49 protein-coding genes and 2 pseudogenes (2 of these 51 cut by a window edge) are annotated in these 57,671 nt (G+C 66.7%); 33 read left to right on the forward strand and 18 right to left on the reverse strand.

Going from position 1 to position 57,671, the window contains the following annotated elements; all coding sequences use genetic code 11:
* The 4 genes from ACFU5V_RS03610 to ACFU5V_RS03625 form a co-directional block, all read left to right on the forward strand.
* Nucleotides 1–653, forward strand: the 3' portion of a protein-coding gene (locus ACFU5V_RS03610; RefSeq protein ID WP_378696917.1) for an NADPH:quinone oxidoreductase family protein. 316 nt of this gene lie to the left of the window's left edge; only the last 653 of its 969 coding nucleotides appear in the window; the start codon falls outside the window, past its left edge; its stop codon occupies nt 651–653.
* 148 nt (nt 654–801) lie between these two features.
* Nucleotides 802–1,509 (forward strand): nitroreductase, encoded by a 708-nt coding sequence (locus ACFU5V_RS03615; RefSeq protein WP_378697563.1) that lies wholly within the window; start codon nt 802–804, stop codon nt 1,507–1,509.
* A complete protein-coding gene (locus ACFU5V_RS03620; protein ID WP_378696918.1) occupies nt 1,509–2,288 on the forward strand; it encodes an enoyl-CoA hydratase-related protein in 780 nt (259 codons plus the stop codon). Before ACFU5V_RS03615 ends, ACFU5V_RS03620 begins: the two co-directional genes overlap by 1 nt.
* A gap of 419 nt (nt 2,289–2,707) precedes the next feature.
* The gene (locus tag ACFU5V_RS03625; RefSeq protein ID WP_378696919.1) at nt 2,708–4,090 is read left to right on the forward strand and encodes an MFS transporter; all 1,383 of its coding nucleotides are present in this window, start codon (nt 2,708–2,710) and stop codon (nt 4,088–4,090) included.
* Nucleotides 4,091–4,664: 574 nt separating this feature from the next.
* Here ACFU5V_RS03625 and ACFU5V_RS03630 read toward each other — a convergent pair.
* Nucleotides 4,665–5,585, reverse strand: coding sequence for a helix-turn-helix transcriptional regulator (locus ACFU5V_RS03630; protein ID WP_378696921.1), 921 nt, complete (start codon nt 5,583–5,585; stop codon nt 4,665–4,667).
* Between the two features lie 166 nt (nt 5,586–5,751).
* Here ACFU5V_RS03630 and ACFU5V_RS03635 point away from each other — a divergent pair, with 166 nt between their 5' ends.
* The 3 genes from ACFU5V_RS03635 to ACFU5V_RS03645 are packed head-to-tail and all read left to right on the forward strand — an operon-like array spanning nt 5,752 to nt 8,746.
* Nucleotides 5,752–7,011 carry an MFS transporter gene (locus ACFU5V_RS03635; protein WP_378696923.1) on the forward strand — a complete coding sequence of 420 codons (1,260 nt, stop codon included), beginning with the start codon at nt 5,752–5,754 and terminating at the stop codon, nt 7,009–7,011.
* 37 nt (nt 7,012–7,048) lie between these two features.
* Nucleotides 7,049–7,564, forward strand: a complete 516-nt coding sequence (locus ACFU5V_RS03640; RefSeq protein ID WP_378696925.1) for a cyclophilin-like fold protein — start codon at nt 7,049–7,051, stop codon at nt 7,562–7,564.
* A 27-nt stretch (nt 7,565–7,591) separates the two neighbouring features.
* A complete protein-coding gene (locus tag ACFU5V_RS03645; protein WP_378696927.1) occupies nt 7,592–8,746 on the forward strand; it encodes an alpha/beta hydrolase in 1,155 nt (384 codons plus the stop codon).
* Nucleotides 8,747–8,851: 105 nt separating this feature from the next.
* Here ACFU5V_RS03645 and ACFU5V_RS03650 read toward each other — a convergent pair whose 3' ends face one another.
* From ACFU5V_RS03650 to ACFU5V_RS03660, 3 genes are all read right to left on the reverse strand, one after another.
* Entirely contained in the window at nt 8,852–9,031 is a 180-nt protein-coding gene (locus ACFU5V_RS03650) for a 4-oxalocrotonate tautomerase family protein (protein ID WP_378441107.1), read from the reverse strand.
* 30 nt (nt 9,032–9,061) lie between these two features.
* Nucleotides 9,062–10,105: a proline racemase family protein gene (locus tag ACFU5V_RS03655; protein ID WP_378441105.1), complete on the reverse strand. Its 1,044-nt coding sequence runs from the start codon at nt 10,103–10,105 to the stop codon at nt 9,062–9,064.
* Nucleotides 10,106–10,187: 82 nt separating this feature from the next.
* Nucleotides 10,188–11,528, reverse strand: a complete 1,341-nt coding sequence (locus ACFU5V_RS03660) for an MFS transporter (RefSeq protein WP_378441103.1) — start codon at nt 11,526–11,528, stop codon at nt 10,188–10,190.
* 442 nt (nt 11,529–11,970) lie between these two features.
* On the opposite strand from ACFU5V_RS03660, the gene ACFU5V_RS03665 reads away from it, so the two are divergent.
* The 13 genes and pseudogenes from ACFU5V_RS03665 to ACFU5V_RS03725 all read left to right on the forward strand — a co-directional run bounded on the left by ACFU5V_RS03665 (nt 11,971) and on the right by ACFU5V_RS03725 (nt 27,264).
* Nucleotides 11,971–13,620, forward strand: a complete 1,650-nt coding sequence (locus ACFU5V_RS03665; RefSeq protein WP_378696930.1) for a helix-turn-helix domain-containing protein — start codon at nt 11,971–11,973, stop codon at nt 13,618–13,620.
* Between the two features lie 374 nt (nt 13,621–13,994).
* Nucleotides 13,995–14,393: a RidA family protein gene (locus ACFU5V_RS03670; protein WP_378696932.1), complete on the forward strand. Its 399-nt coding sequence runs from the start codon at nt 13,995–13,997 to the stop codon at nt 14,391–14,393.
* A 49-nt stretch (nt 14,394–14,442) separates the two neighbouring features.
* Complete coding sequence (locus tag ACFU5V_RS03675; RefSeq protein ID WP_378696934.1) at nt 14,443–15,207, forward strand: GntR family transcriptional regulator; 765 nt, start codon at nt 14,443–14,445, stop codon at nt 15,205–15,207.
* On the forward strand, nt 15,204–16,445 hold the full coding sequence (locus tag ACFU5V_RS03680; protein ID WP_378696936.1) for an NAD(P)/FAD-dependent oxidoreductase: 1,242 nt from the start codon (nt 15,204–15,206) through the stop codon (nt 16,443–16,445). Before ACFU5V_RS03675 ends, ACFU5V_RS03680 begins: the two co-directional genes overlap by 4 nt.
* A 40-nt stretch (nt 16,446–16,485) precedes the next feature.
* Entirely contained in the window at nt 16,486–18,132 is a 1,647-nt protein-coding gene (gene pruA, locus ACFU5V_RS03685; protein WP_378696938.1) for an L-glutamate gamma-semialdehyde dehydrogenase, read from the forward strand.
* A 43-nt stretch (nt 18,133–18,175) separates the two neighbouring features.
* Nucleotides 18,176–20,215, forward strand: coding sequence for an FAD-dependent oxidoreductase (locus ACFU5V_RS03690; protein ID WP_378696940.1), 2,040 nt, complete (start codon nt 18,176–18,178; stop codon nt 20,213–20,215).
* A gap of 55 nt (nt 20,216–20,270) precedes the next feature.
* Nucleotides 20,271–21,032: an SDR family NAD(P)-dependent oxidoreductase gene (locus tag ACFU5V_RS03695; RefSeq protein WP_378696942.1), complete on the forward strand. Its 762-nt coding sequence runs from the start codon at nt 20,271–20,273 to the stop codon at nt 21,030–21,032.
* A gap of 104 nt (nt 21,033–21,136) precedes the next feature.
* Nucleotides 21,137–21,892, forward strand: a complete 756-nt coding sequence (locus tag ACFU5V_RS03700) for an SDR family oxidoreductase (protein ID WP_378696944.1) — start codon at nt 21,137–21,139, stop codon at nt 21,890–21,892.
* A 33-nt stretch (nt 21,893–21,925) separates the two neighbouring features.
* Nucleotides 21,926–22,165, forward strand: a pseudogene (locus ACFU5V_RS03705) (NAD-dependent malic enzyme); the annotation flags it as partial.
* A gap of 120 nt (nt 22,166–22,285) precedes the next feature.
* Nucleotides 22,286–22,636 (forward strand): annotated as a pseudogene (locus ACFU5V_RS03710) (acyl-CoA thioesterase); the annotation flags it as partial.
* Between the two features lie 301 nt (nt 22,637–22,937).
* Nucleotides 22,938–23,240: a WhiB family transcriptional regulator gene (locus tag ACFU5V_RS03715; RefSeq protein WP_378696946.1), complete on the forward strand. Its 303-nt coding sequence runs from the start codon at nt 22,938–22,940 to the stop codon at nt 23,238–23,240.
* 206 nt (nt 23,241–23,446) lie between these two features.
* Entirely contained in the window at nt 23,447–25,495 is a 2,049-nt protein-coding gene (locus tag ACFU5V_RS03720; RefSeq protein ID WP_378696948.1) for a hydantoinase/oxoprolinase family protein, read from the forward strand.
* Nucleotides 25,492–27,264: a hydantoinase B/oxoprolinase family protein gene (locus ACFU5V_RS03725; RefSeq protein WP_378696950.1), complete on the forward strand. Its 1,773-nt coding sequence runs from the start codon at nt 25,492–25,494 to the stop codon at nt 27,262–27,264. Before ACFU5V_RS03720 ends, ACFU5V_RS03725 begins: the two co-directional genes overlap by 4 nt.
* Nucleotides 27,265–27,343: 79 nt before the next feature.
* Here the strand turns inward: ACFU5V_RS03725 and ACFU5V_RS03730 are convergent, their stop codons facing one another.
* From ACFU5V_RS03730 to ACFU5V_RS03740, 3 genes are all read right to left on the reverse strand, one after another.
* Nucleotides 27,344–29,134: an ABC transporter substrate-binding protein gene (locus ACFU5V_RS03730; RefSeq protein WP_378696952.1), complete on the reverse strand. Its 1,791-nt coding sequence runs from the start codon at nt 29,132–29,134 to the stop codon at nt 27,344–27,346.
* A gap of 170 nt (nt 29,135–29,304) precedes the next feature.
* The gene (locus tag ACFU5V_RS03735; protein WP_378696955.1) at nt 29,305–30,756 is read right to left on the reverse strand and encodes an NAD-dependent succinate-semialdehyde dehydrogenase; all 1,452 of its coding nucleotides are present in this window, start codon (nt 30,754–30,756) and stop codon (nt 29,305–29,307) included.
* A gap of 90 nt (nt 30,757–30,846) precedes the next feature.
* Nucleotides 30,847–32,232, reverse strand: a complete 1,386-nt coding sequence (locus ACFU5V_RS03740; protein WP_378696957.1) for an MFS transporter — start codon at nt 32,230–32,232, stop codon at nt 30,847–30,849.
* A 293-nt stretch (nt 32,233–32,525) separates the two neighbouring features.
* On the opposite strand from ACFU5V_RS03740, the gene ACFU5V_RS03745 reads away from it, so the two are divergent.
* Complete coding sequence (locus ACFU5V_RS03745) at nt 32,526–34,502, forward strand: FAD-dependent oxidoreductase (protein ID WP_378696959.1); 1,977 nt, start codon at nt 32,526–32,528, stop codon at nt 34,500–34,502.
* Between the two features lie 38 nt (nt 34,503–34,540).
* Here the strand turns inward: ACFU5V_RS03745 and ACFU5V_RS03750 are convergent, their stop codons facing one another.
* Complete coding sequence (locus ACFU5V_RS03750; RefSeq protein WP_378696961.1) at nt 34,541–36,040, reverse strand: PucR family transcriptional regulator ligand-binding domain-containing protein; 1,500 nt, start codon at nt 36,038–36,040, stop codon at nt 34,541–34,543.
* 199 nt (nt 36,041–36,239) lie between these two features.
* On the opposite strand from ACFU5V_RS03750, the gene ACFU5V_RS03755 reads away from it, so the two are divergent.
* Entirely contained in the window at nt 36,240–37,634 is a 1,395-nt protein-coding gene (locus ACFU5V_RS03755; RefSeq protein WP_378696963.1) for an NAD(P)/FAD-dependent oxidoreductase, read from the forward strand.
* A 29-nt stretch (nt 37,635–37,663) separates the two neighbouring features.
* Nucleotides 37,664–38,080, forward strand: coding sequence for a RidA family protein (locus tag ACFU5V_RS03760; RefSeq protein WP_378696965.1), 417 nt, complete (start codon nt 37,664–37,666; stop codon nt 38,078–38,080).
* A 55-nt stretch (nt 38,081–38,135) separates the two neighbouring features.
* Here ACFU5V_RS03760 and ACFU5V_RS03765 read toward each other — a convergent pair whose 3' ends face one another.
* The 6 genes from ACFU5V_RS03765 to ACFU5V_RS03790 are packed head-to-tail and all read right to left on the reverse strand — an operon-like array spanning nt 38,136 to nt 43,803.
* Nucleotides 38,136–39,362, reverse strand: a complete 1,227-nt coding sequence (locus ACFU5V_RS03765; protein WP_378696967.1) for a TetR/AcrR family transcriptional regulator — start codon at nt 39,360–39,362, stop codon at nt 38,136–38,138.
* Between the two features lie 15 nt (nt 39,363–39,377).
* On the reverse strand, nt 39,378–40,925 hold the full coding sequence (locus tag ACFU5V_RS03770; RefSeq protein WP_378696969.1) for a long-chain fatty acid--CoA ligase: 1,548 nt from the start codon (nt 40,923–40,925) through the stop codon (nt 39,378–39,380).
* A 22-nt stretch (nt 40,926–40,947) separates the two neighbouring features.
* The gene (locus ACFU5V_RS03775; protein ID WP_378696971.1) at nt 40,948–41,751 is read right to left on the reverse strand and encodes an SDR family NAD(P)-dependent oxidoreductase; all 804 of its coding nucleotides are present in this window, start codon (nt 41,749–41,751) and stop codon (nt 40,948–40,950) included.
* 30 nt (nt 41,752–41,781) lie between these two features.
* A complete protein-coding gene (locus tag ACFU5V_RS03780) occupies nt 41,782–42,162 on the reverse strand; it encodes a MaoC/PaaZ C-terminal domain-containing protein (RefSeq protein WP_378437072.1) in 381 nt (126 codons plus the stop codon).
* A 2-nt stretch (nt 42,163–42,164) separates the two neighbouring features.
* Entirely contained in the window at nt 42,165–42,614 is a 450-nt protein-coding gene (locus ACFU5V_RS03785; RefSeq protein WP_378696973.1) for a MaoC family dehydratase N-terminal domain-containing protein, read from the reverse strand.
* A gap of 1 nt (nt 42,615) precedes the next feature.
* Nucleotides 42,616–43,803 carry a lipid-transfer protein gene (locus tag ACFU5V_RS03790; protein ID WP_378437076.1) on the reverse strand — a complete coding sequence of 396 codons (1,188 nt, stop codon included), beginning with the start codon at nt 43,801–43,803 and terminating at the stop codon, nt 42,616–42,618.
* A gap of 331 nt (nt 43,804–44,134) precedes the next feature.
* On the opposite strand from ACFU5V_RS03790, the gene ACFU5V_RS03795 reads away from it, so the two are divergent.
* The 5 genes from ACFU5V_RS03795 to ACFU5V_RS03815 are packed head-to-tail and all read left to right on the forward strand — an operon-like array spanning nt 44,135 to nt 49,835.
* Complete coding sequence (locus ACFU5V_RS03795) at nt 44,135–45,388, forward strand: MFS transporter (protein ID WP_378697565.1); 1,254 nt, start codon at nt 44,135–44,137, stop codon at nt 45,386–45,388.
* 58 nt (nt 45,389–45,446) lie between these two features.
* Nucleotides 45,447–46,604: an acyl-CoA dehydrogenase family protein gene (locus ACFU5V_RS03800; RefSeq protein ID WP_378696975.1), complete on the forward strand. Its 1,158-nt coding sequence runs from the start codon at nt 45,447–45,449 to the stop codon at nt 46,602–46,604.
* Nucleotides 46,605–46,649: 45 nt separating this feature from the next.
* Entirely contained in the window at nt 46,650–47,819 is a 1,170-nt protein-coding gene (locus ACFU5V_RS03805; RefSeq protein ID WP_378696977.1) for an acyl-CoA dehydrogenase family protein, read from the forward strand.
* A 50-nt stretch (nt 47,820–47,869) separates the two neighbouring features.
* Nucleotides 47,870–48,964, forward strand: a complete 1,095-nt coding sequence (locus ACFU5V_RS03810; RefSeq protein ID WP_378696979.1) for a CaiB/BaiF CoA transferase family protein — start codon at nt 47,870–47,872, stop codon at nt 48,962–48,964.
* Between the two features lies 1 nt (nt 48,965).
* On the forward strand, nt 48,966–49,835 hold the full coding sequence (locus tag ACFU5V_RS03815) for an acyl-CoA thioesterase domain-containing protein (protein WP_378437085.1): 870 nt from the start codon (nt 48,966–48,968) through the stop codon (nt 49,833–49,835).
* A 158-nt stretch (nt 49,836–49,993) separates the two neighbouring features.
* Here ACFU5V_RS03815 and ACFU5V_RS03820 read toward each other — a convergent pair whose 3' ends face one another.
* The gene (locus tag ACFU5V_RS03820) at nt 49,994–50,782 is read right to left on the reverse strand and encodes a crotonase/enoyl-CoA hydratase family protein (RefSeq protein ID WP_378696981.1); all 789 of its coding nucleotides are present in this window, start codon (nt 50,780–50,782) and stop codon (nt 49,994–49,996) included.
* Nucleotides 50,783–50,961: 179 nt separating this feature from the next.
* Nucleotides 50,962–51,459 (reverse strand): hotdog fold domain-containing protein, encoded by a 498-nt coding sequence (locus tag ACFU5V_RS03825; protein ID WP_378697567.1) that lies wholly within the window; start codon nt 51,457–51,459, stop codon nt 50,962–50,964.
* A gap of 269 nt (nt 51,460–51,728) precedes the next feature.
* Here ACFU5V_RS03825 and ACFU5V_RS03830 point away from each other — a divergent pair, with 269 nt between their 5' ends.
* Nucleotides 51,729–52,307 carry a TetR/AcrR family transcriptional regulator gene (locus ACFU5V_RS03830; RefSeq protein ID WP_378696983.1) on the forward strand — a complete coding sequence of 193 codons (579 nt, stop codon included), beginning with the start codon at nt 51,729–51,731 and terminating at the stop codon, nt 52,305–52,307.
* Between the two features lie 75 nt (nt 52,308–52,382).
* Here ACFU5V_RS03830 and ACFU5V_RS03835 read toward each other — a convergent pair whose 3' ends face one another.
* The gene (locus ACFU5V_RS03835; RefSeq protein WP_378696985.1) at nt 52,383–53,588 is read right to left on the reverse strand and encodes an MFS transporter; all 1,206 of its coding nucleotides are present in this window, start codon (nt 53,586–53,588) and stop codon (nt 52,383–52,385) included.
* Nucleotides 53,589–53,759: 171 nt separating this feature from the next.
* Nucleotides 53,760–54,428: a helix-turn-helix domain-containing protein gene (locus ACFU5V_RS03840; protein WP_378696987.1), complete on the reverse strand. Its 669-nt coding sequence runs from the start codon at nt 54,426–54,428 to the stop codon at nt 53,760–53,762.
* 239 nt (nt 54,429–54,667) lie between these two features.
* Between ACFU5V_RS03840 and ACFU5V_RS03845 the strand changes: the two genes are divergently transcribed.
* The 4 genes in view from ACFU5V_RS03845 to ACFU5V_RS03860 are tightly spaced (at most 44 nt apart) and all read left to right on the forward strand, a layout consistent with a single transcriptional unit that may run on beyond the window.
* Complete coding sequence (locus ACFU5V_RS03845; RefSeq protein ID WP_378696989.1) at nt 54,668–55,519, forward strand: sugar phosphate isomerase/epimerase family protein; 852 nt, start codon at nt 54,668–54,670, stop codon at nt 55,517–55,519.
* A 44-nt stretch (nt 55,520–55,563) separates the two neighbouring features.
* Complete coding sequence (locus ACFU5V_RS03850) at nt 55,564–56,289, forward strand: SDR family NAD(P)-dependent oxidoreductase (protein WP_378696991.1); 726 nt, start codon at nt 55,564–55,566, stop codon at nt 56,287–56,289.
* Nucleotides 56,290–56,303: 14 nt separating this feature from the next.
* A complete protein-coding gene (locus ACFU5V_RS03855; protein ID WP_378696993.1) occupies nt 56,304–57,221 on the forward strand; it encodes an intradiol ring-cleavage dioxygenase in 918 nt (305 codons plus the stop codon).
* A protein-coding gene (locus ACFU5V_RS03860) for a maleylacetate reductase (protein ID WP_378696995.1) crosses the window boundary here: on the forward strand, nt 57,218–57,671 show its beginning. The gene runs 623 nt beyond the window's last position; 454 of the gene's 1,077 nt are visible here — the first part of the coding sequence; it begins with the start codon at nt 57,218–57,220; its stop codon lies off the right edge, out of view. The genes ACFU5V_RS03855 and ACFU5V_RS03860 overlap by 4 nt, the downstream gene beginning before the upstream one ends.

Below are 57,671 nucleotides of genomic sequence, written 5' to 3' on the forward strand. Positions count from 1 at the left end.
CCCTGCCGGACACGGTGTCGCTCACCGCGGCGTCGGGGTTCGTCATGAACCACCTGACGGTCCACTTCGCGCTGGTCGAACGCGCCCGTGCCCGTCGAGGTGAGATCGTCCTCGTGCACGGGGCGGCCGGCGGAGTGGGCACTGCCGCACTCCACCTCACGGCCGCTTTGGGACTCGATTCGATCGCCGTCGTCAGCAGTGAAGAGAAGGCAGCTGTCGCCAAAGGCAACGGTGCCACACACACCGTTCTGGTCGACGGGTTCAAGGATCGTGTGCTCGAGCTGACCGGCGGCAGGGGGGTGGACATCGTCGTCGATCCGGTCGGTGGGGATCGGTTCACCGACAGCCTTCGTAGCCTGGCTGTGGGTGGCCGTGCCCTCGTTCTCGGCTTCACCGGGGGAAGCATTCCCACGGTCAAGGTGAACAGGCTCCTGCTCGCGAACATCTCCGTGGTCGGCGTCGGGTGGGGCGAATTCATTCGCGAAGATCCCGAATATCTCGCCCGGCAGTGGGATGAGTTGTCGCCGCTCCTGACCTCCGGTGCCCTCACGGTCCCCGAGCCCACGCTCTACGCGCTGGACAACGCCGCCGCTGCCCTGCAGTCGCTCAGTGAGCGTGCAGCGACGGGCAAGATCTCGCTGAGTCTGCGCTGATCGTCTGGTGGCGCCGCGTCGCGAGCCGTGCGTGTGCCGCCTCTGCGGTGCCACCTGACCTCTGTCACCGAACAACCCGGACGCCCGTGTCGTCGACACGGCCCCAACAGAAAGGCCTCCCGTGGTCAGCACCGAAACCCGAGACATCATGGCGGAACGGCGATCTGCACAGCTTCCGGCCGATGCGGCAAACACGCTCGAACACCTTCTCGCGGCCAGGGCCAGTTACCGCGCATTCACGCCCGAGCCGGTACCCGAGGACACCATTCGGCGGATATTGCAGACCGCCCAGCTGACGGCATCGTGGTGCAACAGCCAGTCGTGGCAGGTGGCCATTACCCGTGGTGCAGGGACCGAACGGCTCCGCGATGCGCTGTACACGACAGCCTCGGCCGGCGTCACCGAGGAGACCGACATCCCTTTCCCCCGCGAATACCGCGGCGTTCACCTCGATCGCCGTCGTGAAAGCGGCTTCCAGCTCTACAACGCCCTGGGAATCGAACGTGGGGACCGCGCGCGCCAGCACGAGCAGGTGCTGGAAAACTTCAAGTTCTTCGGAGCGCCCCACGTCGCGATCATCCACTCCGACGAGGCGCTGGGGCCTTACGGCGCCGTGGACTGCGGCGGCTACGTGGCCAACTTCCTCACCGCCGCCGCCGCGCACGGGGTCGGGACCGTGGCCCAGGCGGCGCTCGCGATGTACCCGAGCGTGCTGCGGCGTGAGCTCGGCCTCGATCAGGACCGCACCATCGTGTGCGGAATCTCCTTCGGATTTCCCCGCGTCGAGCACCTCTCGAATAGCTACCGGACCACCCGCGCTCCCATCGACGACGTCGTCGACTGGATCGACAACTGATGTCCGAACACGTTGACGGGGCTGATTCCGCGCGAGTGATCACCGAGCGGTGCGGTCGAGTGCTGCTCATCCGCCTCCATCGCCCTTCCAAACGCAACGCCATCGACGCCGCCATGACCGCGGCGCTCGATGCCGCATTCAACGAGTTGGACGACAACCCGGAAATCTGGTGCGGCGTCCTCAGCGGTGGCCGGCAAAACTTCTGCGCCGGGACGGACCTGATCGACGGACCCGGAGAGCGCACCCCTCGGGGAGGCAGATATGGCGTCGTCGGCCGATTTCGAACCACACCTCTCGTCGCGGCCGTCGAAGGATTTGCCTACGGCGGTGGCCTCGAACTGGCACTCGCCGCGGACATCATCGTTGCCGGTCGCTCGGCACGGTTCGGCCTGCCCGAGGTGACCCACGGCGTGGTCGCCAACGCCGGCGCCCTCTTCCGCGCCCATCAACACCTGCCGCTGAACATCGCGAAACAGATGCTCCTCACCGGCCGGCCGCTTACCGCGGACAGGGCCCACAGCTGCGGATTCGTCAACGACATCGTCGACGACGGGACCGCGGAGCAGTCCGCGACAGCTACCGCCGAACGGATCGCCGCCAACGCCCCGGCAGCAGTCCAGGCCACCCTGCGCGCGGTCGATGCCGTCGTGCGTCGCGACGACGATCGAGGTTGGGCTCACACCTTGGAAGCGGAGGAAACAGTGCGTAATTCCAACGACTTTCACGAAGGTCTCCTCGCGTTTCGCGAGAAACGCCGTGCCCGATGGCAGGGCAGCTGAGCGCTACACATGATCACGCCTGTATCTCGAGATGTCGAACCGGACAGGGGAATACGTTGAAATCGAAATCCGCATCGCCGATGCGTTCGATTCGGTCGCCGACACTGCGTCTACCTGCGTCCACATCGAATGCCGTGCTGTGTGCGGCGCAATGCCATCAAAGGGGCTGGGGGACAACTGATTTAGTATTGACGCGCCGACCTTCGGGCTGTAACGTAGGTCACGCCAGATGTGGCATGGGTCACTCTTGGTGCCCGATGCGTCTCGGGCCAAAGTCGCTTACCAACCTGCAGGGCTGCACACCCTGATGGGTATCCACCCCCCCGTAACGATCTGCTCGGGCATTGAGGTCCGGGCAATCCCGTGGGGGTATCGGCACAGGAAACTGTGACTCAGTTGTTCGCTACGGAGGTAAAGGCATGAACGTGAAGGTCACAGCGGGAGATGCGCCCGCGCTCTCTCCCGAGGCCGGCAGTACGCCGTCGGTTCCCGGCGGGCCCCGTGCCGTCAGGAAGGCAGCGTTCGCAGCGACGCTGTCGACGTCGCTCGAGTGGTACGACTTCTATATCTACGCGACCGCAGCGGCGCTCGTGTTCAACAAGACGTTCTTCGCCACCGACAGCGAAGTAGTCGCGGCGATGAACTCCTTCGCCACCGTCGCACTCGGTTTCGTCGCACGACCGATCGGTGGAATCGTCGCAGGTCACTTCGGTGACAAGTACGGCAGGAAACCGATCCTGGTCCTGTCTATCCTGCTGATGGGGCTCTCGACCACCCTGGTGGGATTCGTACCCAACACCTCCATCGTGTGGCTGGCGCCGACAATGCTGATCTGCCTGCGCCTGCTGCAGGGTCTCGCCGTCGGCGGACAGTGGGGCGGCGCCGTGCTCATCGTCACCGAGTACGCCCCGCCTCATCGTCGCGGATTCTTCGGCAGTTTCGCGCAGCTCGGCATTCCGATCGGGATGGTCCTGGGCAACGGAGTCTTTCTGGCCATGACATGGGCGCTCGCACCGGATGCGTTCATGGCGTGGGGATGGCGCGTGCCATTCTGGGGCAGCCTGCTGATGCTGGCCGTCGGGTTCGCAATTCACCGATACCTCGAGGAGACGCCGGACTTCCAGCAAGCGCAGGCCAAACTGACGACCGCGACCGCCAAGCGACGGTCGCCGATCCTGGAAGTCATTCGCCACAATGGCGGCACACTGCTGATGGCCGGTGGCACCTACCTCGTCGGTATCGCGATGTTCTACATCACGATGACCGGAAGCGTGCAGGTCGCCACCACCACGCTGGGAATGGCCCGTTCGGACGTACTGCTGTGGATCCTCCTCGCAGCCCTGGTGATGATTCCCATCGTGCCGACGACCGCATACCTGTCGGATCGATTCGGCCGCAAACTCATCTACGGCATCGGAATTGCCGGAATGGGTATCTGGGCCGTTCCGATGTGGACTCTGATCGGCTCGGCCACCCCCGAGACCCCCGCCCGCCTCGGCATCGCGGTGGTCGTGTCCTGCGCCATAATGTCGATCCAGACCGGGCCGCAGGCTGCACTGTTCGCCGAGCTGTTTCCCCCGGAAACCCGCTACTCCGGGGCGTCGCTGGGATATCAGACTGCGGCGATCCTCGGCGGCATGTCGCCCATGGCGATGGTCGCCCTGGTCAACGGTCGAGTGGACAACATCTGGCGAGTCGGACTGATGATCGTGGTTCTCGCCGTGATCGCCCTCATCTGCCTGTTCGGATTGATTCGCCGCGACGCGAAACGCCGCTCCGAGGCCCGGAGCAACCAGCGCTGAGCCAGAGCTGATGCACACGCCGGTGTCGGTTGCCCTCGGGTCAACCGACACCGAGATGTGCTGTCTCGTGCGCCTATCGAGACTGACGCACACGCACCGAGCACGTCATGAACTGACATGCGCCCACTGTCAGCACACGGAAAGACCTCTCGGGCGAGTGGGTGTGGCAACACCGCAATTCTCCCGATGGCGCGACGATCGGGGGCAAGTCACGTCGATGCCGCTCGAGTCCTCGAGCCTCGACACGTAAGTTGCGATGGCGAGCCAGTTGATCGATCACAACATTCATAGCCTCTCCACCGTCGTGAATGCCGGAACGACGAGCATCACCACCCAAGAATGCATCATCAGCCGGCACGGGGAAAGAAATCGCCTACGCGACAGCAGTTCTGGTGTGCTGGGACACGAGGACACCATCGAAGCGCGCCCTCACCCCCGTTGAACACGCGGCACTGCTAACTCCCACGGCCGTCCCCAGTCCGTCTCGCTGTTACTGCGCCGCGCCCGAGGCCGACGCCGATGATCGCGATCGGCACCACATGCGTCACGTCGACAAGGCGGATTCGTCGAACCGCTACTCGCCGGTCGTGTGTGTCGGCTGCTCGCCTGATGCGGTGGCGGCGAGGTTGGTGGCGGCCCAGCTGGCGAGCAGGGTCATGGCGTCGGCGGACGGGCTGCCGGGTTCGGCGTTGTAGAGGGTCAGGACCAGGCCGGGGTCGGCAGGTAGTGGCATTGTTTCGTAGTCGATGGTGATGTCACCGACGACGGGGTGGTGGAAAGTCTTGGTGCCGGTGTAGTGCAGGCGCACATTGTGCTTGGCCCAGCGGACACGGAATTCGTCGCTGCGGGTGGATAATTCACCGACGAGGTCGGAGATGCCGCGGTCGTAGGGGTCGCGGCCGGCGTCGGTGCGCAACAGGTTGACGGCGCCGTCGGCCATCTGGTCCCAGTCGGGGTAGAACTCGCGGGCACGGGGGTCGAGGAAGCAGAACCGGACGAAATTGACCGCCCTGCTGGGGTCGGGGTGCAGTTGGTCCGGATAGAGGGGCGAATAGAAGGCGTAGGCCAGCCGGTTCGCGGCGACGAGGTCGTGGCGGGCGTTGCGCACGAATGCGGGCCCGGTGTATCCGTCGAGGAGTCGCTGCACCATCGGCCGCACTGCCTTGGTGGTGCGGCGTGAGCGGACTCGTTGCGGGCTGGTGAGGGCGCTGCGGTGCAGGTCGAACAGGTGGGAGCGTTCGGCCTCGTCGAGTTCGAGGGCACGCGCGATGGCGTCGAGGACCGATTCGGAGATGCCGTTGACCTTGCCGCGTTCGATTTGGGTGTAGTAGTCGACCGAGAGCCCGGCCAGGGTGGCGACCTCTTGGCGGCGTAGCCCGGGGACGCGTCGTTTGGCGGCGTCGTAGACCGGCAGCCCGACCTGGTCGGGGGTGATCTTGGCCCGCCGCGACGCCAGGAAGTTGCCGATCTCGGCGACTCGGTTGGTGGACTCCATACCCCCGAGGCTACGACCTGCGCGAAGCCCGGTGCCAGGTGCCGTGAGGGGGGTGCTGCCGGCACCCCCCTGATCTTCGCCTCCCACCCGGGCCGCTGACCGCGTTGCATGGATGTTGCGAGCGCAGAGGCGCTCGACCGAGATCCTTCGACATCGACGAGGTGCGATGACCACGCGAACGCCTGTCCGACCGAGCCCGAGCACTGGCCTGCCGGTGCTGGTGTATGTGCTGGCGGCCGGGATCTTCCTGATGGGCACGACCGAGTTCATGGTCGCCGGACTGTTGCCCGACGTTGCCGCCGACCTCGGCGTCGACATCGCCCAGGCCGGGCTGCTGGTCACCGCGTTCGCGGTCGGCATGATCATCGGCCCACCGGTGATGGCGCTGGCCACGCTGCGGTTGCCCGCCCGAGCCACACTGGTCGGGGCGCTGGCGGTGTTCTCCGCCGGGCACGTGGTGGCGGCGGTCAGTGATTCGTTCACCGTTGTCACCGCCTCCCGCGTACTCACCGCGCTGGCGACGGGCACGTTCTGGGCCACCGGCGCCGTCGTCGCGGCCGCCGTCGCCGGTCCCGGGGCGAGCGCACGAGCATTGGCGGTGATGTCGGGCGGATTGAGCCTGGCCGTGATCGCCGGTGTGCCGTTGGGTACCTTCGCCGGCCGGTTCACCGGCTGGCGTGGCCCGTTCTGGATGCTGGCGGTGCTGGCCGTCCCCGCGCTCGTCGCCGTTCTCCGGTTCGCTCCGGCCACCGTGCGCAGGGACACGGTGAGTGTGTCGGCGCGCTCGGAGATCTCGGCGGTGCGGCCGTGGCGGGTGTGGGCGGTGCTGGGTGCGATCATGCTGGCTCAGGCCGGGTTCCTCGGCGCCTACAGCTTCATCAGTCCGCTGCTGACCGACCGTGCCGGTATCTCCGCCGCGCTGGTGCCGCTGGTGCTCGTCGGCTTCGGTGTCGGCGCCGTGGTGGGGACCGCGCTGGGTGGTCGGATCGGCGACCGGCGACCGCTGGCGACCATCGCCGCGACGGTAGCACTGACCTCGATTCTGCTGCTCGTTCTGGCGGCGACCGCGAGCCACTCGGCGATCGTGGTGGGTCTGGTCGTGCTCCTGGGCGCCTCCGGGCTCGGGGCGAACCCGGTGCTGATCGCCCAGACCATGCGATTCGCCGGACATGGCTCGCGGCTGGCGTCGTCGCTGGCGACCTCGGCCTTCAACCTCGGCACCGCCGCCGGATCGGCGTTGGCCGCCACCACCTTGTCGACGTCACTGGGGGTGGTTGGACCGGCGGCCCTCGGTGCCGCGATCACCGCCACCGCGCTGATTCCGATCGCACTGTTGGTGAGCACCCGGGCGTCGCGTCCTTGTGCCGCCGATCCGCCGCCCCGACCCACCGACGAGACGCCGCCGGTCGCCACATCGGTGAGCTGAAGCGCGGCTGAACACCGGTATCGACAGGAGAAACAGCATGCGCCCCATCATCACCGGGCTGGTCGTCCTCACAACGGCCGTCACCGCCGTCGCCGGGCTGTGCGCCTGCGCGAGCACATCGGACCCGGCCACGAACAGTCCGATGTCCGCATCATCCGCCACGCAACCTGCGAGGGCGCAACCTGGACAGAAAGAACCGTTCATGCAGATTCGGCTCAGGATCGGCGCGTCGGAGGCGACCGCACGACTCTACGACAACGCCACGGCACGAGACTTCGCCTCCCTGCTGCCGGTCACGATCACCCTGCACGACCTCGGCGGTCGCGAGAAGGCCGGGCCGCTGCCTCGCGAGCTCGCCGACGGTCAGGGCCAGAGCAGCTACCGCGCAGGACAACTCGGCTACTGGGCGCCCAGCAGTGACCTGGCCATCTACTACCGCGAGGACGGTTTCACGATTCCCGATCCCGGGATCGTGATGATCGGCGAGATCGACACCGGACTCGACGCCATCACAGACGACGGCAACGACACCCTCACCATCACCGCAGCCTGACCACCCCACCGACAGAAGAGGACCACCATGCGTGGAGTAGTAACGAATGCCCCCGGCGATGTGCCGACCGACGCGACCCGTCCCACACGGCGGGGCCCTCGGCGCTCGACGAAGATGGTCGGCGCCGGTATTGCCACGCTCGCAGTCCTGGCCGCCTCGGCCTGCTCGGCCACCGACGCGCCCACCTCCTCCGCGGCTCCGGCCTCGCCGGTCGCGAACCTGGCCTCCGGTGATCTGTCCCACGGCGCCGACAATTTCTACACCAGCGACCAGGTCACCGTGGAGAAGGTGACGTTCAAGAACCAGTACCGGATGGACGTCTCCGGCAATCTGTTCGTCCCCAAGAACCTCGACCGCAACACCAAGACCGCAGCCATGGTGGTCGGGCACCCGATGGGCGCGGTCAAGGAACAGAGCGCCAACCTCTACGCCACCAAGATGGCCGAGCAGGGTTTCGTCACCCTGTCGCTGGACCTGTCGTTCTGGGGCGAGAGCGCCGGCGAGCCCCGCAACGCCGTCGCCCCCGACATCTACACCGAGGACTTCAGCGCCGGCGTGGACTTCCTGCGCACCCAGTCCTTCGTCGACACCGAACGCATCGGCGCGCTCGGCATCTGCGGCAGCGGCAGCTTCGTCATCAGCGCCGCCAAGATCGACCCCCGCATCAAGGCCGTCGCCACCGTCAGCATGTACGACATGGGCGGTGCCACCCGCAACGGGCTGGGCCACTCGGTCACCCCCGAACAGCGCCAAGCCGCCCTGGCTCAAGCCGCCGCGCAGCGAGATGTCGAATTCGCCGGTGGTCCCACCGAATACACCGGCGGCACGCCCGAACAGCTGACCGATCAGTCCGGCCCGATCGCGCGCGAGTTCTACGACTTCTACCGCACCGCGCGCGGGAGCAGCCCCGACACCACCACCCAGCCGACCCTGTCGAGCAACGTCAAGTTCATGAACTTCTACCCTTTCAACGACATCGAGACCATCTCACCTCGCCCGATGCTGTTCATCGCCGGCGAAAACGCGCATTCCCGCGAGTTCACCGAAGAGGCCTACCGCCTCGCCGGCGACCGCAAGGAACTGGTGATCGTTCCCGGCGCCGGCCACGTCGATCTCTACGACCGGGTCGAGATGATCCCGTTCGACAAGCTGACCGAGTTCTACACCCAGAACCTCACCTAACGAGTGCTCGTACCTCCGAGGACCCACGGAGATGCCGGCGCTCGGTCCCGGTGCACCACGGGTGCACCGGGACCGAGTCGTGGCCGGGTGACGAGCTATCCTCGGCTAGCCGAGGGGTGTTCCTGCGACGCCCCAGGATTCGCGGGGGACTTCGGTGATGGTGACCCATACCGATGACGAGGGCTTACCGGTGGCGTCGACGTAGGCGCGGGTGATCGCTTCGATGGTGGCGCGCTTCTGTTCGGTGTCGAAACCGGGTGGCTGGGTGATCTGGATGAGCGGCATGCGTGGTCCTTCTGCGTGGTGGGGATCGAGTCAGCGGGTGGCGCCGGAACGCATCCAGCTGTCCGAGAGCGTGTATCCGAGGGGGAATGGGTCGGTCGGATCGATTCCGACCTGGGACATATCGGTGATCCATGCCTGGCCGGCAACGCTCGGCACGACGGCGTCGTAGTCACCGACGCGGGTGAGCGATTCGATGGTGCTCTCGAACCGGCTGTCGATGAGCGATTCGTGGATGAACTTCTCGCCCGGCTTGATCTGGTTGCGGGCGTGCATCACCGCGAGCCTGGCCGAGGTGCCGGTGCCGCACGGGCACCGGTCGATGCGGCCGGGGGAGACGACGACCGCGTTCTTGGCGACGAGGGTGTCGTTCTCTCGCCGCAGGGGGTTGGTGAACTCGGTGATGGTGATTCCGGCGAACTGGGGGTTCTCCGGGTGGATGGCCTTCAGCTGTTCGGCGGCGGCGGTCTTGATCTTTTCGCCCACCACGCACAGGTCGCGGGCCTCGTCGGGGACGAGCTCGAATCCGAGGCCGGCGGCGTCGATGATGGCGAAGGCCATCCCACCCCACGCGACGTCGAGGGTCACAGTCCCGATGCCTTCGACCTCGACGGGTGCGTCCAAGTGATAGACGAAGGCGGGCTGGTTGACGAAGCGGACGCTGAGCACTTTGCCGTCCCGGCACTCGCAGTGCAGTTTGATCAGGCCGGCGGGTGATTCGAGGGTGAGTTCGGTGACCGGTTCCTGCATCGGGACCATCCCGGTCTCGAGGAGAACTGTTGCGACACAGATGGTGTTGCCGCCGGACATCGCGGGATATTCCTCGGATTCCATGATGACGTAGCCCATGGCGGCGTCGGGGTGCGTCGGCGGCAGTACGACGTTGAGGGAGCGGATCATGGAGCCACGCGGCTCTTTGAGGAGCAGCTGCCGGATGTCGTCTCGCTTGTTCTCGAGGTAGAGCCGCTTCTGGAACATGGTGTCGCCGGGTACGTCGCCGACACCGCCCACGACGACGTTGCCAACCTCTCCGCCGACATGACATCCGACGACGTTGAAAACCTTGCTGAATCGCATTGAATTTCGACTTTCTTTTTCGCCGAGCGTGCGCTCGGAGTGCGAAGTGGATGCCTGTGACGGCAGTCGTGGCGTGTGTTCCCTAGTGCACGACGCCGGCGGCCGTCTCGCTGAGGCTCATGCCGTTGGTCTCGGGGGCCAGCCACTGTGACAGTCCGGCCCCGATACCGGCGATGACAGCGGCGATCAACATGGTGACCGCGGTACCGAGGTTCGCCATCGACCACGGCAGCAGGAACGTGCCGATGCCGGCCCCGACGCGGCTGACGGCGGCCGCGAAGCCCGTGCCGATCCCGCGGATCTCGGTTGGGAACACCTCGGCGGGATAGATTCCGGTCAGCGTGTTGTACATCGCATTGAAGAACGAGAAGGCCAGGAACAGCACCAACACCACCATCGGCGGCGCCCCCGCCCAGAGGCCGATGACCGCGAGCAGCGCCATGCACAGCCACTGTGGCGGCACGGTCAGCGCCCTGCGGCCGAGTTTGTCGACCAACAGCACGGTGAGCACCACGGCGCCGGCGGCGACCGCGGACAGCCCGACCCCACCGGCCAGCCCCCCACTGAGCCCGTACTGGTCCAGCACACTGTCGGCGAACGTGGCGATCGCGAAATACGGTGTGACTGCGCAGAACCAGAACCCCGCGGTGAACAACGTTGCCCGCCAGTACTGCCGGGAGAACAGCATCCCGAAGCTGCCCTTGCGGGTGTCTTCGTGCTCGACATCGATCATGTCGGCGAAGCACTCCATGTATTTGTGCGCGAGGGCGTGAGCCTCGTCCCGTCGGCCTACGTTCCACAGCCAGCGCGGCGACTCGGGCAGCCCGATCCGAGCGATGAGCAACACCACCGCGATCACGGTGCTCGTGCCCAGGATGACCCGCCAGCCCAGGTCGGTGTTCTCGGTAAGCAGATACCCCACCAGGTACGCGAGCATGAACCCGACATACCAGGCGATCAACGTCACGCCCATCAACCGGCCCCGCAGCCGGGCCGGAACGAACTCCGACAGCAGCGGCCAACCCACCGAGTACTCGGCGCCGATCGCCACACCCATCAGCAGCCGCACCACCAACAGCTGCCAGGGCTCGTGGACGAAGAACTGCATCGCTGAGGCGATCACGAACAGCGCCATGTCGGCCGTGAACATCAGCTTGCGGCCGAACTTGTCGGAGGCCCAGCCCGCCAGCGGCGAGCCGATCAAGATGCCGAACAACGCGCTCGCCGCGATCAGCCCCTCCGACAGCGTCGACAGGCCCAGATCGGCGGCCATCGGGCCGGTCACCGGACCGATGATCCCGAGGACGTAGCCATCCAGGAACATCCCCCCGGTCAGCACGAGGACCAGTTTCCACAGGAAACGCCGCTTGAACGCTGCGTCGGCATGGTCTGAAACAGCGACCGTATTCTTTATTGACGACACCAGTCACTCCTCACAATCCGGAACGATGACATGGGTTTCTCCTTATTTTCTTCCGGGGTCGGGGTGTTGGGTAGGGGATCTCGGCGGGACGATCTCGCCGGGGTTGCGGAGCGCGACGTCGGCGTGGCGAGCAACTCCGGGGTCCGGGCCGAAGGGTCTGTGTGACCTGCGCCTCACAAAGTAGGCTGTTGGGGGAGTTGTCGACAACAAGGTCTGAGGTTGAAACTGAAAGATGCCGATTTGAGTTGTAACTCTCTCAACGGAGGGTGAGCGCCTGCACGCAGGAAATCGGAGTGAAATTCTGCGCTTTGCAGGTGGTTCAGCTCAGGTCGGCGGTAACGACACGGGCATGAGGTCTATGAATTAATAACTCAAAGGTGCGGCGTTGGAAATAGAACGGTTCGCCTCGGAGCGTGCGGGCAGGGAGCGAGGAGGGATGGGCATGGCGCTTTCAGCGGAGGACAGGGGCATGCTGGAGCGGTTGGTAGCGGCGCCGACCACGACCCAGGCGTTGGCCTTGCGTGCCCGGATCGTGCTCGCAAGTGAAGACCAGTCGGTCGCCGAGGCGGCGCGGACCCTCGACGTCACCCGGCACACGATCATGAAGTGGCGCAGCAGATTCGACGAACACGGAATCCACGGTCTCGGCGACCGGGCCCGACCGGGACGCCCGGTGTCCATCGGCAGCGACGCGCAGCGGGCAGTACTCGGCACGCAGCTTCGGGAACCGGCAGACGGAGCGTGGACCACACGCACGATCGCTGCCGAACTCGGGCTGAGTCAGACTGCGGTCAGTCGAGTCCGCCGGCTGTCGTTCACGGAGGCGCCCGATCTCGTCACCCGATCGGTGCTCAACAAGTCGAGGCAGGTCGTGCTTGCTGCGGTGTTTGTGAGCGCGGCGACTCGCGTCGTGGTCTTCCACGATCCGGCCTCGCCTCCCGGTGCCGCCGAAGCACGATCGCGCAGCAGCCGGACCCGGCAGCGGCGGGAGGTGGTCCGTACCGTGCTGTCCGCCCAGTTCGCCTACGAGCCGCAGGTGTCCCCGGCAGAGTCTGCCGAGTCGGCGGCGGTCGGGTCGGACCTTCTCGACATGCTGGAACAAGTCAACAAGGTGGCCCCGCCGGATCGGCGAGTCATCATGTTGGTCGACGTGAAGCTCCCGACGCAGACCCAACGCTGGTTGTATCGGCACCCCCGGTTCAGCGTGTACGAGATAGCGCCACACCGCTGGCTGGCGCAATTGGATTCGATCACGGAAGCCCTCGACCGGCGCCAGGGCGAACAGTTGCTCACCGTGGAACATCAGGTGCGCTCGTGGGCGGCGAGCGGGGAACACTCGTTTCGGTGGGTCCGGCCACCGCGCCTCGAGGCCAAGGCGTCGGGTGCGTCCGTCCCGGCGGCCGCAGGTGGTGCCCTGCGTAGTACCCCGCCGCGGCTGGCGACTGCCGTGGTCAAGGTGCTGCGCGAGTCGATCGCGACGGGTGCGTTCGATGCCGGACAGAGGATTCTCGAAGAACCGCTCGCGGCGCGACTCGGTGTTTCCCGGGGGCCTATTCGGGACGCACTGCAGATCCTGGCCGAGGACGGATTGGTGGCACTCGAACCGCATCGCGGTGCGTACATTCCCATCCCCACCCGCCAGGACATCTTCGACACCTATACCGCGCGTGGTCCGCTCGGGGCGTTGCTGCTGCGGCGTGTGGCTACCAAGGGCAGAACGCGGCTGGCGCCGGTCGAAGCAGCGATGGAGGACGTCGTCAGGAACGCGAGGATGGGTGATGCTCCGGCCACGGGGGATGCGGACATTCGGTGGCAGGATGCGGTAGCTCATGCCGCCGACATGCCGAGGATCGAGAAGATGTTCGTCCGCCTGTCGCTGCAGCTGCGGATGTTCGTTTCGATCTTGGGGCTGGACTACGCGTACTCCGTCGACGACATCGTCGCCGACGACACAGCCATCCTCGATGCGTTGCGGAGCCAGGACCCCGAGCTGGTGACGAGCCTGTGGAGCCGCAAGATCGACAACGCGGTATTCAACATGGTCGAGCAGTTCCGGCGTCACGAAGACGCTCCCGACGGCAAACGGAAGTAACCGACTGCCGTCCCCGCGATCCCAACGTGCCGTTGGCTCCCGGGGTACGCCCACGTCACCGCCCTGGACGGTCTGCTGCGGGACGGAAGATCGCGTCTTGAGTCGTTAATCTGTAACTCGACCGACTGCGAGCGAACCGCACACTGCACGACGAAATGCGCGGTTTGATGTGCACATGCTAACCGTGGCTGTGCACTTATTTATAACTCAGATGTGTATTTTTCGATTTGAAGTCGCTCACGTGTTGTCGACAACTTGGTCGCCCAGCATACTTTGTGAGGCGCAGGTCACAGCGATATGTGATCAGACATCGAGCGGTCACCGCACCGACAACATCCTCGAAACGCCACACACACAATCTGGAGGTTTCTTCCATGACCAGCACGAACGGTCTCGTCGAGCGGGAATTGGTACGTCTCGAATCGACCCCGGCCACGGCTCCGTACTCGGCGGCCGCGGTCCTCGGCGATCTGGTGTGGACCAGTGGAGCGCTGCCGGTCGAGGCCGACGGCAGTACGTCGGAGGATTTCGCCACTCAGGTGCGCACGGCGCTGTCGAACCTGGAGACCTCGCTGCGCGCCGCCGGCGCGGACTGGTCGACGGTGCTCAAGATCAACGGCTACGTCGCCGATATCGAGAAGCTGCCCGAACTCAACGAGGTCTACACCTCGGTGGTGACCGTGCACGGCGCGCCGGCCCGCACCACGGTCGAGGTCTCCCGCTTCCGCGGCCGCACCGCGGTCGAGTTCGACGCCGTCGCCTACCGCCGATAGGGCTGAGTCGCAACATCTCTCGCCGCTCCGTCCACGAAAGGTTCACATCATGATCGACGCCACCGAGCCCGTGACCTGCTCCGCGGTCACCATCGCGCCGTCGGTCGCACACCGCTCGGCTGCGCCGCCCGCTCCGAAGCCCGAGTTCCGGGTGTCTTCTTCGCTGCTGGCCGATCAGGTATTCGAGGCTCTTCGTGGACGGATCGCGCAGGGGGAGTGGGAACCGGGCAGTCAGCTGCGGATCCGCGAGGTCGCCGAGTCGGTGGGCACCAGCGACATGCCCGTGCGAGAAGCCTTCCGGCGGCTCGAGCAGGCCGGCCTGATCGTCGTCGAACCGTACCGCGGTGCGACGGTGCGGGTCTTGAGCATCGACGAGCTCGAGCACGTGTACGACGTGCGGATCATGCTCGAACCCGAGGCCGCTCGCCAAGGTGCCGCCCACGCAGACCGTGGCGTCATCGAGAAGATGCAGCACCATTGGCTGCTGCTCCGGGACGCCGCAGAACGCGGTGACACCGTCGAAGCCGCCATCCAGGACGAGCACCTGCTCGGCGCCCTCTACGACGCCGGCGAGAACGTCGAGCTGGTCAAGGTGGTCCGCAATCTCTGGGACATCTGCCGTCCGTACAAAAACCTGTGGATCACCCACGCGCTCGAGCAGGGACTGGCCACCTGGAGCCATCTCACGGACATGCTCGATGCCGTCGAACGAGGCGACAGCGCCGTCGCCTCCACCATTCTCGACCGGACCTACCGTGACGCCCGCGCCACGGTCCGGCAACTACTCGACACACAGTCAGGAAGAAACCAGTGAGGACCACCGTCGTCGGTGCGGGAGTTATCGGACTCTCGTGCGCATACGAACTCTCCGAACTCGGCCACCAGGTCACCGTCGTTGATTCCGGGGCCGTCGGTGCCGCGGCATCGGCCGGCAACGCCGGCTGGGTGACCCCGTTCCTGTCCACTCCCCGCGCCGCACCGGGTGCGGTCCGGGACGCGCTGCGCAGCTTCACCAGCACCGAGGGACCGGCCCGGATGCGCCCGCATCTCGAGCCGAGCTTCGCCGGCTGGATCACGAAGTTCCTGCGCGCGAGCACGAAGAAGCGGAACGCGAAAAGCACTGCCGCTCTGCAGGACTTCGCCCGTCCAGCGCACAGCTACTTCGATTCGCTGATCGAGCGGGGCGTGAGCTTCGAGCAGTACACCGACGGGCTGGCGGTGGTGTTCAAGGAGGAGGAGAACCTCGTCCACTACGAACAGATCGTCACCAAGATGCGTGCGCTCGGCTACGTGGGCAGCGTCAAGGTCTACCGCGGTGAGGACGCCGCCGAGTTCGACCCGGCGATCCGCCGCGACCTCGCCGGGGCGCTGCATCTCGAGAGCGAGCGGCACGTGCGGCCCGAGACGCTGTGTCAGGGGCTGGCGAAATGGGTGCAGGCGAACGGCGGCGAGGTCGCGGAACACGATCGGGTCACCGCGATCACGGCCCGCAGCAGCGGCCAGTGGATGGTAACGACCGAGTCCGGGCGGGAGATCGTCGCCGACAACGTCGTCGTCGCCGCCGGCTACCCCAGCCGCACCCTGCTCGCCCCGCTCGGAGTGAAGGTGCCGCTCGAAGCGGCGAAGGGCACCAGCATGACCGCGCTCGGCGAGGGCACCGCCCCGGCGCACCCGCTCAAGCTGTACGAGAACATGGTGGCCTGCTCACCGTTCGGCAACGCCGTGCGACTGTCGGGAACCTTCGACATCGGCAACCGCGATTTCACGCTGAACCAGAAGCGTCTCGACATGGTGGTGCGGCAGGGCCTGAGCTTCCTCGAGGACTGGCGCCCCACCGACGTCGAAATCCAGTGGGTCGGTCACCGCCCCACCTCCGCCGACGACCTGCCGATCATCGGACCCGTTCCCGGGCAGGCGGGCCTGTACCTGGCCACCGGCCACGGCACCCTCGGGGTGACCCTCGGCCCCGTCACCGGCGCCCTCGCCGCCAAGGAAATCGCGCGTCACGGCCAGCAACGACTCCTCGAGCCGTTCCGCCTCACCCGCTTCTGAGCTCGACCTACGCCCCCACGTTCGACAAGGAGAATTCGCAGTGACCGGAGCAATCCACAACATCGCCGGCAACTTCCACGTCCCCACCCCGGAGAACGAGCCGGTCAACGACTACCGGCCCGGCTCGCCGGAGGCCGAATCGCTGGCCCTCGAAATCAAGCGCATCGGCGGTACCACCCAGTCGATTCCGTTGTCCATCGGCGGGGAGGTCTTCGAGACCGCCGACACCCAGCCGGTGGTGTCCCCACACGATCACGCCCGCGTCCTCGGGCAGCTGAGCAAGGCCGACCCATCGCACGTGCGCACGGCGATCGATGCCGCACTGGCCGCCCGCCACGACTGGTCACGCCGGCCGTGGTGGGACCGTGTCTCGGTGTTCCTGCGTGCCGCCGAACTGGTCACCGGCAAGTACCGCGACGAGATCAACGCCGCCACCATGCTCAACCAGTCCAAGACCTACCACCAGGCCGAGATCGACGGGGCCTGCGAACTGGCGGACCTGCTGCGCTTCAACGCCCATTGGGCCGAGGGCATCTACGCCAACCAGCCCAAATCCACCCAGGGGGAGAACAACTACCTCGACCAGCGCGGGCTGGAGGGATTCGTCCTGGCGGTCACCCCGTTCAACTTCACCAACATCGCCGGCAACCTGCCCGCGACCGCGGCGATGATGGGCAACACCGTCGTGTGGAAGCCGGCGGAGAAGTCGGCGCTGAGCACCGATGTGGTGCGCCGCATCTTCGACGAGGCCGGACTGCCGCCCGGGGTGATCAACACCGTCCACGGTGACGGCAAACTGGTCAGCGACATCGCCCTCGCCGACCCGAACCTGGCCGGCCTCGCCTTCACCGGCTCGACCCAGGTGTTCCGGCAGTTGTGGAAGAAAGTCGCCTCGCACATCGACGACTACAAGACCTACCCGCGGCTGGTGGGCGAGACCGGCGGCAAGAACGCCGTCGTCGCGCACGTCTCCGCCGACCCGCAGGCCCTGATCACCGGCCTGACCCGCGGTGCGTTCGAATTCCAGGGCCAGAAGTGCTCGGCCGCCTCCCGCGCCTACATTCCGCGCAGCCTGTGGAACAAGATCAAGGAACCGCTTGCCGCGCAGGTTGATTCGCTGGTCGTCGGGGACGTGGCCGACCACCGCACCTTCCTCGGTGCCGTGATCGACGAGACCGCCCACGACCGGCTCACCGGGGCGATCGACAAGGCGAAGAGCCTCGATTCGCACACCCTGATCGCCGGTGGCACCACGAACAAGGAGACCGGCTACTTCGTCCGTCCCACCGTGTTCGAGACCACCGACCCCACCGCGTTCACGCTGACCACCGAGTTCTTCGGTCCACTGCTGACGGTGTTCGTCTACGAGGACAACGACTGGATCGAGACCCTGAAGGTCGCCGACAAGACCAGCCCCTACGGGCTGACCGCGTCGGTGTACGCCACCGACCGGACGGCGATCAACCAGGCCCTCGACGTGCTGCGTGACGCCTCCGGGTACGTCGCGATCAACGACAAGCCCGCCGGCATGTCGATCGGCAAGCAGCAGTTCGCCGGTTCCCGCGCCTCGGGCACCAACGACAAGATCGGCTCGCCGCTGGCATTGCAGCGCTGGGTGAGCGGGCGGTTCGTCAAGGAGAACCTCAACCCCGACACCGACTACCGCTACCCCTACCTGGGCGCCTGACCGCGCCGCCGCCTCCCATCCATCGTCACCCACGGAGCACGTCATGCCATCCAACGACCCGCTTCTCTCACCGTTCGACCTGAAGCACCTGCGGCTCAAGAACCGCGTGGTCTCCACCTCGCACGAACCGGCCTACGCAGAGAACGGCATGCCGAAGGACCGCTACCTGCGTTACCACCTGGAAAAGGCCAAGGGTGGGCTCGCGCTGACGATGATGGGAGGCGCGGCCTGCGTGTCGCCGGAGAGCCCGGCGTTCGTCAACAACATCGCCCTCTACCGCGACGAAGTGGTGCCCTACCTGACCAAGATCGGCGACGCAGTGCACGAGCACGGCGCGCTGATCATGTGCCAGGTCACCCACGCCGGGCGGCGCACCAGCAATTACGAGGGTGACTGGCTGCCGGTCGTCTCCGCCTCCGGCGACCGGGAACCCCAGCACCGGGCGTTCCCGAAGGTCGCCGAGGACTGGGACATCGACCGCATCCTCACCGCCTACGCCGACGCCGCCGAACGCTGCCAGGCCGGCGGCATGGACGGCATCGAACTGATGGCCTACAGCCACCTGCTCGACCAGTTCTTCTCCCCGGCCCTCAACCACCGCGACGACGAATGGGGCGGGGACTTCGAGGGGCGCCTGCGGTTCCCCCTCGAGGTCGTCCGCGCCATCCGGGCCCGGGTGGGCGAGGACTTCGTGATCGGACTGCGGATGGGGGTCGACGACGAACGCGCCGGCGGCAACGCCGTCGACGAGGGCATCGAGGCGGTCCGCCGCCTGTCCGCCGAGGGCATCGACTTCCTCAGTGTGATCAAGGGAAACCTCGACTCCGACAACACGATGGCGAAGATCATCGCACCGATGGGCACACCCGCCGCGGTCCATCTGGACTTCGCCGGCCGGGTCAAGCACGAACTGGACATCCCGGTGATGCACGCCGGGAGGATCGCGGACCTGGCCACCGCCCGCTACGCGATCAGCGAGGGACTGCTCGACATGGTCGGCATGACCCGCGCCCATATGGCCGACCCGTACCTGATGCAGCGGGTCCACGACGGTGAAGAGGACCGCATCCGCCCGTGCGTCGGCGCCGGATACTGCATCGACCGCCTCTACCAGGGCGGCGAGGCGCTCTGCCTGCACAACCCGGCCACCGGCCGCGAAGCCCAACTGCCGCACATCGTTCCGCCGGCCGCGGAGAAGAAGAAGGCCGTCGTCGTCGGCGCCGGCCCGGCCGGCCTCGAAGCCGCCCGGGTACTCGGCGAACGCGGCCACACCGTCACCGTCCTCGAGGCCGCGAGCACACCCGGCGGGCAGATCGCGATCGCCGCCGCCCCCGAACGGCGGCGCGACCTGATCGGCATCGTCGACTGGCGGGTGCAGGAATGTGCGCGGCTCGGGGTGACGATCCGCTACAACACCTACGCCGAGGCAGCCGACATCCTCGCCGAGAACCCGGACGTGGTCATCGTCGCCACCGGTGGCATCCCGAACACCGAGATCGTCGACGGGCCCGCGAACCTGATCACCGACACCTGGCAGATCCTCACCCGCGAGGTCAAACCCGGCAAGTCGGTGCTGGTCTTCGACGACAACGGGGACCACCCCGGCATGAGTGCGGCCGAAGTCATCGCCGACGCCGGTGCCGAGGTGGAGGTCGTCACCCCCGAACGCATCATTGCTCCGCTGGTCGGGGGGTCGAACTACCCGGCCTATCTGAAGAATTTCGCGGAGCACTCGGTGCGCACCACCCTGAACACTCGGGTCACCAAGGTCGCCCGCGACGCCGACCGCCGCCTCACGGTCACCCTCGAGGACGAATACGCCCACACCACCGTGACCCGCACCGTCGACCAGCTCGTCGTCGAGCACGGCACGGTCCCGGTCGACGACGTCTACTTCGAACTCAAGGACCGCTCCCGCAACCACGGGGCCGTCGATCAGGACGCGCTGCTGCGGCTGCAACCGCAAACCCTCGTGGCCAACGAGGACAGCACCTTTCAGCTCTTCCGCGTCGGTGATGCGGTCACCAGCCGCAACATCCACGCCGCCATCCTCGACTCCAACCGCCTGTGCATGGCCATCTGAGACCACGTCGCAGCGTAGATCCACGAACCACACCCTCACCTGAACGGAGAAAATCATGGCTGACCTCACCGGCAAAGTAGCCCTCATCAGCGGCGGCTGCCGCGGACAAGGCGAGGCCGAGGCCCGGCTGTTCGCCGAACGCGGCGCGAAGGTCGTCATCGCCGACATCCTCGACGACGACGCCGCCAAGCTGGCAGCGGACATCGGCGCCGACCGCGCATTCGCCGTGCACCTCGACGTCAGCGACCCGCAGCAGTGGGCCGACGCCCTGGCCGCCGGAATCGACGCCTTCGGGCACGTCGACGTGCTCGTCAACAACGCCGGCATCTTCCACCAGGGCACCATTGTCGAGACCCCGGTCGAGCGATACCGGCGCATCATCGAGGTCAACCAGATCGGCGTGTTCCTCGGCATGCAGACCCTCGCACCGCACATGGCGAAGATCGGGCACGGCTCGATCATCAACATCGTCTCGGTGTCCTCGTTCGCGCCGCTGGACTACACCGCTGCCTACGCCTCGACCAAGTCGGCGCTGCTGGCGATGTCCAAGGCCGCCGTCGGCGAACTCGGACCCCAAGGGATCCGCGTCAACATGATCCACCCCGGTGGGGTGGCCACCGAGATGGGCGCACCGCAGGGAGCCGTCCCCACCGAATACTCCAAGGCGCCCCTCGGCCGGATCGGCCAGCCCCGCGAGATCGCCACGGTCGCAGCATTCCTGGCCTCCGATGACGCCTCGTACTGCAGCGGCGCGGAGATCCTCGTCGACGGTGGCTGGACCGTCGGAACCCGCAACCCCTGGACCACGACGGACTGAGAACGGCACAGACTTCCGGTCACAGAGCGCCTGCCCGACCGACCGGACACCCGGGTGCGCGAAAAACCTGCCCAGTACTGGATTCCCATTTCAGAGAGCGTGAGATGACAAACGCGGAACAACCGTTGCCCGACACCCCCGACACCCCGGCTCACCGGCCGCGCGTCCTGGTCACCGGCGTCGAACAGATCGAAGGTGCCGGTGCCGCCCGGATTCTCGCCGAGGCCGGTTGCCGGGTCATCGCACACAGCTTCTCGGCCGCCGCCGCCGATGCCGTGGCCGCCGGGATCACCGAGGCCGGAGGCGCCGCGTACCCGGCGGTGGGCGACCTGACGATCGAGGCCGACGTCGACCGCCTCTTCGCCGGCCTCGAGGACCGGCACGGGGGCATCGACGCACTCATCCACACCGCGTGGCTGCCCGGCCCCGAAACCGCCGGGCACGCCCTGGCCGACATCGCCCCCGCGGACTGGGGACGCTTCACCTACGACCACATGGCGATGCTGTTCCTGACCACCCGCCGGGCGGCGGCGTCCATGGCGCACAATCCCGCACCGGGCACCATCCTCACCGTCACCGGTTTGGGAGCCGGGGATTCCATCGAGAATGCGGACACCGGTCCTGCCCGCGACGCGATCAACGGCGCCGTCGAATCGTTCACCATGGCCGCGGCCCGTGACAACGCCCTGGCCGCATTGCGTATCAACACCATCCGGCTCACCCCCTCCATCGGGGCGGACGTCGCAGACGCGGTCCCGCCCAACCTCGACGAGCTTCTGGTCCTGCTGCTGGTCGAGCGGCCCCTCGGATCGGGGCACGTCATCCCGGCGGCACCGACCTACGCCCTGGTCCCCAGCTGACCACCACTCGAGACATCACAGGAGACCTCACCCGTGACCGTGACATCCGAACCCACCGCCCTGCAGAAGGTCGAGCTGACCGAGGAGGAGATTTTCGCCGGCCACATCGGGGGGAAGCTCTCCGTGGAGCTGACCGCCCCGCTGGACACTCAGCGAGATCTGTCCATCGCATACACCCCGGGGGTGGCTCAGGTCTCCCGCGCCATCCACGCCGACGAGACCCTCGCCGACCGGTACACCTGGGCCAGCCGCCTCGTGGTCGTCGTCTCCGACGAAAGGCGCTTCGCACCCGTGCGTGGTTAAGGAGTCTGAGCACTCGTCAACCACGCACGGGCGGCGGAGCCGCATCCAGGACACATCCACGCCCCAGGAAGAGCCCTATGCCGGTCGATGACCTCCGTGGTCACACTCTCCGTCGACCGCGTCCACTTCCGTGACGCCATCCACGTCGGGGAACTGGTCACCTTCTCCGCTTCGGTGAACTACACCGGACGCACCTCGATGGAGATCGGTATTCGTGTCGACACCGAAGACATCCGAGAAGGTCGCTGCCGGCACACCAACAGTTCCTACTTCACCATGGTCGCCGTCGACTCCCACGGCAAACCGGTCACCATTGCGCCGTTGCCGTTGGGCACCGAACTCGACACGCAACGATTCGAAGCTGCCCGGCAACGCCGACGAGCCCAACGTGCCGCGTTTGCCAGCCCCCACGCGGTTCCACCGCTCTCTGCGGATTACTAGCCAGCCGCTCCCGCAAACCCGCCCGTATCCGCGCGCATCCCGATGTTGCTGCCGTGGCATCGACGCGCGACCACCCGGATACGGCGCGAACGAGGAGGTGCCGTGGATCGCATACCCACGGCACCTCCTCACACCTCGAATGCCCTTTGCGACCCCTATGGCTGGATCGCCTCCGATCGACCTTCGACGAGCCCTCGGGGCAAGGAGCAACGAAAGCCGTTGGAGAACTTACTCTTCGGGTGTAGGGGACCGATACTGCATGAACTATGACGTCGGCCGGTGCGGGTCGTAAGGAGATAAGATGAGATTCGTCGTCCCCCTGAAGGATCTGACTCTGCCGGCTCCGCGCGCGGAGGAATGGGAATGGCAGGTGAACGGGGCCTGCCGCGGTGAGGATTCGAATCTGTTCTTCGAAACCGGCACGTCACTCGTGGAAGCGCGAGCCAAGCGGATCTGCTCCGAGTGCCCGGTGCTCGAACAATGCCGCCAGTTCGCCGTCGATGCCAGTGAACCATACGGAATTTGGGGCGGGATGACACCTCGCGAGCGCGAGCAATTCCGGCGACAACGCAAATGGTTCACTCCCGACCTCAGGGTCGGCTGAACGATCGGGCGGGTGAGCTCTGATCGCGGAATACGTAATTTTCCCGATGTTCGGGCTCGGCGACTCGCCATACGGTGTGTTCCGCACCACAGCAATCGCCCATCTGCTGGTTGTTCGACAGACCGGACCGGGTCCGTGGTGAACCGATATGCGCAGGATCGCTGGACTCGACCAGCGGTCGTACCGGTCTCAATGGAAGGTTCTCTATGTTTCGCATCGGAGTAGACATCGGTGGCACGTTCACCGACCTGTATGCCTGGGATGAATCCAGCCCCACGGCGTCCGGTGTTCGCACCGCGAAGGTGCTGTCCACCCCACACGACCCCTCGGTCGGAGTGTTGAATGCACTGCGGGAGGCGGGCATTGCGCCGGCCGAGATCTCGACGTTCATTCACGGCACGACGATCGCGACGAACGCGCTGATCGAACGGAAGTATCCGGAACCGGCCCTGATCACCACCACCGGATTCCGCGATGTCCTCGAGATCGGGCGGCAGCGCCGCAAGGCGCTCTACGACCCGTACCAGGTCAAGCCGCAGCCTCTGATCAGCCGGCAGAACCGGTACACGGTCACCGAGAAGCTCGGCTCCGCCGGCGAGGTGGTCGTGCCCCTCGACCTGGACGAACTGCGCCGGGTTGTCGAAACCATCAAGGCGCGGGGGATCACGAACGTCGCGATCGCGTTCATCAACTCCTACCAGAACGGTGAGCACGAACGTCAGGCTCGTGAGGTCGTCCTGGAGGTGATCCCCGAAGCGCGGGTGGCGCTGTCGTCCGAGACGCGTCCGAAGGTGCGCGAGCTGGGCCGTTTCGTCACCACCGCGATCCGCGCGGCGATGCTCCCGGTGGTCGGCGATTACATGTCACGGCTCGAGGAGCACCTCGCACAGGAGGGGTCGACGGCTCCGCTCTACATCGTCAAGAGCAACGGCGGGATGATGAGCAGCGCGACCGCCAAGGAACGCCCGGAGGAGCTGATCGAGTCCGGTCCGGCCGGCGGCGTCGCGGCCGGGGCCTACCTGAGCAGACTGCTCGACCACCCCAACGTGATCGTCACCGACGTGGGCGGCACCAGCTTCGAGGCGGCCTTGCTGGAGGACGGCCGCGGCCTCGTGACCGACGAATACGAACTCGAATGGGAGATGCCGGTCATCGTCCCGATGCTCGACATCCGCAGCATCGGCGCCGGCGGCGGGTCGATCGCGTGGATCGACGACGGTGGATCGCTGCGGGTCGGCCCGCAGAGCGCCGGCTCGGTGCCGGGCCCGGCCTGCTACGGACGCGGCGGAACCGCACCGACCGTGACCGACGCGAACCTGGTCCTCGGTCGCATCAGCCCCGACCTCGGCGGCAAGTTCACACTCGACATCGACGCGGCCGAACGCGCGGTGGGAACTATCGCGAAGCAGCTCGGCCTCGAGCTGGCCGAATGCGCCGAGGGTATCGTCAAGATCGTCGGCGAGTCCATGGCCTCGGCCATTCGAATGGTGTCCAGCGACCGCGGTCGCGACCCCCGTGACCACACGATGGTCGCCTTCGGTGGCGCCGGCGGTCTCCACGCCTTCGACATCGCGAAATCCGCTGGCGTGCAACGCATCGTCGTCCCCGGGTACGCTGGTGTCGCCTGCGCCTTCGGCGCGATCACGATGGACGTCCGGCACGATCTCGAGTCGACGTTCTACGCACCGCTCGACGGACTCGACATCGACGCCCTCAACGCCGCATTCGACGATCTCGAGCAGCAGGCCCGGGCTCTTCTCGACCGCGACGGCGCCGCAAGTGATTCCGTGTCGATCGACCGCTTCGCCGCGATGTGCTACATCGGTCAGTCCTACGAGGTGTCCACGCCCGTCCCGAGCGGACGTCTGGACGAGGAATCCCTCGGCCAGATCAGCAAGGCCTTCTACGCCGAACACGAGCGCGAATACGGGTTGTATTCCACCGAGTTCCCGATGGCGATCGTCAACCTCCGGATCACGGCTGTCGGCCTCACCGAGAAGCCCTCGGACGAGGCGATGGCCAGCAGCGCACAGAACGGCGTGAGCTACCAGCCCACCCAGCGCGATGTCTATTTCGACGGACAGTTCTCGAAGGTCGACATCCACAACACAGCATCGATCGCCGCGGGCACCGACATTCCCGGCCCGGCAGTGATCGAACAAGAACACGGCGTCGTCGTCGTCCCCGCCGACGCTCGAGCCCACGTCGACAACTACGGCAACGTGATCGTCGCAAGCAAGGAGACCGCGAAATGACCGACACCCACGCCTCCACGGCCGATCGAACCCTGGACCCGGTCACCTTCGAAGTGATGCGGCGCGGCTTCGAATACACCTGTGAGCGGATGAGCCAGGTCCTGCAGAAGTCGTCGTTCTCCCCGATCATCTACGACATGGTCGACTTTTCCAACGCGGTCTTCGACGCCGACGTCGAGCTGATCGGCCAGACCGCCAACTGCCCCGTGCATATTGCAGCGATGCACTTCAGCGCCCGCGCCTCCCTCGAGCGCTACCCGAAGGAGGACCTCCGGCCCGGAGACGTCATCGTCCTCAACGACCCGTACATGGGCGGCACCCACACTCCGGACGTCACGTTGACGGCCCCGATCTTCCACGAGGACGAGCTCCTCGGGTTCGCCGTCTCCCGCGCCCACTGGACCGACGTCGGGCAGACCATGGACACCCACATCGCGGGTGAGGGTCTGCGGTTGCCGCCGTCGAAGCTGGTCTCGGCCGGCGTCCTGAACCAGGACCTCGTGGCGATCATCAAGAACATGACCCGCACACCGCAGTACATCGAGGGAGACATCCAAGCCCAACTCGGTGCACTGTGGGCCGGACGCGACGAGATCCTGCGGCTCGCGGGCAAGTACGGTACGGCCACGCTGCGGCAGGGCATGTCCGAGGTTCTCACCTACACCGAGATCATGACCCGCCGGGCGATCGAGCGGATCCCCGACGGCCGCTACGAGGGCACCGACTACGTCGACAGCGACGGCTACACCGACGACCCGGTCGTCGCCCGAGTCGCGCTCGAGGTGAAGGGCGATCGCATCCACGTCGACATGACTGGCAGCGACCTGCAGGTCGAAGGCCCGATCAACTCGCCGTGGGCCAACACGGTGTCGGCGATCTACTACTCGCTCAAGTTCTTCCTCAATCCGTCGGCGCCGGCCAACGCGGGCGTGTACCGGCAGATCGACATCACGATCCCGGAAGGAACCTGGCTCAATCCGCGCTGGCCCGCCCCGACCCTGGGGTGCACGACGGCGGCGTCGTCGAAGGTCACCGGCGCCATCTGGACGGCACTCGCCCACGCGATTCCCGACCGGATCGTGGCATCGACGTACGCCGAGTGCAACTGGTTCACTGCCAGTGTCGCGGACCCGGAGACCCGTGAGGTGCAGGTGTTCTCCGATCTTCCCGCCGGCGGGTGGGGTGGCACCCCGTTCAACGACGGCATGCACGTGACGATGGATCCGCTGGGCAACTGCCAGAACCTTCCCGCCGAGACCGCGGAACTGTTGTTCCCCATCCGGTACAACGCGTTCGAGATGCTCACCGACTCGGCGGGTCCCGGACGCTTCCGGGGCGGAGCCGGCGTCCGGCTCGAGGTCGAGTTCGTCGGGCGCGGTCAGATCATCACCATGGAGTCCTCACGCACCCGCCAGGGTTCTCCCGGCACCAACGGTGGTGGTTTCGGCAGCACCCAGAAGCAGCTGCGGCGCAACGCATCCGGAACGCTCGAGACGATCGGCGGAACCGACGAGACCGGTAACTGGTTGCCCCAGATGCTCGGCGGCGTCCAGTTTCGTCCCGGCGAATCCTTCGTGTTCGAAAGCGGCGGCGGTGGCGGATGGGGCGACCCGTTCGCCCGTGACCCGGAAAGTGTCGCGCGGGACGTGCGGAACGGAATCGTCTCCCGGGCCGCGGCAGAGGAACACTACGGCGTGGTGCTGAGCGGCGACCTCACCGTCGACGATTCGGCGACGACCACTCGCCGGGCGGCCGCGCCCGCCCGGTAGCGCGACGACCGAGAATCACCCGTGCCCTGTCCGGCATCGACGATGCCGGACAGGGCACGATCGGCATTCGGGCGCCCCGTCAGGGGGCGCCGTCCGGCCGGGCCGGAATCCACGGTGGCCGACGAAACGTACCCGAGGCGTAGATCGCGGGAGCGATCATGACATTTCGGCCGTTCTGGACCTGATACGTCGCATGTGCCTGCGACAGCGACGGATCCCACGACCCGCTTCCATAGCTGAGCGTGCTGTGCTCGTAGGGAGCGAAGCTGTACGCCCCGTTCACGCCGCGGTACCGGACGTCGGCTATTCGCGCGGTCACCGCATCGAAGTCGCGGATATCGGTGAGTTGGCCCCAGGCTTGCGCCAGAATATGCACCCGATCGTAGGAAATGCAGGCGTGCGAGCGCCCCGGGGGCCGGCCGAACCGGGTGGTGTATCGGCTGGCGAACTCGTGCCCGAGTCGGTCGGAGTAGGTTCCGGTCGTCGTCGCCCACACGATCCCCTCCGACCGGTCGTCGACGAGACGGCGGAAGGCCGGCACCGAGGGCGCATAGATCGAGTAGAGCAGGGTGTCGGTGGGCTCGGTGAGAAACGAATCGACGAACTGTGCATGATCGGGGGCGAAGAAACTGCCCAGCATCACCGCGGCCGCCCGGGTGGCCCGAACCTCGTGCGCGGCACTCGCCCAGGCGGAGGTCGAATCACGCCGGTCGAGAGCGCCGACCGTCGTCAGCTCCCACCCCTGCTCGGCGGCCAGGCGCGTGGCGGCGTCGATGCCGAAATCAACGATTTCCCAGAGGCTTTGCTGTACCACGGCGAGTCGAGTCGAGGACGGCGTCCACTGCCGGGAGTCGCGGAGTTCGGTCATGAAGGCGACGAAATTGGATGCGTAGAGGGCATCGCTGGGGCAGAACTGGAACACGCCCTTGTACCGTTCCGGATTGCTCGCCACCAGTTTCCCGATGACCGACGATGCCGACGAATGCATGAACGGGACGCCCTCGACGCTCGCCGCTTCGATGGCCAGATCCTGGCCGGCCAGGTACCCGGAGGTGATGACGTCGATCTTCTTCCGCAACAACTCGTCGACCGTGGCGCGTACGCTCGCGCTCTCGTCGATGTCGAGGCCGGCGACCTCCATCCGGATCTCACGGCCGTGGATTCCGCCCCGCGCGTTGATCTCCTCGATCGCCAACCGGGCTCCGTTGAGCATCTCGACCCCGTCGTCCAGGCCCCGCCCGGCCACGGGCACGAGCGCGCCGATCACGATCGGCTGCGCCTCGGCAGCCGGCCGCGGGTTCCACCGCTTGCGGGGTCCGCGGGTCCCCGCCGACCGCACCAGGCGGCCGACCCGCAGGGTCTCGAAGCCGGGCGCCGACAGGGGGAATGGGAGGCCGACGAGCCCGATGTCGAGAGCGCGGGTGGCGACCGTCGATCGGTTCGGGGCGTCGAATTTGCGCATGACGTGGTCGATATGGGTGGTCACCGTTCGGGTGCTCACCGACAGAGATTCGGCAATCGCGGTGCTGGCGAGACCGCCGATCAGCAGGGTGACGACGTCGAGTTCTCTTCTGGTCAGCGCGAAAGGGAGCTCCGCGCCTACTGTGGCACGAAGGTGGGCGGAAGCGAACCCGGCGTACTTGCCTTGCGTGATCGCGACACGGACGAGTGCGCCCGTGGGGTGACCGGTCCACACGAAGTTGACGTGCTCGTCGTTTTCGGCGAGGAACCCGAGCGCGAGATCGACCAGCGCCGGCGGGAGGACGCAGTCGCGGAGTTCCGCCGATTCGATGTGCGCCACGGACCCGTCGTGGAGGACGTGGGCATCGATCGACCACTGCTGAACCAGCCCGATCCCGCTCTTACCCATTCCGTCCTCCAGACGAACCCGGACCACAGCCGCAGTGCGCCGCCCTCCCCGGAAGCGGCTACCCGCGACACCGCCGACCTGTCGCTGCCACCCAGCCTATCGGGGTGGGGGAGCGCGCCAGGGTCCTCCGGTAACGCGGTGTCACATCGGCGGCAGCGGGCGGGGCGACTTCAGAGTGCGACGTATTTGGTGTCGAGGTATTCCTCGATTCCTTCGGTGCCGCCCTCACGGCCGAAGCCGGAGTGCTTGACGCCGCCGAACGGGGCGGCGGCGTCGGAGATGATGCCGCGGTTGACGCCGACCATTCCCGTGTGGAGGGCGCCCGAGACCCGGAGCACGCGGTCGAGGTCGCGGGTGTAGAAGTAGGCGGCCAGACCGTATTCGGTGTCGTTGGCGGCGTCGATGCCTTCCTGCTCGGTGTCGAACCCGATCACGGCCGCGACCGGGCCGAAGATCTCCTCCCGCAGCAACCGGGCGTCACGGGGAACACGGTCGAGGACGGTGGGGGAGTAGAAGTACCCCGGCCCGTCGGGGGCCTCGCCGCCGGTGCGGACTCGGGCGCCGCGGTCAACGGCGTCGCGGACCAGGTCGGCGACGATGTCACGCTGGCCGGCGTTGATCAATGGCCCGATCTGGGTGTCCGGGTCGGATCCGGGGCCGAGTCCGAGCGCGGCGATCCGGGCGGTGAGCTTGTCGGTGAACTCGTCGATCACAGCACCCGCGACGTGGAATCGGTTGGCCGCGGTGCACGCCTGCCCGCCGTTGCGCATCTTCGCCGCCATCGCCCCGTCGACGGCGGCGTCGATGTCGGCGTCGTCGAAGACCACGAAGGGTGCGTTGCCGCCGAGTTCCATCGAGGTGCGCAGCAACTGGTCGGCGGAGTTGCGCACCAACCGCTTCCCGACTGCGGTGGATCCGGTGAAGGTGAGCTTGCGCAGGCGGGGGTCGTCGATCAGAGGCCCGGTCAGTGCGGCGGCATTGGACGTGGGCAGGATCGACAGCACGCCCGGGGGCAGCCCGGCGTCGGCGAAGACCTGACCGAGCAGCAGCATCGTCAACGGGGTTTCCTCGGACGGTTTGACGATGACGGTGCAGCCGGCAGCGAGCGCGGGACCGATCTTGCGGGTGCCCATGGCCAGCGGGAAGTTCCACGGGGTGATCGCCAGGACCGGGCCGACCGGCTCCTTGGTGACGAGGATGCGCCCGTTGCCGGCCGGAGCTCCGGCGTAGCGGCCGGAGAGCCGGACGGCTTCCTCGCTGAACCAGCGCAGGAACTCCGCCCCGTAGGCGACCTCGCCGCGACTTTCGGCCAGCGCCTTGCCCATCTCCAGGGTCATGATCTGCGCGAAGTCCTCGCTGCGCTGGGTCAGCAGGTCGAAGGCTGTGCGAAGGATCTCCCCGCGCACCCGGGGCGCCGTGGCCGCCCACTCCTCCTGCGCCGCGGCGGCGAGGTCGAGGGCCCGCAGACCGTCGCCCGGGTCGGCATCGGCCACGTAGGTGAGGATGTCTCCGGTCGCCGGGTCGTGTACCGGCAGGGTGGCGCCGGACGACGCCGGCGTCTGGTGTCCGCCCAGCCACAACTGGGTGGGTGCTGCGGCGACGATGCTCGAGGTGGCGGTCATCGAATTACCTTTCGAAGGTCCTGACGGGTCCGGGACGCGCTACCCAGGCCCGCCCACAGGGTTCGGTCGGGCCGAGGGCGTCTCGGGCGGTCAGTCCCGGGTTGCGGTGGTTGCGCGGCGGCGGGTTCGGTGCGGGTTCGGTGTCAGCGCCGAGGTTTCCTCGAGCGAGCGGCCCGCGGTCTCCGGGGCCCAGGCGAAGCAGACGATGAACCCGGCAAGGGTGAGGAGCGCCCCGAATCCCATGGTGGGGCCGATGCCGAGGGCGTCGATGCTGATCGGGAGCAGGTAGGTGCCGGTGGCGGCGCCGATACGGCTGATCCCCACCGCGGCACCGACCGCAGTCGCGCGAATCTCGGTCGGGAACAACTCGTTCGGGTAGATCCATTCCAGGATGCTGGGCCCGCCGGAGGCGAACGCGTACACGCAGAAGGCGACCACGATCATCCACACGGGCCCGTCCGGGATCAGCCACAGCGCGGCGAGCGGGACGGCCATGACCGCGAACGGGATGATGGTCATCTTCCGCCGCCCGACGGTCTCCACCCAGCGCAGCGCCGGTAAGCAGCCGACGGCGAACAGCACGATGATCACCGTCTCGACGAGCAGCCCGGCCGAGCCGGCATCGGAGATCGCGAAGCCGGCGAGGATCACCGGCAGAAAGGTGAGCAGGGCGTACTGCGGGGTGATCTGCGCGAGGTACAAGGTCCCGCACATCACCGTCCGCTTCAGGTACCCGCCGCGCAGAATCGCACCGAAAGATGCCTTCTTGGAGCCTGTTTCGTCCGGCGCCTGATCGGTGAGGTCGAGCGTGCGCCCATAGACCGTCATGATCACCGACTCCGCCTCGGCGACGCGGCCCTTGTTCAGCAGCCACCGGGGTGACTCGGGAATACCTCGCCGCGCGAGCACCACGACGACACCGAGAACCGCGGCGGTGCCGAGCATCCACCGCCACTGCTCGTGCCCACCGGTGGCTCCGACGATGACCGCGCCGACGATGTAGGCGAACGCCGCACCCACCGACCAGCTCACCCCGGTCAGTCCGATCATGAAGCCACGCTTCTTGGTCGGCGTGAACTCGGTGAGCAGTGAGGTCGCGATCGGGTAGTCGGCGCCGATCGCCAGTCCGATGATCAGGCGCAGGACGATCAGTTGCCACGCCTCCTGGACGAAGATGCACAGCACGCATCCGCCGACCAGGACGGTGAGGTCGAGCGCATACATCTTCTCCCGGCCGATCCGGTCCGTGAGGGCACCGAACAGGGTCGCGCCGAAGAAGATGCCGATCAGGGACGCGGCGCCGATGAGGCCGACCTCGGCACTCGACGGCATCAGGTCGGCCTTGATGCCGACGAGCGCCACACCGATGATGCTCAGGACGTATCCGTCGAGAAAGGGCCCACCGCAACAGGCGATCAGCAACTTGCGGTGGAAGCGCGACGTGGGCGCTTCGTCCATGACGTCGAATGTCTTCATCTGCGTTCCTCTGAGGTGTGTTCGCGAGAGGCGGTGTAGAGGCATGTCGTTCCCGCGTCTGGAGCGCAACGGGTGGCGACCCGAAGCGCGGACGGTACGAAACAGTAGAGGACCCCCGGGTCCGGGCATATCGTGTTGAAGTACGGAACAGGTCGTCAACTACGTACTGACGTACGAGTGTGGATGCCGGGTTGATGTGCCACAGTCGACGGCATCGCCCACCACATATGCGTTCCACCGCTCGGCACGTCAATCCGCAGAGAAGGTCGGCGTGCTCCACAGAAAGGCACTCGATGTCGACCGCGATCGAATTCCCGACGTTGTTCAGCTCCCTCGATCTGGGGTCGATCACCCTCGCGAACCGGATCTTCTCCTCCGGCCACGACACGGTGATGGCACACGACGGCCAGGTCACCGACCAACTGGTCGCCTACCACCGGGCCCGCGCCGAGGGCGGTGCGGCCCTGATCGTCATGCAGGTCGCCGGCATCCACGAAACCGCCCGCTACACCTCGCACGTACTGATGATCACGGACGACAGCTGCATCCCGGGATACCGCCGACTGGCCGAAGCGGTCCACGAGCACGACTGCAAGCTCATCTCGCAGATCTTCCACCCGGGCCGCGAGATCATGGAATCGCAGGACGGCGCCCTGCCGGTCGCCCTCGCACCGTCGGCCGTGCCGAACGAGCGGTTCCACGTCATGCCCCGGGCGTTGAGCATCGAACTGATCGAGGAGATCGTCGCCGGCTATGCCAGCGGAGCCGCCCGACTGAAGAGGGCGGGACTGGACGGGGTGGAGATCACCGCCAGCCATGGATATCTGCCGGCCCAGTTCCTGAATCCGCACACCAACGTTCGTGACGACCGCTACGGCGGGAGTCTCGAGAACCGGATGCGCATGTTGCGCGAGACCGCGGCGGCGGTCCGGGCGGCCGTCGGTCCCGACTTCGTGGTCGGCGTCCGGATCTCCGCCGACGAACGCACCTTCGACGGCACCGACTCGAGTGAGATCGTGCAGCTGTGCCGAACGCTCGACACGGACGGGCACATCGACTACCTCAACGTCACCGAAGGCACGTCGGCCAGCCAGAGCGGGTCGACCCACATCGTGGCCCCGATGGCGTACGCGGCGGCGTACACCGCCCCCTCCGCAGCAGTGATCAAACAAGCAGTGTCCGTGCCGGTCCTGGTTGCCGGGCGCATCAATCAACCCCACGAGGCCGAGGCAGTGCTCGCCGGCGGGCAGGCCGACGCCTGCGCGATGACCCGCGCCCTGATCTGCGATCCCGATATGCCGGTGAAGGCACAGACCCGTCGGGTCGACGAGATCCGCGCGTGCATCGCGTGCAATCAGGCCTGCATCGGACATTTCCACCTGGGTTATCCGATCTCGTGTATCCAGCGGCCCGAGACCGGCCGAGAACTGCAGTTCGGGAAACCCACCCCGGCGGCGCATTCCAAGAAGGTCATGGTCGTCGGCGGCGGCCCGGCCGGGATGAAGGCCGCGGCCGTCGCTGCGCAGCGGGGGCACCGTGTCACCCTCTACGAAGCCGCCGGCCGGGTCGGCGGGCAGGTACTTCTCGCCGAGAAGCTGCCGCACCGCGGTGAATTCGGCGGAGCGGCGACCAACCTGATCGCCGAGATCGCGCGCTCCGGAGTAGAGGTCAAAACCCGTACGTGCGTCGACATCGACCTCGTGCGCCGAGAAGCCCCGGACGAAATCGTGGTCGCGACCGGCGCGGTCCCGTACCGGCCCGAACTCGAACTCGACGACGCCCTGCCCGTGTGCGACGCCTGGGATGTCGTCACGACCGGCGCCGCCGACCTGCCTCGTGGACGCATCGTGATCGCCGACTGGCGATGCGACTGGACCGGACTCGGTGTCGCGGAGATGATCGCCCGCAGCGGTGGGCGCAAGGTCACGCTCTGCGTCAACGGCAATGCCGCGGGGGAGATGCTGCAGCAGTACACACGAAATGCGATGCTCGCCGCCGTGTTCGAGGCGAACGTCGAGATCATCACCAACGTCCGCCTCTACGGCGCCGACGAAGACACCGTGTACCTGCAGAACACGCTGACGGCCCAACCGGTTCTCGTCGACGACGTCGCAGGTCTCGTACTGGCGCTCGGGCACCGGCAGAACGACACTCTGCTCCGCGAACTCCACACGCTGGGGACGCCGGTCCACGCGATCGGCGACTGCATGTCGCCGCGCACCGTCGAGGAGGCGACCCTGGACGGACTGCGGGTGGCGAGCGGTATCTGAGCTCCTGGTGTCTGCGCGTGAGGCAGCCGGCGCCGGTGCTAGTCGCTGCCGCCGCGGCTGATCCGGAGAGCGGTCAACGCCATCCAGAACGAGGCGATATCCGCCGAGCTCTTGGTGCTCCGGCCGGAGAGTGATTCGATCTTCTTGAGCCGGTATGCCAGCGTCTGGCGGTGGATCATGAGCTTGTCTGCCGCGGCCGCCCAGCTCCGGTCCACGGTCAAGAACGTGTCGAGGGTCTCGACCAGTTGGGTCTGGTTCTTCTCGTCGTGGTCCATCAGCTCACCGAGAATGGCGCGCGCCGCGAAGTGCGCCTCGCTCAGCGTCCGGGGAAGGAACAGCGGAGCGGCGGTGGAATATTCCGCGACGGCGCTGCCATCCGCACGCGCGGCCTGCAGCGCCCACCGCGCCTGCCGGACACTGTCGGGGACCCGCTGCAGGGTGGAGGTGCCGGCAGACAGGCCCAGATGGGGGATGTGCGGACCCAGCAGGTCGACGACGGCCTCGATGTGGTCTGCCGCCAGCAGCAGGTAACCTTCTTCGCCCACCACACACGACAGCTTCGGTGTCTCGTTGTCGCCGAGAACGATGCGAGCCGCCCGCAGATCGGGGGAGTCGAACCCGACTACCATCCACGCCCGGTCGGCCAGATCCACCTGCTCGAGGCGCGGTTGGGCGGCATCCGATCCCAAGGTTCCGTCGATGATCTGCTCGAACAGTGCAGCCCCGAGTGCGTCGTCTCGCTCGCGGTGGCGGGTGACCCTTTCCACCTCGATTCCGATCAGGCTCTGGGCGTGCAGCAGACCGAACGCGTCGAGATCGACGTCGGAGGTGCCGACGGCGACCAGCATGCAGGGGCGGTGGGTGGGGAGGGGGAAGGCGGTGGCGGCGAGTGTTCCGTCCACCTCCACGGCGAGCCGTGCGGGTAGCCGGTCGAGTCGGCCGTCGAGGCGATGGCACAGTTCGCGGATCGTCGGCTCGTCGACCCGGCCGTTCCGTGCGAGCACCTCGGTGCGGTACTCGACGTCGACCACGTGCAGTTCGTAGCCGAGTTCGATGGACAACCGTTCCAGCAGTGGCGATTCGGATTCGGTCATCGTCGCCGACCTGGCCACCTCGTACAGGCGGCTGAGCCGGGCGATCCGGCTGATCTGCTCGCTCTGACTGGCTACGGCCACCGTGCGGCCCATCGCCGAGAACGGCGTCGAATGCGACACGGTGAGCACCGGGAAGTCGAGAGCATCGGCCTCGGCGAGCATCGCGGCAGTCAGGGGAGGCGCCTTCATGTCGTCGCCCACCGCGATCCCGGCGATACCGGCCCGTGCGAGCTGGCGAACGAGTTCGACCTGGTCGCCTTCCTCGGCCGGGACGCAGATGCCGGTGGTCATCAGCAACTCGTCAGTCGCCAGCCAATTCCACGGGTCCTCCAACTCGCACGAGTGCGCCCACATCACCTTGCGGTCCAGCCCACCCGCCCCGGCGATCGTCTGGCACCCCAGCTGACGCATGGCGACGAGGTCGCCGACGGTCAATTCCGACAACGTTCGTTCCTATCTGCCTCGTCGGTGGTGTCGCACATTCTTTCGTTTCAGAGTATGTCAGATCGCAACATCTTCATACTCCGAGACGATCGCGGTTCGGTGGCTTCTCGCCTAACGTCGAACCCGGATTCGGGCCGACCGCGCAGCCCACGGGCTGCCTCAGATTTCTCTCGATCGACGGGAAGACAAAGTGGAAACCTTGCAGAAAACGAGCGACTTCGCCAACGGCGGGGTGTCCTTCTGGTTCCGAGACATCGGACTGCCGGCCAAGCGCGCCCCGCTACCCGGCCCGATCGACGTCGACGTCGCGATCGTCGGTGCCGGGCTCACGGGTCTGTGGACCGCCTACTACCTCGCTCAGGCCTCACCCGACCTGAGAATTGCGATCATCGAGAAGGAGTTCGCCGGATACGGTGCCTCCGGACGCAACGGCGGATGGCTGAGCGGGGAACCTGCCGGACAATTCCGTCGCTACGCCAAGACGCACGGCGCCGATTCCGCAAAATTGCTGCAGCGGAACATGTTCGACACCATCGACGAAGTCATCTCCGTTGCGTCGCGCGAGGGCATCGACGCCGACATCGTCAAGGACGGCCTGATCCACGTCGCCACCAACGCAGCACAACTCCAACGCCTGACCCACCACGTCGATCACCTGCGCACCCAAGGATGGGGAGCCGACGACCTGTTCCTGCTCACTCCATCCGAACTGGGCGAACGAGTGCAGGTGGCGGGAGCACGAGGTGGGTTCTGGACCCCGCATTGCGCGCGCATCCACCCCGCAAAGTTCATGATCGGCCTGGCGGAGGCCGTGGAACGCCTCGGCGTCACCATCTACGAAGACACCGCGGCGGAGACCATTTCCGCGGGCACGGTGGCCACCGGCCGGGGCACGGTGACCGCACGATACGTCGTGCAGGCTCTCGAGGGATACACCGACAGCATCGCGGGTCAGCGACGCAAACTCATGCCGATGAACAGCAGCATGATCGTCACCGAGCCGCTCTCCCCGTCGGTGTGGGCCGAGATCGGCTGGCCGGGAGCGGAACTGGTCGGCGACAGCGGACACAGCTTCGCCTACAGTCAGCGCACCGCCGACGGGCGCATCGCGCTCGGCGGCCGGGGCGTCCCCTACAACTTCGCCTCGTCCTTCGCCGCCGACGGTTCCACCGCGCACAAAGCAGTGGGTCAACTGATGGAGAAGCTTCAGGCGATGTTTCCGGCGGTGGCAGGTTCGTCGGTGCAACACACCTGGAGCGGCGTCCTGGGCGTACCGAGGGACTGGTGTGCCGCGGTGAACTTCGACCGGCGGACCGGAATCGCGAACGCCGGAGGGTACGTCGGACACGGCCTGACCGGTACCAACCTGGCAGCCCGCACCCTGCGCGATCTGATCCTCGGTGACGACACCGAGCTCACGCGGTTGCCCTGGGTCGGACGGCACGCACGCCGCTGGGAAGTCGAACCCATCCGTTGGATCGGTGCGTCCGCCCTCTACGCCGCATATCGCCACGCCGACCGCCGCGAAACACATTCACCACGGCCCGAGACGGCCATCACCGCCAAGATCGCCGACACGATCAGCGGCCGCTGACCTCCACCACCTCACTCGAAGGAACACGAATGACCACTGACACGAACATGATCGAGATCCGCGAGGCGCCGTTCTCCTGGGCTGAATCCGTCGAATACAGCCAAGCAGTGCGCGTGGGGGACACGATCTACACCGCCGGCCACGGCGGATTCGACGACGCAGGTGAACTGGTCGGCGGCGGATTCGTCGAGCAGGCGCGACAAACATTCCGGAACATCGACGCCGCGCTGCGCGCGCACGGCGCCGACCTCGCCTCAGTCGTCAAGATGACCGTGCACATCCCCGACGTCGAAAACTACGCGGTGTTCAAGGAGGTTCGTCGCGAATTCCTCCAGGAACCGTGGCCGGCCTCCACCGCAGTCGGATCCCCACTGCTCGTTCCCGGAATGCTGATCGAGATCGAGGCAATCGCCGCAGTCGGGGGACGTCGCATCCTCGTGGACTGACCATGCGCAGACCGCGGGGCGGAGGTGTTCCATCCCGGGCGGAGTCGACGGGCGGCTATGTAGGTGTCGCCGGATCAGTCGTGTGAGCACCTCCAGACACACCCAGCACCCGAAGTGCCAGGTCCACGATCTCGTCCTGGTGCTGCGGTCGGGCCCGCAGGTGCCGCAACCGGAACAGGCCGTTGATCAGGTCGATCGCGGCGAGCACCGTGGCCCGGGTCTCGTGTGTGTCGGTGCCGAGCAGGTGCACCCACTCGTCGAGGTACTCGCGTTGTCCCGTGCGGCTCTGAGACCGTGCCTCTTCGGGCAGATTGGTCGACTCCTCGATGAGGATGCCGATGGAGCTGTCGGGTGCCGCGACCGCCGTGGCGTACGAGTGCACCACCCGAGTGAGGGCGTCGTCGCGTGATCGCGCCCCGGCGAGTGCCTGGACCAACCCCATCCGCAGGGTCTCGTTGCCGCGGGAAAGGATCGCCTGGAGCACCTCGACCTTGCTGCCGAAGTAGGTGTAGATGCTCGAACTCGCCATTCCTGCTGCGGCGCCGATGTCGTCCATCGTCACCGACTGGTAGCCGCGCTGCCGAAACAGGGAGATTGCGGCGGTCAACAGGGTTTCCCGACGGGAGGCGTGAGCGAAGCCGGAAACGTGCACCTCCTCGGCGGGTTTCTCCTCGGTGTGCAGGATCGGTGCGTCCCGCAGCCTGTCGCACAGCGTCAGCAGCAGGCTTTCCAGGCGTTTGCGCGGCAAGCTCGTGCGGTGCCGGGCGGGACTGAGGGCGACGCTCGCCAACGCCCAGGCCAGCATGTCGGCGTCCGCCGCGGTGAGGTCGGGGCGTTCGGCGCGGAGGGCGTCTGCGATGCGTGCCACGACGGACCGGACGGCCGTCTGCACCTCGGCACGGCGTTCGGGGACGAGGTTGCGGGATTCCTGGTCGAACAGGACGGCGCGGAAGCCGTTGTCGAGGCAGTAGCGGAACAGGGCCAGGCAGTTCGAGGCCGAGTCCTCGGGATCGACGTCGTCGAGTGTGGCGGTGATCGACGAGGCGGCGTCGAGTATCGCCTGCGCAAGGAGGTCCTGCTTGTTCGGGAAATGGCGGTACAGCGCTCCCGCGGTGATTCCCACCGCGGAAGCGATGTCCTCCATGTTCACGCCGTGGTAGCCGCGTCGCCCGAACTGATCCCGGGCCACCGTGATGATCTGCGCTTTACGGTTGCGCGGCCGCCGCGTCTTCTTGGCGGTCGGCTCGACAGCAGGTGTGTCGTCCGATGTGTCGATCGTCATTGCAGCCTCGGGGTGTCAGTTCGCGGGGCGGTCAGCCAGGTCGGAGAACTGCCGGCGGAGTTCTCTCTTGAGTATCTTGCCAGCCGGCGAGACCGGCATCTGCTCCACGATCGTGACACTCCGTGGGGCCTTGTATCCGGCGATCAGTTTCTTGGTGTGAGCTCGCACGTCGTCGCAGGTCAGTGACGTTCCGGGTGTCGTCACCAGGAACGCGTGCACCCGCTCGCCGAACCGGTTGTCGGGAACACCGATCACCGCGCACTGCACCACATCGGGGTGGGCGGCGAGGGCATTCTCGACCTCGGTCGAATACACGTTCTCCCCGCCGGAGATGATCATGTCCTTGAGCCGGTCCACGACGAAGAGGTACCCGTCCTCGTCCATGTAGCCGCCGTCGCCGGTGTACAGCCAGCCGTCGCGCAGCGCAGCGGCGGTCTCCTCCGGCCGATTCCAATAGCCGGCCATGATGTTGCCGCCGCGGGCGACGATCTCGCCGACCTCGCCGCGGGCAAGTTCGACACCACGATCGTCGACGACGCGCACTTCGACGTGTCCCATCGGCCGGCCCGCCGAATTGAGGCGGCCGGCCGCGCGGTGGTCGTCGGCGCTGAGCGAGGTGAGTCCGGGGCCGGCCTCGGTCATTCCGTAACCCTGCACGAAATCGGCTCTCGGGAAGGCCCGCTGGGCTTCGCGCAGCAGGGTCTCGGAGATCGGGGACGCACCGTACTGAATCCCGGTGATGCTGGACAGATCCCGGATCTCGCGGTCGGGGTGACGCAGCAGCATCTGGATCATGGTCGGTACCAACAGCATCGAGTTGATCCGCTGCTCCTCGATCAGTCGCAGTGCCGCGGCCGGTTCGAACGACGGCAACGTCACCAGGATGCCGCCGGCGATGTTTTGGCCGTTCCAGTTGGCGAGCGCAGCGAGGTGGAACATCGGTGCGGACAGCAGTACCCGGCCACCCGCGACAGCGGTGTGGTTGGCGGCCAGCGAGCCGAGGCTCGAGGTCATCAGGTTGGCGTGCGTGAGCATGACGCCCTTGGGACGGCCGCTGGTGCCACCGGTGTAGAAGATCCCCGCCAGCGTGTCCCCGCCGACTCGCAGGTCCTCCACGGCTTCGGTGGTGGCGATCAGGTCCTCGTACCCGAGAAGCCCGTCCGGTGCCGGTCGGTCACCGCAGTGCACCACGGCCCGCAGCGACGGGAAGAATCCGCGCACCTCGTCCAACAGCGGGACGAACGTGTCGTCGACCAGCAACACCGTCGTCTGCGAGTCCTCCAGAGCGAATGCGATCTCGGCGGCGCTCCAGCGGGTGTTGAGCGGGTTGACCACGCCCCCGATCCACCAGGTGGCGAAGAAGTACTCGTGGTACCGGTCGGAATTGAGCGACAGCATGCCGACACGGTCGCCGACCCCCACGCCGAGACCGAGCAGGGCGCCCGCGAGGCGAGCGACTCTGTCTCCGGTCTCGGCGCTGGTGTGGACGCGGTCCCCGCACACGGTCATGAGTTGGTTGGGGCGTTGCTGCACCGCGCGATGCAGTGACTGAGTCAAGTACATGGGACCACTCCTGTCGGGATAGTTAGCGGCTGCCGCCGTCGCAGACCAGGCACTGGCCGCTGACGTAGTCGGTCTCGGGCAGGCACAGGGCGAACACCGCACCGGCGGCTTCGTCGGGACGACCCGCCCGGCCCAGCGGGATGGACCGCTCGGCTGCGGCGAGCAACTGCGGGTTGACGCCGACCTTGATCTCCCTGCCCTCGACGTCGATGGTGGAGTTGCCGTCGGCCGACGCCTCCGTCAGACGAGTGTTGATCAGGCCGTAGGCGACTGCGTTGACGTTGACGTCGTAGCGGCCCCACTCACGGGCAAGGGTCTTGGTCAGTCCGATGATGCCCGCTTTGGCCGCCGCGTAATTCGACTGGCCGGCGTTGCCGACCACACCGGCGTTGGACGAGATGTTGACGACCTTGCGGTGATGGTCGGTCGGGTTCGCCTTGATGTACGGCTGCGCCGCGCGCAGGATCCGGAAGGGAGCCTTCAGATGCAGATCCAGGATGGTGTCCCACTGCTCGTCGGTCATCTTCTGGATGACGTTGTCCCAGGTGAAGCCGGCATTGTTGACGATGATGTCAAGGCCGCCGAAGGTGTCGACTGCAGTGGCGACGAAGCGGTCCGCGAAGCCCTCCTCGGTGACGGAGCCGATGCACGCGACGGCCCTACCGCCGGCCGCGACGATCTCCTCGACCGTCTCCTTGGCGGGCCCCGGGTCGAGGTCGTTGACCACGACACTCGCGCCCTCGGCCGCGAACTTCACGGCGATGGCGCGGCCGATGCCGCGGCCGGATCCGGTGACGATGGCGGTCCTGTTGTCGAGCTTGCCCATGGCGGGTGTCCTTTCGATGGTGGGTGCAGTTCAGGCGGCGACGACGGCGTCACCGCGGAGGGTGACCGTTCCGTCGGCCAGGGTGACGGTGAGGTCGAGATGTGCCAGGCCGTCCTCGACCTTGGTCACGGTTCCGCTGCAGGTCGGCTTCGCGTGCAGCGGGGTGATGGCGGCGAATCGCACGCCGTAGGAGCAGATTCGTTCCTGAGGAACGTAATTGGTCAGCAAGCGGCCGAGGTAGGCCATCGACAGCATGCCGTGGGCGAACACGTCGTCCATGCCGCCGGAGCGCGCGACGTCGAGATCGATGTGCATCGGATTGTGGTCGCCGGACGCACCCGCGTAGAGCGCCAGCGTGGTGCGGCTGATGCCGTCGAGTCGCAGTTCCGGGAGGGAATCGCCTGTTTTCATTGTCACGCCTTCGGGTTTCGGACGACGAGAGTGTTGGTGAGGCGGGCGATCGGCTCGCCGTCACGGGTGACGTCGACCGTCCGGACGAGGAAGTCCAACGCACCGTTCTTCTTCGAGTACACGTCGGTGACGGTGCCGTTGTAGGCCAGCGTGTCGCCGGCGTACGCCGGCGAGTGGTACGTGAACGCCTGCTCACCGTGCAGGACGTACCGCATGTCGATCCCGAGTTCGCGGACGAGGGCGAAGGGGTCCGGCTTCTCCATGTCCAGACAGAACAGGAACGTCGGCGGCACCAGTACGTCGCGGTGCCCGGCCACCTTGGCGGCCTCGGCGTCGAAGTAGATCGGGTTGCTCTCGCCGATGGACTGCGCGAAGAAGCGCAGACGCCCGCGCTCGACGGTCACCTGGTGACCGGGAATCGCCTTGCCGATGACGGCCGGATCGAGTGCCATGTCAGCCCACCTTCCTGAAGATGCTGACCACGCAGGCGCCACCGAGTCCCAGGTTGTGCTGCAACGCGATTCGTGCGCCCTCCACCTGACGCGAGCCGGCCTGACCGCGGAGTTGCCACACGAGTTCGGCACACTGGGCCAGTCCGGTGGCGCCGAGCGGGTGCCCCTTGGAGAGCAGACCACCCGACGGGTTGGTGACCACGCGGCCGCCGTAGGTGTTGTCGCCGTCGAGGATGAACTTCTCGGCGGTGCCCTCGGGGGTCAGTCCCAGCCCCTCGTAGGTGATGAGTTCGTTGGCGGAGAAGCAGTCGTGCAGCTCGACCACCTGCACGTCCTCGGGGCCGATGCCCGCGGCCTCGTAGACCTGCGCGGCGGCCGCTGCGGTCATGTCGTAACCCACGACCTTCATCATGTCGCGGTCCTCGAACGTGCTCGGGGTGTCGGTCGTGAGGGCCTGGGCCTCGATGACCACGTCCGCGGCCAGTCCGTGCTTGCGGGCGAACTCCTCGCTGCACACCACGGCAGCGGCGGCGCCGCAGGTGGGTGGGCAGCACTGGTATCGGGTGAGGGGGCCGAAGATGTGCGGGGATTCGAGCACCTGCTCCTCGGTGAGCAGGTCGCGGAAGACAGCATTGGGATTGTTGGCCGCGTGCTTGCGGGCCTTGACCGAGATCTTGGCGAACGTCTCCGGTTTCGTGCCGTACTTCTGCATGTGGGAAACGCCTGCGCCGCCGAACAACTGGGCCGCACGCGGAGACGTCTCGTCGACGCCCTGAAGTTCCGTCATCAGGTCGTCGAATCGGAACATCGGCGCCGGGCGGTCGTCCCAGACTCGCTTGAGCGCACCGGGTTTCATCTGTTCGAACCCGACGGCCAGTGCACACTCGACGGCACCGCTCGCGACGGCCTGCCGGGCCAGGTAGAGCGCCGATGAACCGGTGGCGCAGTTGTTGTTGACGTTGAAGACCGGGATTCCGGTCAGCCCGAGCCCGTACAGCGCGGCCTGACCGGCCGTGGAGTCGCCGTACACGTATCCGGCGTACGCCTGCTCGACGAGGGAGTACTCGATGCCGGCGTCACGCAGTGCCGCGCGGGCGGCGGTCTCTCCCATGACGTTGTAGTTCTCGCTCTTGCCGGGCTTGGTGAACGGGATCATCCCGACGCCGGCGACGTGGACCTTGCGAGTCACATCTGACTCCTTTCTGATCGAATCAATATTTACTTAACACCAACCCGCGGGTTCTGTCCACCATGGTCGAGAGATCGATAGTCGCATTAAGTGCGCCTGAACGGCGACGAATGCCGGCACGTTCTGGATCTCCGGATGAGCCCTTGCGCTCGCTAACCGGATGATGATTTACTTATTGACACAGGGGTGGTGCACGTCACAGTTCGCTCCCAGTCCCCGTGTCTCCGCGCCGCACAGTCGGCGCCATTGCCCGAGAGGATCGATGAGAATGACATCGAGCAAGCAGGACGTTTCCCCTGTTGCGTCGATCGAAGTAGGAGGGGAGTCCCGCGTGCAGGCCTGGGGCCTCACCGGGATTCTGGTGCTCCTGGTCGTCGTCAACTGGGCCGACAAGGCCGTCTTCGGGCTGGTGGCCCAGCCGCTGGCCAGGGAGTTCGGGCTGACGTCCGCGCAGATCGGGCTCGTCGGCAGCGCATTCTTCCTGGCATTCACCGTCGGCGGCTTCTTCGCCGGGGTGCTGCACAAGTGGATGTCGCTGAGGTGGCTGCTACTGCTGCTGTGCCTGGCCTGGGCCGCGTCGATGGTGCCGCTGGTGGTCGTCGCGGGCTTCGCGATGCTGCTGATCACCCGGATGGCGCTGGGATTCTTCGAGGGACCGTCGGGGGCGCTGATCCATACCGGCGCCTATTCCTGGCATCCCGCGGAGAAGCGCGGGCTGCCGGGCGCTTTCCTGGCGTCCGGTGCGTCGATCGCCAAGATCCTGGTGGCCCCATTGATGGCCCTGGCTGTCGCGAACTGGGGATGGCGGTCCACATTCCTCATCCTCGCCATGGTCAGCGTGGTCTGGTCCGTGGTGTGGCTCGCGACGTGGCGGGGAGGCCCCTACGGCAAGCGGCCCGCCAAGAATGCGACCACTGCCGAGGCCGCTCTCGCAGCCGCCGGCCCCGAGGTGCCGTGGTCCAGGATCCTGCGGACACCCACGTTCCTCGGTGCCCTCGCCGCGGTCTTCACCATGTACGCTCTCGTCACCGTCGTGCTGACCTGGCTGCCGTCCTACTTCGAAGTGGGCCTGGGCTATTCGCGAGTGCAGGCCGGCACCATGTTCGGGATCCCCAGCATCGCAGGGCTGTTCTTCATGTTCCTGTGCACCTCGATCAGCGACCGGCTGCTGGTGCGCGGCGCCAGCTCCCGCGTGCTGCGCGGCATCGTGCCCGGAATCGCGCTGCTGCTGTGCGGTGCCGCTCTGATCACCATGCCGTACATCCGGACGCCCATCGTCGCGGTGCTGGTCGTCTCGATCGGCTACGGCGTGGGTACCGTCATCATCCCGCTGTTCAACGCCGCGATCTCCGAGATCTGTCCGCCGCAGCAGATGGCGGGCGTGCTGGGTGTGTTCATGGCGATGATGGCCACCGGCGGCCTCATCGCCCCATATCTCACCGGCGTCATCGTCGACAGCGCCGCCACCCCCGCCGACGGTTACGCCTCGGCCTTCCAGATCTTCGGCGTCGCCGCCGTCATCGGCGCGGTGATCGCCCTCCTCACCGTCAACTCGGTCCGGGACCGAGCCCGAATCCTCGGCTGACCCTCCTACTCATTCCCCGGCAACCCCCGAAATCACGTCTCAGAAAGAAGGAAACGTCATGCAGCGCATCGTGTTCAACCAGGAACATGAAGACTTCCGAAAAGTCATCCGTGACTTCATCGAGTCGGAGGTCACCCCGAACTTCGCCGACTGGGAGCGCGACGGTATGGTGCCGCGCGACTTCTACCGTCAGCTCGGCAAGCTGGGCGTCCTCGGGATGACCGTGCCCGAGTCGTACGGTGGGGCCGGCGAGACCAGCTTCAAGTACCAGGCGGTGCTCACCGAGGAGACGGCCCGTGCCGCAGTCAGTTTCGGTGCGTTCGGCGTGCACACCGGTCTGGTGCTGCCGTACCTGCTCGCCTACGGCACCGAGGAGCAGAAGCGGCGCTGGCTGCCCGGGTTCGTCAGCGGAGACATGATGACCGCCATCGCGATGACGGAGCCCGGGACCGGCTCGGACCTCGCCGGCATCAAGACCACCGCCCGGCTCTCGGAGGACGGCACGCACTACATCCTCAACGGTGCCAAGACCTTCATCACCGGCGGCGTTCAGGCCGACCGCGTCCTCGTCGTCTGCCGCACCTCCCCGGGCACCGAGGAGAACCGCCGCGCCGGCCTCAGCATCCTCGCCGTGGACACCGCCAGCGAGGGCTACGAGGTGGGCCGCAAGCTCGAGAAGATCGGCATGCGCGTATCCGACACCGCCGAACTGTCCTTCACCGACGTGCGGGTGCCCGTCGAGGATCTCCTCGGCGAAGAGGGCGCGGCGTTCGGCTACCTGGCCAACAACCTTCCGCAGGAACGCCTGATGATCGCGGTCACCACGACCGCCGCCGCCACCGGTGCCATCGCGTTCGCCTCCGACTACGTGCGGGACCGCAAGGTGTTCGGCAAACCCGTCGCCGACTTCCAGAACACCAAATTCGTCATCGCCGAGTGCATCGCCAAGGTGGAGGCCGCGCAGGCCATGGTGGACCGGGCGATCGAGCTGCACGAGACCGGCGACCTGAGCGTCGCCGATGCCGCCAAGGCGAAGCTGTTCTGCACCGAGAACGCCGGCGAGATCATCGACAAGTGCCTGCAGTTGCACGGCGGCTACGGCTACATGCTCGAGTACCCCATCGCCCGGCTGTACGCGGACACCCGCGTCTCGCGGATCTACGGCGGAACCAACGAGGTCATGAAGACGATCATCGCCAAGTCGGCCGGGTTCTGATAAAGGCCCGCAGGAGCTTTCGCCACCACCCCTAGGAGTATTCACGTGATCGATCCCCGGGTCCGCACCCTCGACTTCGAGACGTACCGGCAGGTGATTCGCGACTTCACCGACGACGAACTGATCCCGCGGGAGAACGAGATGGTCGCCGCCGCTGCGGTGCCGGCGGACCTCGTCCGGCGGATGGCCGAGATCGGCCTGTTCGGCATCACCCTCCCCACCAGCGTCGGCGGTCTGGGGTGGACGGTCGAGCAGCAGGTACTCCTGACGTTCGAGTTCACCCGGTCGTCGGCGGTGTATCGGTCGCGGTTCTCGACGAGCATCGGGCTGGCCTCGCAGATTCTGCTCGAATACGGCACCGACGCCCAGCGTGAGACGTACCTCCCCGCGATGGCGGCAGGGGAGTGCGTGATGGCGTTCGCGCTCACCGAGGAGCATGCCGGCAGCGACGCGTCGGCGGTGCGGAGCACCGCGACTCGGGCAGGGGGCGGCTACGTCATCGACGGGGAGAAGCGCTACATCACCAACGGTGGGTGGGCGGACGTGCTGGTGGTGTTCGCCCGCACCGAGGACGGCGGTGTCTCGTCGTTCCTGGTGGATCGGGACACTCCCGGCGTGCAGATCCGGTTGCCGGAGTTGATGAACGGTCACGCCGAGGGGCCCGTCGCCGAGGTCGGCCTGCGTGGGGTGCGAGTAGACGCAGACCGGCTGATCGGAGGGGTGGAGGGCCTGGGAATGACGCACGCCATGCGGGGCATCAACCAGGCCCGCACCCACGTCGCGGCCACCGCCGTCGGTCAGGCCACGCGCTTGCTCGCCGAGGCCGCGCGGTACGCCGGCGAGCGGGAGCAATTCGGGCAACCCCTGGCCGAGTTCGGCGCCGTCCAGGCCATGCTCGGTCGCAGCTACGCAGAGCTCGAGGCGGGACGGTCGATGATCCTGGACTGCGCCCGGGAATTCGATGCCGGCACCCCGCCGCGGCACCGCATTTCGGCGGCCAAACTCTATTGCACCGAGATGGCGTCCGTCGTGGCCGACCGGGCGGTCCAGGTGCTCGGCGGGGCCGGCATCGTGGGCGAACACCCGGTGCCGCGCATGTGGCGTGACGTGCGGGCGTTACGCATCTACGAGGGCGCCTCGCAGATCCACGAGCGCAACCTCGCCCGGGCACTGCCCACCTTGCTGTCCACCGCGCAACCCGCCGAAGCCCACTGAACATTCAGCATCACAAGATGTTCCATCGCACAGAAGCAGAGGAAGTATCCATGGCGACCACCACCGGCACCGGACCGCTCACCGGTGTCCGCATCGTCGAACTCGCCGGCATCGGTCCCGGCCCGCACGCTGCGACGTTGCTCGCCGACCTCGGCGCGGATGTAATCCGCGTCCAGCGGGCCGGGCTGCTGCCGACACCCGGGCAGCGCCGCGACCAGACCCAGCGCGGCCGCCGCGTCGTCGAGGCGAATCTCAAGGACCCTGCCGACATCGAGCTCGTCCTCGGCCTCGTCGAACGGGCAGACGTGCTCATCGAGGGCTTCCGCCCCGGTGTCGCCGAGCGCCTGGGTCTGGGACCGGACGTCGCGCTGGCGCACAATCCGCGCCTCATCTACGGCCGGATGACCGGCTGGGGACAGGAAGGACCACTCGCCCAGACGGCCGGCCACGACATCAACTACATCTCGCTGACCGGCGTGCTGCACGCGATCGGCAGGAAGGGGGAGCGCCCGGTGCCGCCGCTGAACATGGTCGGCGACTTCGGCGGCGGCTCGATGTTCCTCGTGTTCGGCATCCTCGCCGCACTGATCGAACGGCACACGTCGGGCAAGGGCCAGGTCGTCGACGCGGCCATGGTGGACGGCACCCTGGCGCTGTCGCACATGATGTGGAGCTTCCGCGGCACGGGCCGGTGGTCGGACGAGCGCGGGGTGAACATGCTCGACACCGGCGCACCGTACTACGACACCTACGAGACCGCCGACGGCCGGTACATGGCCGTCGGTGCGGTGGAACCGCAGTTCTACGCACTGCTGCTGGCGGGACTGGGTCTCGACCCGGCCGACCTGCCGGCCCAAAACGACCGGAGCGGCTGGCCGCAGGTGCAGAAACATTTCACCGAGGTGTTCCTCACCAAGACCCGCGACGAGTGGGCGGCGATCTTCGACGGCACCGACGCCTGCACCACACCGGTGCTGACCTTCGCCGAAGCGCCGCAGAACCCGCACATCGCAGCCCGCGGCTCCCTCGTCGAACTGGACGGAGTCACCCAGCACCGGCCCGCGCCGCGCTTCTCCCGCAGCGAGCCCGGTCTCCCGGACGCCCCGGCCGCCGAAGCCGTCGACGCCGCCACGCTGTGGAGATGAGATGACAGCCGGAGTTCATCCTGACGCGGAGTGGGAGACGAAGCGTCCGACAAACCCCGCTCAACCCTATTTCGCCCGTGAGGGTTCGGGGTACGAACCGATGGCGGCCGCCGTCAGCGGATGGTCGGCGGACATGGTGGCCGGTCCCGCGGCGCTGGGTTTGCTTGCTCACGTGCTCGACGGACGGTACGGGGACGACAAGTTCTTTCCCGCCCGACTGACTGCGGACCTGTTCCGTCCGGTAAGGATGTGCAGGACGGATGTGCGTTCCCGGATCATTCGGTGGGGGAACCGAATTCGACTCGTCGAATCCGAGCTGATTCAGTCGGGTGAGTCCGTGGCCAGGGCCACGGTCGTCTCCTACCGGAGATCGGCGAACGCAACGGGAGACCACTGGGTCGACCCCCGCGTCCCGCAGCCTCCCTCGCCGGCCGAACATCCCGGTGAGCGGCTGATCGGCACCAGTGGGGAGAACGCCGAGTGGGGGCCGTTGCCGCAGGGCGGACCGGCCTGGCGAACCTCCGATCGGAAACGGATCTGGACGACAGAGTGGTCGGTGATCGAAGGAGAAGCGACCACCCCGTTCGTGCGTGCGGCAATGGTCGCCGACCTGACCAACCTGGTGACCAACATGGGTACCGACGGCATCGGCTACATCAACGGTGACGTCACTCTGGCGCTGACCAGGCTGCCGGAGGGGAGCGAACTCGGGCTGGAAGCCGACAGCCACCGCGCGTGCAACGGAGTCGCGGTGGGCTCGGCAACCATGTTCGACCGCAGGGGTTCGCTGGGGATCTGCACCGTGTCCGCCATCGAGAACGGTCGCAGAACCCTGCAGCGACCCGAAGTGGCCTGTGCGCGCGTCGGCTAGATCTCCGGCTTCTGTCCGTATGAGCGCCCCGGAATCCGCGGCCACGGATAACCCTTCACAGGTCGATGGTGAGACCGTCCGATCTCGCGCGGTCGGTGCAGAGCAGCATGGTGTCTGGTTCGTCGAGGAACGTCGATTGTCTGCGGCGGTCGACATGGTCAGCGTCCGGTGAAGACGGCGTCGCGTCGCTCGATCAACGACTGGATGCCCTCGGCACCGTCGGCGGAACCGAACAGGCGGGCGACGTCGGGTCCGAGTCGGGAGATTGCGGCGTCGTCGCCGAGCCGGCGGGCGCGGTGCGCGCTGGCGAGGACGGCGTCCACTCCGAGAGGCGCCGCCTTGTCGGCGATGGTGTGCGCGATCTGGCGTGCCCGGTCGACGGGGTTGTCGGCGATCTCTTGGACGAGGCCGATGCGGTGGGCTTCGGTGGCGTCGAATTCGTCGCCGGTGAGCATCCAGCGCATGGCGTTGCCCCAGCCGGTTTCCCGGGGGAAGCGCAGGGTGGCGCCGCCGAACGGGTAGATGCCGCGGCGGACCTCGAGTTGGCTGAACCGGGTGCCGGCCGCGGTGACGCGGATGTCGGCGGCGAGCAGCAGTTCGATGCCCAGCGTCATGACCCAGCCGTGGGCTGCGGCGACGAGCGGTGTCGTCCAGTCGCCGTCCAGTCGCCAGGGGTCGCGCCCATCGGCGGGGTAGGGAGTTTCACCGGCCGCGATCGCCGGGGCGACGTCGACGAGGTCGAGTCCGCCGGTGAAGTGCTCGCCGTGGGCGAACAGGACGCCGCAGCGCAGTTCGGGGTCGGATTCGAGCAGGGCGTACGCACGTGACAGATCGCCGAGCATGGCGAGGTTGAACGCGTTGCGTTTGTGGGGTCGGTTCAAGCCGATCAGGAGGACGTGTCCATCGCGTTCGAGCGTGATCGTGTCGGGTTGAGCGGTGTCGGTCATCGGGATCCTCGAGGTGGGTCGGCGACGTTGCAGGTGAACGTGATTCGGACAGAAATCGGTGCGCACTGTAGTGCGTGGAAGGTAGCCGCCGTCACCGCGGCGAAGGCGGGATGGGATGCGAAGGTGCGTGTGCGGGCATCGACATCGTCATCGAGTCTTCCTCTCGACGTTTTCGGGGGTCAGTCGCGTTTCTTGCGGGAGACGCGCATGGTAATGCGGGCGCGTACGGCGACCGTGTCGTCGGCCGTGAGTACTTCGACCGGGACTTCCAGGTCGACCGGATCGTCACCGAATGCGGGAATCGCATCTATCGTCGCGACGGCGCGCATGTCGGTGGCCGCTTTGGCGAGGTAGTCGACGGTCATGCCCACGGGGATCCACCGGTGCGTGACCGGAACGGTGACGTCGGTCATCATGCCCGCCGCCAGTTCGGCCATGTTGCACGAAGCGATGGCATGGAATGTTCCGAGATGGTTGCGTGAGCCGCGTCGATTCGGGGCCCGCACTTCGCAGCGCGCCGGCTCGAGGATCGTGATTTCGGGATGGATGGTCCCGAAGTAGGGGGCCTTGAAGCAGACACCCGTGGTGAAGAGTTGTTTGCCGAGGGGCAACTGCCGCAGCGTATTCCACAGTCTGAGATTCGTGCTCTTCGTCGAACCGCTCGAATGTTCCTGCACCGTTGGGCTATTCACTGAGACAACCTGTTCTTTCTGTTCGGTGTGCCGAGTCGGGAACGTCGTGGCTGGACCCGTGGACGAGCCCGGGTCGAGATCCGCGAGTTCGGAGCTGCCGGACCATCTGGTGCCGCCGCACGACAGGGCGCCGGGTGGGTCGGGTACACCCTTCGATGAAGTAGGTGTGAACCCTAGTTACGTGTTTCAGGCCACCATAGTAGAATGATCGTGCTACCGCAAGGATCGTTCGCTCAACGCAAGGAGAGATGCCGATGACACCGAGTCCCCGCGATCGGCTCATCGCCGGCACGATCGCGCTCGTGCGGGAGCGCGGCGTCGCCGGCACCGGAATCACCGAACTGCTGGCCCGTAGCGACACCGCGCGGCGGTCCGTCTACCAGAACTTCCCCCGCGGGAAGGCAGAACTCATCGAGGAATCCACCCGGGTGGCCGGCCGGCTGATGAGTGCGATCATCGCCGAGTTCGCCGCGTCCGACAGCCCCGCCGACAGCCTGGTGGCGTTCATTCAGATGTGGAAGGACACACTGGAAGCCAGTGACTTCACCGCCGGATGCCCGATCGTCGCCGCCGCGCTCGGCGGCCCCGAGGCGCCGTTGGCGCCCGCCGTCGCCGCCGAGGTATTCGACAACTGGGCGGCTCTTCTCGCCGAGCAACTCGAGCGCACGGGGGCCGACGAGGCTGCCGCCCGGTCACTCGCGACCACCGCGGTGTGCGCAATCGAGGGTGCCGCCATCCTCGCCATCTCCTCGCGGTCGGTGCGCCCACTCGACCAGGTCGGCGTCCACCTCGCCGAGCTCGTGTCCCTTCATCTGGGCGGCAGTCGCCCGTAGCGGCGGCCGGGGCGCGTTCGGCCACTCCAGGCGAAACGGGTGGTCGCTGCAGATCGTGCCGGTGGGCCCAGTGCGTTAGTCACGACTTTCGGTTCGAAAGTATCCGAGGGCGAGGACGGGTAGCGCGGCTCCGGTGAGTGCGGTGATCGTCCATCCGTGGTGGGCGTAGACGAATCCCCCGAGTGCTGAGCCGACGCCGCCGCCGGCGAAGAAGATGGCCATGTACAGGCCGTTGAGGCGGGCCCGCAGTTGTGGGCCGAGGGTGTAGATCGCGCGTTGTCCGAGCACCACATTGGTCATGACGCCGAAGTCGAGCAGAATTGCTGCACCGACGAGGACCGTGAGCCCCAGGGCGGACTTGGTGGGGGCGAGGGCCGCAGCGAGCAGTGCAATCAGGACACAGAGGATGGCGATTCGCGTCCATGACCGGGTTCGGTTGCGGTCGGCCATCCTGCCTGCGATCGGTGACGCGACGGCTCCGGCGGCTCCGGCAAGGGCGAACAGTGCGACTTCGCTCTGGGAGAGCCCGAACGCGTCGCTGGTCAGCAGCAGCGGGACGGCGGTCCAAAAGAGGCTGAATGTCCCGAACAGGCAGGCGTGGTAGAGCGCGCGGCGACGCAGGACCGGGGTGTGGCGCACGAGGCAGGGTAGGGAGGCCAGCAGCGCGCCGTAACCCTCGGTGTGTTCGGGTCGCCGGGCGGGCATCGTCAATCGGATTGCGGCGGCGATCATCACGACGAGGATGGCCGACAGGACGTAGACGGCTCGCCAGGCCCACACGCTCGCAACGAGGCTCGCGGCGGGACGGGCCAGCATGATCCCGATCGTGACTCCGCCCATGACCGTGCCGATGATCCTGCCACGCTGGTGTTCGGGTGCATAGTGCGAGGTGAAGGGAACCAGCACTTGGACTGCGACCGCGGCGAGCCCGATGAGTGCGGACGTCACCAGGAAGAGGATGGGGGCCTTCACGAGGGCAGCTGCGATGAGGACCACCGTTTCGGCGGCGAGGAGGACCGTGACCAGGGTGCGGTTCTCGTATCGATCACCGAGTGGCACAACGAGGAGAAGTCCTACGCCGTAGCCGATCTGGGTGAGTGTGACGATCAGCCCAGCCGACTGTGCGGGCAGGCCGAGCGATGCACTGATCTCGCCGATCAGAGGCTGGGCGTAGTAGAGATTGGCGACCACTACTGCGCAGGCGATTGCGATCAGCACCACGAGCCAGGTCGGCATGGCCGCGCGGCTCTCGGTGGCCGGGGCGGTATCGGCTCGGGGCATCGAGGTTCCTCTCGGCAACGACAGATGTGCGCACCGTCGGAGTCATTCGTGGGATGCGGTGTGCATACCACGCGGCCCCAGGGCATGTTCAACGACGGTTAAGGTTCCGGACCGGCAGGTGGCGATCGGCCGATGTGATCGTCCGGGGTGTGGGGGACAGGCAGGCAGGTGCTACCTGAATGTGGGCAGATGGGTGCGGCCCGGACTGCTTCCGTTGACGGTTCGCATCGCTTCGAGCAGTGATTTGATGTCCGCGGTGGGGGTCGCGCTGTCGAAGACGAACCAGACTCCGCGGGCGGGGACCGTGCCCGGGTTGTAGAACAGATGCGGCCGGCTCGAGTCGAAGCAGAACGAGTCGCCGGGGCCCAGGTCGTGTTCGTCGAAGTCGAGCCGGAGCCGGAGGGTGCCTTCGAGGATGTAGGCGAATTCTGCTCCGTCGTGGCGCATCTGTTTGCCGTCGACGGAGCTGGATGCACCGACCTCGTAGGTGACGTAGAGCGGTTCGATCTCGGTGTGGCCTCCGGTGGCCAGGCGCTGCCAGGTGACCCCGTTCTCCATTTCGAGGACCGGATTGTCCGCGGCGCGCTGGATGCCGGCCGCGGCGTCACGGTCGGCCGGGAGCTCGATGTCGAGACCGCTGCGACCGGACACTATTTGGTCGAGCGAGACCTCGAGCACGGTCGCGAGACCGAAGAGCGTCTTCACCGACGGCTGGGTTTTTCCGTTCTCCACCTGCGAGAGCAGGCTCGTGGAGATGCCGAGCTGATCGGCGACCTGGCGCAGTGACAGCTTCTTGTCCAGGCGTGCCCGCTTCAAGGCCACGCCGATTTCGTCTTCCATCACTGTGCCCCGTTCTGTGTGCCTAACGTTCGGCATCCACTCTGACTTAACTCGGACGGTGGTGCAACACCGCAGTTCACCGTCTGATGTTGACAATCACACTACACGACTTGCATGATTGGAGTCACAAATTTCAGCCAGAATGAATTGCGGAGTTGGTCGGTCTGGCATCGTCGTGAACCTGCGCTACGCCGCAGGACGCAATCCATCCAATCCCTCTCCGGAAGGAAGATTTGATAGTGAGCAAGATCGAATTGATCGCTGGTACGTGGACGACCGCTGGTGATGCCGACGCCGGCAACGCGGAGAACGATCGCAGTCCGCACAGTTTCCAGGAGCGCATCGAGGTTGCCGCGAAGGCCGGATTCACCGGTGTGGGCATTGGTTACCTGGATCTCCTCGATGCCGAACAGCAGTATGGGTTCCCCACCGTCAAGACCATGCTCGCCGACAACGGCATCGCCCACCTCGAACTCGAGTTCCTGGAGAACTGGTTCCTCACCGACGAGCGTCGCGGCGCCGCGGACGAGATTCGCGCGAACATGTTCCGGGCGGCCGAGGCCCTCGGCGCCCGCCACATCAAGGTCGGCGGCGACTTCAGCGGTGGTGAATTCGACGCGGACCACATGGCGGCCGAATTCGTGAAGCTCTGCACTCACGCTGCAAATGCGGGGACCACGGTGGTGTTCGAACCGATGCCGTTCGTGAACGTGAGGACCCCGCAGCAGGCACTCGAGTTCATCGTCAAGGCTGATCATCCTGCAGGCGGGTTGCTGATCGACATCTGGCACGTCGCGCGCGCCGGCGTCGACTTCGACACCCTCGCCGAGATCCCGGCGAAGTACATCTTCGATGTCGAACTCGACGACGCCCCGTTGACGTTCGAAGGTGACCTCATCGCCGACACGTTCAACGGCCGCCGGCTTCCCGGTGAGGGCGAACTCGACGTCCAGGGCTTCGTCGACGCCATCCGTAAGACCGGCTACGACGGCATCTACGGGGTGGAGATCCTGTCCGCCGAGTACCGCAAGCGCCCGATCAGCGAGGCCGTTCCCGCCGCCTACGAAGCGTCGATGAAGTTCCTCCGCTGAACCCAGAACACCCTGAGAAATTACCGAGAAACGAGGACATCGCAATGGCGCGGTTGGAACAGAAGGTAGCTATCGTCACCGGCGGGGCCCGCGGCATCGGCCGCGCCACGGCGGAACTGTTCGCCGAGGAAGGCGCGAAGGTCGTGGTCGGCGACCTGCACGAGCCGGAACCGTTCGACCACGCGGACATCAGCTTCCACTCGCTTGACGTCTCCCAGCTCGACAGTTGGCAGGGGCTCGTCGACTCGGTGATCGCCGCCCACGGGCGTATCGACATCCTGGTCAACAACGCCGGCCTGGTCGGCTCCTACGAGCCGATCGACAAGATCGACGTGAACGACTGGCACAACATCATCGCGGTGAACCAGACCGGGGTCTTCTACGGCATGCGGTCGGTCCTGCCGACGATGCAGGCCCAGCACTCCGGCGCGATCGTCAACGTCTCGTCGATCTGGGGCATAGTCGGCGCCGCCGGGGTCTCGGCCTATCAGGCCAGTAAGGCCGCGGTGCGGATGATGAGCAAGAACGCCGCCCTGTCGTATGTCGCGGACGGCATCCGGGTCAACTCCCTGCACCCGGGCCTGGCGAGCACCCCGATGATCGACGCTCAGGACGACGCGATCACCGCCGACGTGATCGCCGCAACCCCGATGAAGCGTGCCGCCGATCCCCGCGAAATTGCCTATGGCGCACTGTTCCTCGCCAGCGACGAGGCCAGCTACGTCACCGGTGTCGAACTGCCGGTCGACGGCGGCTACACCGCACCGTGAAAGGAGTTGAACCGATGACCGATCGTGGACTGTTCACCGAAGGGCGCTCGGCGGAGGTGGTGATCGACAGCCTCGGAGCCGACACCGATCCCCGGCTGCGGCAGATACTGACCTCCCTGATCCACCACCTGCACGACTTCGTCAAAGACGTCCAGCTCACCGAAGACGAGTGGAACACGGGCATCGAATTCCTCACCCGCACCGGACACACGTGCAACGACGTCCGGCAGGAGTTCATCCTGCTCTCCGACGTTCTCGGGGTGTCGATGCTGGTGGAGACGATCAACCACCGCGCGCTCGATCACGCCACCGAGCAGACCGTCCTGGGCCCGTTCCACATGGTCGATTCCCCGCCGCGTCAGCTCGGTGACACCATCGCCCTCGACGGCGGTGGTGAGCCGTGCCTGGTCACCGGTCAGGTCCGCAGCGCGGACGGCACCCCGCTGGCCGGGGCGAGCGTCGATGTCTGGCAGGCCAACGCCGAGGGCTTCTACGACGTCCAGCAGCCAGACATCCAGCCGGAGCTGAATCTGCGCGGGCTGTTCACCACCGACGACGAGGGCAAGTTCTGGTTCCGCTCGATCGTTCCCCGCTACTACCCCATCCCGAACGACGGGCCGGTGGGGGAGCTGCTGGCGACTACCGGACGCCATCCCAACCGGCCGGCGCACGTGCACTTCATCGTCACCGCCCCCGATCACGAACCGGTCACCACCCACCTGTTCGTCGAGGACACCCCCTATATCGACTCCGATGTCGTCTTCGGGGTCAAGGAAAGCCTGATCCGGGAGTTCCCGGTGGTCGACGACCCGGACCGCGCCCGCGAACTCGGGTTCGAAAATCCGTTCCGCACGGTGCACTTCGATGTGACCCTGCTCGAATCCGACGTACGAGAGCCCGCAACCGACGTACGAGAGGCGGCCGGGCTGTGACCTTCACCAGCTCCTTCCGTTACCAGGCCGTGCCGATGTGGGTGAGCTTCGAGGTCGGCGCGGTGAGCACGATCGGGGAGGAACTCGACCGTCTCGGGCTGAGCCGGGCGCTGGTCCTGTGCACCCCCGAGCAGAACCACCTGGCCGATCTCGTCATGGATCACCTCGGTGATCGCGGTGCCGGCGTGTTCGACCAGGCGCGTATGCATGTTCCGGTCGAGACCGCGGACCGCGCCCGGGACCGGGCACGCGAACTCGGCGCGGACAGCTGCGTTGTGATCGGCGGTGGCTCGTCGATCGGCCTCGGCAAGGCGATCGCCCTCGAACACGGGCTGCCGATCATCGCGATCCCCACCACCTACGCCGGCTCGGAAATGACCCCGATCTGGGGGCTGACCCGCGACGGGCGCAAACAAACCGGGCGTGATCCGAAGGTGCTGCCGCAGGCCG

It is taken from the genome of Rhodococcus sp. NPDC057529 (genome assembly GCF_042802055.1).
Taxonomy (GTDB): domain Bacteria; phylum Actinomycetota; class Actinomycetes; order Mycobacteriales; family Mycobacteriaceae; genus Rhodococcus_F.

What these genes read in the sequence shown, in the direction of transcription:
- ACFU5V_RS03615 (WP_378697563.1), top strand. Translation starts at nt 802, where the DNA reads ATGGCGGAACGGCGATCTGCACAGCTTCCGGCCGATGCGGCAAACACG.
- ACFU5V_RS03620 (WP_378696918.1), top strand. Translation starts at nt 1,509, where the DNA reads ATGTCCGAACACGTTGACGGGGCTGATTCCGCGCGAGTGATCACCGAG.
- ACFU5V_RS03625 (WP_378696919.1), top strand. Translation starts at nt 2,708, where the DNA reads ATGAACGTGAAGGTCACAGCGGGAGATGCGCCCGCGCTCTCTCCCGAG.
- ACFU5V_RS03630 (WP_378696921.1), bottom strand. Translation starts at nt 5,585, where the DNA reads ATGGAGTCCACCAACCGAGTCGCCGAGATCGGCAACTTCCTGGCGTCG.
- ACFU5V_RS03635 (WP_378696923.1), top strand. Translation starts at nt 5,752, where the DNA reads ATGACCACGCGAACGCCTGTCCGACCGAGCCCGAGCACTGGCCTGCCG.
- ACFU5V_RS03640 (WP_378696925.1), top strand. Translation starts at nt 7,049, where the DNA reads ATGCGCCCCATCATCACCGGGCTGGTCGTCCTCACAACGGCCGTCACC.
- ACFU5V_RS03645 (WP_378696927.1), top strand. Translation starts at nt 7,592, where the DNA reads ATGCGTGGAGTAGTAACGAATGCCCCCGGCGATGTGCCGACCGACGCG.
- ACFU5V_RS03650 (WP_378441107.1), bottom strand. Translation starts at nt 9,031, where the DNA reads ATGCCGCTCATCCAGATCACCCAGCCACCCGGTTTCGACACCGAACAG.
- ACFU5V_RS03655 (WP_378441105.1), bottom strand. Translation starts at nt 10,105, where the DNA reads ATGCGATTCAGCAAGGTTTTCAACGTCGTCGGATGTCATGTCGGCGGA.
- ACFU5V_RS03665 (WP_378696930.1), top strand. Translation starts at nt 11,971, where the DNA reads ATGGCGCTTTCAGCGGAGGACAGGGGCATGCTGGAGCGGTTGGTAGCG.
- ACFU5V_RS03670 (WP_378696932.1), top strand. Translation starts at nt 13,995, where the DNA reads ATGACCAGCACGAACGGTCTCGTCGAGCGGGAATTGGTACGTCTCGAA.
- ACFU5V_RS03675 (WP_378696934.1), top strand. Translation starts at nt 14,443, where the DNA reads ATGATCGACGCCACCGAGCCCGTGACCTGCTCCGCGGTCACCATCGCG.
- ACFU5V_RS03690 (WP_378696940.1), top strand. Translation starts at nt 18,176, where the DNA reads ATGCCATCCAACGACCCGCTTCTCTCACCGTTCGACCTGAAGCACCTG.
- ACFU5V_RS03695 (WP_378696942.1), top strand. Translation starts at nt 20,271, where the DNA reads ATGGCTGACCTCACCGGCAAAGTAGCCCTCATCAGCGGCGGCTGCCGC.
- ACFU5V_RS03700 (WP_378696944.1), top strand. Translation starts at nt 21,137, where the DNA reads ATGACAAACGCGGAACAACCGTTGCCCGACACCCCCGACACCCCGGCT.
- ACFU5V_RS03715 (WP_378696946.1), top strand. Translation starts at nt 22,938, where the DNA reads ATGAGATTCGTCGTCCCCCTGAAGGATCTGACTCTGCCGGCTCCGCGC.
- ACFU5V_RS03720 (WP_378696948.1), top strand. Translation starts at nt 23,447, where the DNA reads ATGTTTCGCATCGGAGTAGACATCGGTGGCACGTTCACCGACCTGTAT.
- ACFU5V_RS03725 (WP_378696950.1), top strand. Translation starts at nt 25,492, where the DNA reads ATGACCGACACCCACGCCTCCACGGCCGATCGAACCCTGGACCCGGTC.
- ACFU5V_RS03730 (WP_378696952.1), bottom strand. Translation starts at nt 29,134, where the DNA reads ATGGGTAAGAGCGGGATCGGGCTGGTTCAGCAGTGGTCGATCGATGCC.
- ACFU5V_RS03735 (WP_378696955.1), bottom strand. Translation starts at nt 30,756, where the DNA reads ATGACCGCCACCTCGAGCATCGTCGCCGCAGCACCCACCCAGTTGTGG.
- ACFU5V_RS03740 (WP_378696957.1), bottom strand. Translation starts at nt 32,232, where the DNA reads ATGAAGACATTCGACGTCATGGACGAAGCGCCCACGTCGCGCTTCCAC.
- ACFU5V_RS03745 (WP_378696959.1), top strand. Translation starts at nt 32,526, where the DNA reads ATGTCGACCGCGATCGAATTCCCGACGTTGTTCAGCTCCCTCGATCTG.
- ACFU5V_RS03760 (WP_378696965.1), top strand. Translation starts at nt 37,664, where the DNA reads ATGACCACTGACACGAACATGATCGAGATCCGCGAGGCGCCGTTCTCC.
- ACFU5V_RS03765 (WP_378696967.1), bottom strand. Translation starts at nt 39,362, where the DNA reads ATGACGATCGACACATCGGACGACACACCTGCTGTCGAGCCGACCGCC.
- ACFU5V_RS03770 (WP_378696969.1), bottom strand. Translation starts at nt 40,925, where the DNA reads ATGTACTTGACTCAGTCACTGCATCGCGCGGTGCAGCAACGCCCCAAC.
- ACFU5V_RS03775 (WP_378696971.1), bottom strand. Translation starts at nt 41,751, where the DNA reads ATGGGCAAGCTCGACAACAGGACCGCCATCGTCACCGGATCCGGCCGC.
- ACFU5V_RS03780 (WP_378437072.1), bottom strand. Translation starts at nt 42,162, where the DNA reads ATGAAAACAGGCGATTCCCTCCCGGAACTGCGACTCGACGGCATCAGC.
- ACFU5V_RS03785 (WP_378696973.1), bottom strand. Translation starts at nt 42,614, where the DNA reads ATGGCACTCGATCCGGCCGTCATCGGCAAGGCGATTCCCGGTCACCAG.
- ACFU5V_RS03800 (WP_378696975.1), top strand. Translation starts at nt 45,447, where the DNA reads ATGCAGCGCATCGTGTTCAACCAGGAACATGAAGACTTCCGAAAAGTC.
- ACFU5V_RS03810 (WP_378696979.1), top strand. Translation starts at nt 47,870, where the DNA reads ATGGCGACCACCACCGGCACCGGACCGCTCACCGGTGTCCGCATCGTC.
- ACFU5V_RS03815 (WP_378437085.1), top strand. Translation starts at nt 48,966, where the DNA reads ATGACAGCCGGAGTTCATCCTGACGCGGAGTGGGAGACGAAGCGTCCG.
- ACFU5V_RS03820 (WP_378696981.1), bottom strand. Translation starts at nt 50,782, where the DNA reads ATGACCGACACCGCTCAACCCGACACGATCACGCTCGAACGCGATGGA.
- ACFU5V_RS03830 (WP_378696983.1), top strand. Translation starts at nt 51,729, where the DNA reads ATGACACCGAGTCCCCGCGATCGGCTCATCGCCGGCACGATCGCGCTC.
- ACFU5V_RS03835 (WP_378696985.1), bottom strand. Translation starts at nt 53,588, where the DNA reads ATGCCCCGAGCCGATACCGCCCCGGCCACCGAGAGCCGCGCGGCCATG.
- ACFU5V_RS03840 (WP_378696987.1), bottom strand. Translation starts at nt 54,428, where the DNA reads ATGGAAGACGAAATCGGCGTGGCCTTGAAGCGGGCACGCCTGGACAAG.
- ACFU5V_RS03850 (WP_378696991.1), top strand. Translation starts at nt 55,564, where the DNA reads ATGGCGCGGTTGGAACAGAAGGTAGCTATCGTCACCGGCGGGGCCCGC.
- ACFU5V_RS03855 (WP_378696993.1), top strand. Translation starts at nt 56,304, where the DNA reads ATGACCGATCGTGGACTGTTCACCGAAGGGCGCTCGGCGGAGGTGGTG.